The organism is Akkermansia sp. NBRC 115031, assembly GCF_030268505.1.
In the GTDB taxonomy this organism is placed as follows: domain Bacteria; phylum Verrucomicrobiota; class Verrucomicrobiia; order Verrucomicrobiales; family Akkermansiaceae; genus Akkermansia; species Akkermansia massiliensis.
The window spans coordinates 173,014-230,684 of record NZ_BSQU01000001.1 but is presented as its reverse complement, the minus strand read 5'-3'; the positions used below and the strand labels follow the sequence as shown (position 1 = coordinate 230,684).

Annotated in this window: 40 protein-coding genes, 1 tRNA gene and 2 riboswitches (2 of these 43 only partly in view); of the genes, 17 read left to right on the top strand and 24 right to left on the bottom strand. The window is 59.0% G+C overall.

What is annotated here, in order from left to right; translation table 11 throughout:
• The 3 genes from QSJ36_RS00880 to QSJ36_RS00870 form a co-directional block, all read right to left on the bottom strand.
• Nucleotides 1–1,762: the 5' portion of a beta-galactosidase gene (locus QSJ36_RS00880; RefSeq protein WP_253231469.1), read on the bottom strand. Its footprint begins 581 nt before the window's first position; the window shows 1,762 of its 2,343 coding nt (coding positions 1–1,762); the start codon lies at nt 1,760–1,762; its stop codon lies beyond the left edge, outside the window.
• 96 nt (nt 1,763–1,858) lie between these two features.
• Nucleotides 1,859–3,976 (bottom strand): extracellular solute-binding protein, encoded by a 2,118-nt coding sequence (locus QSJ36_RS00875; RefSeq protein WP_285466148.1) that lies wholly within the window; start codon nt 3,974–3,976, stop codon nt 1,859–1,861.
• 146 nt (nt 3,977–4,122) lie between these two features.
• On the bottom strand, nt 4,123–6,129 hold the full coding sequence (locus QSJ36_RS00870; RefSeq protein WP_285466147.1) for a TonB-dependent receptor: 2,007 nt from the start codon (nt 6,127–6,129) through the stop codon (nt 4,123–4,125).
• 34 nt (nt 6,130–6,163) lie between these two features.
• Nucleotides 6,164–6,311, bottom strand: a riboswitch (cobalamin riboswitch).
• A 336-nt stretch (nt 6,312–6,647) separates the two neighbouring features.
• On the opposite strand from QSJ36_RS00870, the gene QSJ36_RS00865 reads away from it, so the two are divergent.
• The 6 genes from QSJ36_RS00865 to QSJ36_RS00840 are packed head-to-tail and all read left to right on the top strand — an operon-like array spanning nt 6,648 to nt 13,391.
• Complete coding sequence (locus QSJ36_RS00865; protein ID WP_285466145.1) at nt 6,648–9,224, top strand: cobyric acid synthase; 2,577 nt, start codon at nt 6,648–6,650, stop codon at nt 9,222–9,224.
• A 3-nt stretch (nt 9,225–9,227) separates the two neighbouring features.
• Nucleotides 9,228–10,211, top strand: a complete 984-nt coding sequence (gene cbiB / locus QSJ36_RS00860) for an adenosylcobinamide-phosphate synthase CbiB (protein ID WP_285466143.1) — start codon at nt 9,228–9,230, stop codon at nt 10,209–10,211.
• 5 nt (nt 10,212–10,216) lie between these two features.
• Nucleotides 10,217–11,257 (top strand): nicotinate-nucleotide--dimethylbenzimidazole phosphoribosyltransferase, encoded by a 1,041-nt coding sequence (gene cobT / locus QSJ36_RS00855; protein WP_102721811.1) that lies wholly within the window; start codon nt 10,217–10,219, stop codon nt 11,255–11,257.
• A 19-nt stretch (nt 11,258–11,276) separates the two neighbouring features.
• A complete protein-coding gene (gene cobS, locus QSJ36_RS00850) occupies nt 11,277–12,017 on the top strand; it encodes an adenosylcobinamide-GDP ribazoletransferase (protein WP_102721812.1) in 741 nt (246 codons plus the stop codon).
• Nucleotides 12,014–12,829, top strand: a complete 816-nt coding sequence (cbiR, locus tag QSJ36_RS00845) for a cobamide remodeling phosphodiesterase CbiR (RefSeq protein WP_285466140.1) — start codon at nt 12,014–12,016, stop codon at nt 12,827–12,829. The genes cobS and cbiR overlap by 4 nt, the downstream gene beginning before the upstream one ends.
• Nucleotides 12,804–13,391, top strand: coding sequence for a bifunctional adenosylcobinamide kinase/adenosylcobinamide-phosphate guanylyltransferase (locus QSJ36_RS00840; protein WP_285466138.1), 588 nt, complete (start codon nt 12,804–12,806; stop codon nt 13,389–13,391). Before cbiR ends, QSJ36_RS00840 begins: the two co-directional genes overlap by 26 nt.
• A gap of 386 nt (nt 13,392–13,777) precedes the next feature.
• Here the strand turns inward: QSJ36_RS00840 and QSJ36_RS00835 are convergent, their stop codons facing one another.
• Entirely contained in the window at nt 13,778–14,407 is a 630-nt protein-coding gene (locus tag QSJ36_RS00835; protein ID WP_285466136.1) for an acyltransferase family protein, read from the bottom strand.
• Nucleotides 14,408–14,561: 154 nt separating this feature from the next.
• Nucleotides 14,562–14,700: riboswitch (cobalamin riboswitch) on the top strand.
• Between the two features lie 34 nt (nt 14,701–14,734).
• On the opposite strand from QSJ36_RS00835, the gene QSJ36_RS00830 reads away from it, so the two are divergent.
• Both QSJ36_RS00830 and QSJ36_RS00825 read left to right on the top strand, forming a co-directional pair.
• Complete coding sequence (locus QSJ36_RS00830; RefSeq protein ID WP_285466134.1) at nt 14,735–18,694, top strand: autotransporter outer membrane beta-barrel domain-containing protein; 3,960 nt, start codon at nt 14,735–14,737, stop codon at nt 18,692–18,694.
• 135 nt (nt 18,695–18,829) lie between these two features.
• Nucleotides 18,830–18,912, top strand: a tRNA-Leu gene (locus tag QSJ36_RS00825).
• A gap of 200 nt (nt 18,913–19,112) precedes the next feature.
• On the opposite strand, the gene QSJ36_RS00820 is transcribed toward QSJ36_RS00825, so the two are convergent.
• From QSJ36_RS00820 to QSJ36_RS00790, 7 genes are all read right to left on the bottom strand, one after another.
• Nucleotides 19,113–19,661 carry a hypothetical protein gene (locus tag QSJ36_RS00820; protein WP_146018120.1) on the bottom strand — a complete coding sequence of 183 codons (549 nt, stop codon included), beginning with the start codon at nt 19,659–19,661 and terminating at the stop codon, nt 19,113–19,115.
• A gap of 37 nt (nt 19,662–19,698) precedes the next feature.
• Complete coding sequence (locus QSJ36_RS00815) at nt 19,699–19,950, bottom strand: hypothetical protein (RefSeq protein ID WP_146020034.1); 252 nt, start codon at nt 19,948–19,950, stop codon at nt 19,699–19,701.
• A 25-nt stretch (nt 19,951–19,975) separates the two neighbouring features.
• Nucleotides 19,976–20,413: an RHS repeat-associated core domain-containing protein gene (locus QSJ36_RS00810; protein ID WP_146020035.1), complete on the bottom strand. Its 438-nt coding sequence runs from the start codon at nt 20,411–20,413 to the stop codon at nt 19,976–19,978.
• 51 nt (nt 20,414–20,464) lie between these two features.
• On the bottom strand, nt 20,465–21,376 hold the full coding sequence (locus QSJ36_RS00805) for a polysaccharide pyruvyl transferase family protein (RefSeq protein ID WP_022396736.1): 912 nt from the start codon (nt 21,374–21,376) through the stop codon (nt 20,465–20,467).
• Nucleotides 21,369–21,551, bottom strand: coding sequence for a hypothetical protein (locus QSJ36_RS00800; RefSeq protein WP_146018123.1), 183 nt, complete (start codon nt 21,549–21,551; stop codon nt 21,369–21,371). Before QSJ36_RS00800 ends, QSJ36_RS00805 begins: the two co-directional genes overlap by 8 nt.
• Before the next feature lie 218 nt (nt 21,552–21,769).
• The gene (locus QSJ36_RS00795) at nt 21,770–22,180 is read right to left on the bottom strand and encodes a hypothetical protein (protein WP_102727035.1); all 411 of its coding nucleotides are present in this window, start codon (nt 22,178–22,180) and stop codon (nt 21,770–21,772) included.
• Between the two features lies 1 nt (nt 22,181).
• Nucleotides 22,182–23,279, bottom strand: coding sequence for a hypothetical protein (locus QSJ36_RS00790; RefSeq protein WP_285466129.1), 1,098 nt, complete (start codon nt 23,277–23,279; stop codon nt 22,182–22,184).
• 412 nt (nt 23,280–23,691) lie between these two features.
• Here QSJ36_RS00790 and QSJ36_RS00785 point away from each other — a divergent pair, with 412 nt between their 5' ends.
• A complete protein-coding gene (locus tag QSJ36_RS00785) occupies nt 23,692–24,798 on the top strand; it encodes a GntR family transcriptional regulator (protein ID WP_102731113.1) in 1,107 nt (368 codons plus the stop codon).
• 374 nt (nt 24,799–25,172) lie between these two features.
• Complete coding sequence (locus QSJ36_RS00780; RefSeq protein WP_102731115.1) at nt 25,173–26,417, top strand: 6-phosphofructokinase; 1,245 nt, start codon at nt 25,173–25,175, stop codon at nt 26,415–26,417.
• Between the two features lie 98 nt (nt 26,418–26,515).
• On the opposite strand, the gene QSJ36_RS00775 is transcribed toward QSJ36_RS00780, so the two are convergent.
• Nucleotides 26,516–26,848 carry a hypothetical protein gene (locus tag QSJ36_RS00775; RefSeq protein ID WP_146018125.1) on the bottom strand — a complete coding sequence of 111 codons (333 nt, stop codon included), beginning with the start codon at nt 26,846–26,848 and terminating at the stop codon, nt 26,516–26,518.
• An 895-nt stretch (nt 26,849–27,743) separates the two neighbouring features.
• On the opposite strand from QSJ36_RS00775, the gene QSJ36_RS00770 reads away from it, so the two are divergent.
• Nucleotides 27,744–28,682 carry a hypothetical protein gene (locus QSJ36_RS00770; RefSeq protein WP_102731116.1) on the top strand — a complete coding sequence of 313 codons (939 nt, stop codon included), beginning with the start codon at nt 27,744–27,746 and terminating at the stop codon, nt 28,680–28,682.
• A 77-nt stretch (nt 28,683–28,759) separates the two neighbouring features.
• Nucleotides 28,760–29,047, top strand: coding sequence for a putative quinol monooxygenase (locus tag QSJ36_RS00765; RefSeq protein ID WP_022396729.1), 288 nt, complete (start codon nt 28,760–28,762; stop codon nt 29,045–29,047).
• A 107-nt stretch (nt 29,048–29,154) separates the two neighbouring features.
• Here QSJ36_RS00765 and QSJ36_RS00760 read toward each other — a convergent pair whose 3' ends face one another.
• From QSJ36_RS00760 to QSJ36_RS00745, 4 genes are all read right to left on the bottom strand, one after another.
• The gene (locus QSJ36_RS00760) at nt 29,155–31,050 is read right to left on the bottom strand and encodes an amidohydrolase (protein WP_102721824.1); all 1,896 of its coding nucleotides are present in this window, start codon (nt 31,048–31,050) and stop codon (nt 29,155–29,157) included.
• Nucleotides 31,037–31,648: an antibiotic biosynthesis monooxygenase gene (locus QSJ36_RS00755; protein ID WP_022396727.1), complete on the bottom strand. Its 612-nt coding sequence runs from the start codon at nt 31,646–31,648 to the stop codon at nt 31,037–31,039. Before QSJ36_RS00755 ends, QSJ36_RS00760 begins: the two co-directional genes overlap by 14 nt.
• An 81-nt stretch (nt 31,649–31,729) precedes the next feature.
• On the bottom strand, nt 31,730–32,416 hold the full coding sequence (locus tag QSJ36_RS00750) for a hydrolase (protein WP_022396726.1): 687 nt from the start codon (nt 32,414–32,416) through the stop codon (nt 31,730–31,732).
• Nucleotides 32,417–32,781: 365 nt separating this feature from the next.
• A complete protein-coding gene (locus QSJ36_RS00745) occupies nt 32,782–34,422 on the bottom strand; it encodes a beta-N-acetylhexosaminidase (protein ID WP_285466122.1) in 1,641 nt (546 codons plus the stop codon).
• Between the two features lie 172 nt (nt 34,423–34,594).
• Here QSJ36_RS00745 and QSJ36_RS00740 point away from each other — a divergent pair, with 172 nt between their 5' ends.
• Entirely contained in the window at nt 34,595–35,980 is a 1,386-nt protein-coding gene (locus tag QSJ36_RS00740; RefSeq protein ID WP_345783920.1) for a replication-associated recombination protein A, read from the top strand.
• Here QSJ36_RS00740 and QSJ36_RS00735 read toward each other — a convergent pair.
• The 3 genes from QSJ36_RS00735 to QSJ36_RS00725 form a co-directional block, all read right to left on the bottom strand.
• Nucleotides 35,975–38,554 (bottom strand): glycoside hydrolase family 2 TIM barrel-domain containing protein, encoded by a 2,580-nt coding sequence (locus QSJ36_RS00735; RefSeq protein ID WP_285466119.1) that lies wholly within the window; start codon nt 38,552–38,554, stop codon nt 35,975–35,977. The two genes, QSJ36_RS00740 and QSJ36_RS00735, sit on opposite strands and share 6 nt — an antisense overlap.
• Nucleotides 38,555–38,703: 149 nt before the next feature.
• A complete protein-coding gene (locus QSJ36_RS00730) occupies nt 38,704–42,573 on the bottom strand; it encodes a glycoside hydrolase family 2 TIM barrel-domain containing protein (protein WP_285466117.1) in 3,870 nt (1,289 codons plus the stop codon).
• Nucleotides 42,574–42,595: 22 nt separating this feature from the next.
• The gene (locus QSJ36_RS00725; RefSeq protein ID WP_102728300.1) at nt 42,596–44,734 is read right to left on the bottom strand and encodes a glycoside hydrolase family 2 TIM barrel-domain containing protein; all 2,139 of its coding nucleotides are present in this window, start codon (nt 44,732–44,734) and stop codon (nt 42,596–42,598) included.
• A gap of 351 nt (nt 44,735–45,085) precedes the next feature.
• On the opposite strand from QSJ36_RS00725, the gene QSJ36_RS00720 reads away from it, so the two are divergent.
• Nucleotides 45,086–46,153: a site-specific integrase gene (locus tag QSJ36_RS00720; RefSeq protein WP_180970937.1), complete on the top strand. Its 1,068-nt coding sequence runs from the start codon at nt 45,086–45,088 to the stop codon at nt 46,151–46,153.
• 71 nt (nt 46,154–46,224) lie between these two features.
• On the opposite strand, the gene speA is transcribed toward QSJ36_RS00720, so the two are convergent.
• Complete coding sequence (speA, locus tag QSJ36_RS00715; protein ID WP_022396718.1) at nt 46,225–48,162, bottom strand: biosynthetic arginine decarboxylase; 1,938 nt, start codon at nt 48,160–48,162, stop codon at nt 46,225–46,227.
• A gap of 23 nt (nt 48,163–48,185) precedes the next feature.
• On the bottom strand, nt 48,186–49,388 hold the full coding sequence (gene nspC / locus QSJ36_RS00710) for a carboxynorspermidine decarboxylase (protein ID WP_285466114.1): 1,203 nt from the start codon (nt 49,386–49,388) through the stop codon (nt 48,186–48,188).
• Nucleotides 49,389–49,612: 224 nt separating this feature from the next.
• Here nspC and QSJ36_RS00705 point away from each other — a divergent pair, with 224 nt between their 5' ends.
• A complete protein-coding gene (locus QSJ36_RS00705) occupies nt 49,613–50,356 on the top strand; it encodes a hypothetical protein (protein WP_146017735.1) in 744 nt (247 codons plus the stop codon).
• Nucleotides 50,357–51,065: 709 nt separating this feature from the next.
• On the opposite strand, the gene QSJ36_RS00700 is transcribed toward QSJ36_RS00705, so the two are convergent.
• Nucleotides 51,066–52,751, bottom strand: a complete 1,686-nt coding sequence (locus tag QSJ36_RS00700; protein ID WP_250715264.1) for a sulfatase — start codon at nt 52,749–52,751, stop codon at nt 51,066–51,068.
• A gap of 184 nt (nt 52,752–52,935) precedes the next feature.
• Between QSJ36_RS00700 and leuS the strand changes: the two genes are divergently transcribed.
• Both leuS and rpe read left to right on the top strand, forming a co-directional pair.
• Nucleotides 52,936–55,509, top strand: a complete 2,574-nt coding sequence (gene leuS / locus QSJ36_RS00695; protein ID WP_285466105.1) for a leucine--tRNA ligase — start codon at nt 52,936–52,938, stop codon at nt 55,507–55,509.
• 23 nt (nt 55,510–55,532) lie between these two features.
• Nucleotides 55,533–56,186 carry a ribulose-phosphate 3-epimerase gene (rpe, locus tag QSJ36_RS00690; protein ID WP_022396713.1) on the top strand — a complete coding sequence of 218 codons (654 nt, stop codon included), beginning with the start codon at nt 55,533–55,535 and terminating at the stop codon, nt 56,184–56,186.
• Between the two features lie 98 nt (nt 56,187–56,284).
• Here rpe and QSJ36_RS00685 read toward each other — a convergent pair whose 3' ends face one another.
• Nucleotides 56,285–56,971: a PEP-CTERM sorting domain-containing protein gene (locus tag QSJ36_RS00685; RefSeq protein WP_146019258.1), complete on the bottom strand. Its 687-nt coding sequence runs from the start codon at nt 56,969–56,971 to the stop codon at nt 56,285–56,287.
• Nucleotides 56,972–57,589: 618 nt separating this feature from the next.
• Nucleotides 57,590–57,671 carry the 3' portion of a phosphatidylserine decarboxylase gene (locus QSJ36_RS00680; protein WP_285466101.1) on the bottom strand. Its footprint extends 815 nt past the window's final position, so 82 of the gene's 897 nt are visible here — the last part of the coding sequence; its start codon lies beyond the right edge, outside the window — the gene reads right to left on this strand; its stop codon occupies nt 57,590–57,592.

Sequence of the window (57,671 nt, the reverse complement as noted above, 5' to 3'; positions counted from 1 at the left end):
CATTTTTCCCCGGTTTCAGGTATTCGCCGGGGCAGTAAAGCGCCTGCTGGGAGCCGATGAACCAGAAGCGGCCCAGATTGTGGCCGTTCACCCACACGACGCCCTTTTTCCAGCCGTCCCGCATGTCCAGGTAGGTATCCTTGGGGTTGGAGACGTTGAAATATCCACGGTGGAACACGGGCTGGTCGCCGCCCGGCTTCTTGCCGGAGAAGGACAGAAGCTCCACGCCCTTGCAAGGGAGGTTGTAGATGAGGAAGTTTTCCAGCTTCTTCCCGTCCAGCGTGATGGGGCCGCGTATTCCCTTGCGTTCTCCCTGGATTTGTCCGCCGAAGTTGATGCGGCCCATGTTTTCCACAAAGATATCCACCGTATGGAGGCCCGCGGGAATGACCACGTCACAGGCGTCCTGCTTGTAGCGGCGGTCCGCCGCACCCTGCCTTTTGCCGTCCACGTAAACGATGGCGCGGTCCTGCATGTTGTTCATTTTCAGCTCTCCCTTCACCGGGCCGTTCACCTTCGTCCGGTACAGGATGAAGCCCAGGCTCTGCCCCAGGGCTTCCATGTGAACGGGTTCCTTGCGGATGACAGGCTGCGGGAGCCGGTTGAACATGCCGGCTTTCTCCGTAAACGTGATGGGCGGCAGCTCCATCATTTCCGGCTGCGCGGGCGGTTCCGGGAGCTTGTACGTATCACCGTAATAGTCCTGAATGGTCTGGCGGAAGGTACGGTAACGGTCCGTCAGGGTTCCGTTTTCAGAGATGGGCGCGCCGTAGTCGTAATTGGTCACGTCCGGCGTGTAGGCCCCTTCCCAGTTCGCCCCGTTCATGAAGCCGAAGGAGGTGCCCCCGTGCGCCATGAAAAGGTTGGGGGAGACGTTGTTTTCCAGCATCCACTTCAAGTCGCGGTTGAAGCCTTCCGTACTGCCGCCGTTTTTGGGCTTGCCCCAGTGGTCAAACCAGCCTACCCAGAATTCGCCGTTGATGCGGGGAGTCTTGCCCTTGTGCTTTTCCAGGTTGGCAAAGGCGCCCTTGGCTCCGCCGCCGAAGTTCATGGCGGGAACGATGCCGGGCAGCGTGCCGTTGTTAATCATCCAGTCGTTCGGGCCGTCCGAGGTAAAGGGCACTACGCCCGGAAGCTCCTTCTGGATTACTTCCAGGTGTTTTTTCACGTAGTCCTTGTCGGAGCCGTAGGAGCCGTATTCATTTTCCACCTGGGCCATGATGATGGGGCCGCCCTTGGTGATCTGCAGCGGTTCCAGCATGGAGCAGACTTTCTTGAGATAAGCCATGGCCGGTTCCAGGAAGCGGGGGTCCTGGGAGCGGACCTTCAGGTCTTCATCCTTCAGCAGCCAGCCGGGGAACCCGCCGAATTCCCATTCCGCGCAAACGTAGGGCCCCGGACGCACGATGACCCACAGGCCGGCTTTCTGCGCTTCCTTGATGAATTCCACAAAGTCCAGATTTCCGGAGAAGTCCCACTTGCCCGGTTCCGGTTCATGGACGTTCCAGAACAGATAGGTGCAGACGGTGTTCATGCCCATGGCCTTCATGCGCTGGAACCTGTCCTGCCAGTGCTCGCGCGGCACGCGCGGGTAGTGCATTTCCCCGGAGATGATTTTGACGGGCTTTCCATCCATCAGGAAGTTTTCCTGGTTGGTGGTAAAGACATGCTTGGCTCCGTCATTGGATTCCGGCAGGGGCATGGGAGCGGCCATGCAAAGATGCCCTGCCAGAAGAAGAACGGAAAAAAGTGATAATTTCATGGTTATGGAGTCAATAAACGGTTGCAGAGAATCAGGGGAATTATGATGAAAAACCGCCTCCTTTCAATTTAAAAAGGAGCCGGCGGGCTGGTTTTATTACGGAGCGGCGTCATCCGGTCTTTCAATACGTATCACCTGATGCCTTTCTTCAAACGAAACGCCCCGGCGCCGGGCTTCCTGCGTTTCCTTCTTCATTTTTTCATCCACCCAGTACAGGTGGGATTCCAGGGGGTTGTAAATCCGGGGGGAACAGAACCGCGTGGGGGATTCCGGCCAGCGTATCCAGCGCCAGCAGGCGACGTACGTGTAGGGTTCCCGCCAGCCGGGAATCCAGACGCAGAGTTCATGAATGCGCTTTTGGGCGCGGTGAAGCGCTTTTTTCAGGGCGGAGCCATCCGTGGCATTTCGCTCCGCGTCCAGGGCCGCATCCAGTTTCGTGTCCGCCACGGCAAAGATATTGTTCGTGTTGCCTACGGGGTTGCCGCGGGCATCGTACGCCAGCTCGGAAGCAAAGGTTTCATACAGCCGGGGGAACGGCGTCTGGAGCGGCCACGCCCACAGGGCAGCCTGGTACCGTTTTTCAAATACCTTCCGGGAACAGACATTATAGGTCAGGGGGTCCAGGCGCAGGTCCACCCCGCATTTCAGGGCCTCCTGCCGGAGGATGGAACAAACATTGGTCATCAGGGTGGAGGAGTCCGCGAAGGTCAGTTCCACCACCAGCCGTTCCCCCCGTTCATTCTTCAGCACGCCGTCTTCCCCCATTTCCCGGTAACCGGCGCGGGCAAAATGTTCCATGGCTTTTTTCTTGCTGTATTCCGGCGCTTTCAGCGGGAGAGTCAGATCGCCGTACCCCTCCATGTAGGAGCCCAGCCTTCTCATATTCCCGCGGAACAGGGTATCAATCACCATGCCCATGTTCACGGAATGCGCCAGTCCTTTGCGGACGCCGGGATTTTTCAGAAGCTTGTCCGCACAATTCAGATACAGGCCGTACGGGGGGCAGGCATAACCGGCTTCCAGGCTGTATTTGTCTATGTAGCCCCGGTGCACTTCCGGCAGTTCCAGCCTGTTTTCCCACACCTCCGGCTTGCGGACGTTCATCATGTCCAGCTCCCCGCGGCGGAACATTTCAACCGCCTTGTTTTCCAGGTTTACAAATACATGCTCCACCTGGTCCGCATTGCAGGAATAGCGGTAGTATTTCCGGTCCTTCGCCCACCAGTTTTTCACACGGGCCAGGGTGATGCGCTCGCCTATCCTTATTTTACCGGGAACCACCACATAGCCTCCCGTATTCGGAGGCGCCTTCCACTGGTAGCGTTCCAGAAACAGGGAATTGAAATCATGGTAAAAACCGGGATGGGCCGGATGGAAATCCACGCAGGCCATGTAGGGCAGCAGCGGCCTGGGGGACGGCAGCGTCAGGGCAATGACGGAATCCCCGTACACCGTAATCTGGTCATACGTGGAACGGAACAGGGTGGTCCAGAAGGGGTCCCGGGCAAAGCCGGACGTGCGGAGGCAGATATTCAGCAGGAAGTCCTGCGCCCTTACGGGGCGGCCGTCCGAGTACGTCGCTTCCGGGTCCAGATGGTAAAAAACGGTTTTCCCGTCCGCGGAGACAGCCCAGCGGTCCGCCAGCCCCGGAATGGGCCGGAAGGTTTCCGGATGCAGCCCCACCAGGGGAAGCCACACGTTGTCAATGGCGGAGTAGTTGAAAAAGGTCTCGCTTCCCGGTCCGAACGCCCGCAGGGTTCCGGGAAACGGCGTATTGATCCACAGCCGGACCAGCCCCCCTTTCACGGCGCGGGGGTCACCCACTTCCGGTTCCTCCATTCCGGTCCGCCATTCCAATTCCGCAGGAACCTCCTCCAGGGGAAGCAGGCGGATATGGTCTTTCAGCTCCAGCCTTCTGCCGATGCGTTCCACGGAACGCTCCTGCTCGGCCAGACGCCGCCCATCCCCATCGCCACGGGAGACGGACAGCAGGCTTTTCTTCCGCTCGCCGCCTGCCAGTTCCCGGAGCAGTTCCCGCTCCACAGACCTGTTCCACCGTTCCACGAAGCCGTCAAACACGGCAGGCATGCCCCTGCCGTCCGTCCGTCCGGAGGCCTCATGCCAAACGTCCGCTTCCCGCTGGGCGAAGTAAAGGACTCCTCCCAGAAAGACGGCGAGGACCAACGCCCCCAGAATGTACAGCCAGCGAAACACAGCTCAGATTACCGCCGCATGTTAACCGATTCCGGAACCACCGGAAAACAAAAAGCCCATCTTCCGCCCGGAGCTGTTCCCTTCGCCTGAAACAGCCCGCAAGACGGAAGATGGGGGTGCAATCAACAATTAGTCCTGAAAAGCAATTAGAATTCGACCGTCACGCCGCCGAAGACTCCCAGCCCCCGGGCCTGGCGCGGTCCGAAGTTATAGTCATTCGTGATGATGAAATTCTGGTCGAACAGGTTTTCCACACGCACATGGAGCGCCACATTGTCCGTCACCTGGTACCTGGCGAACAAACGCGCCGTAAAGAAGTTGTCCAGACGGGCATAGTTGTAGTCCGTACGCCCCATGGCGGAGGTTACGCCGAAGCCGACCGTCAGTTTTTCAACCGGAGAGGTATAAACCTCCGCGTTGATGGTATGGCGGGCGGTATTGGCCATCTGGATGGTTTCATATTTGCCGATGGAGTCGCGCTTGGGCATCGTGAAGGTGTAGTTGGCATAATAGCCGCTGTTCCACGCATCCTTGAACTGCCCCTTGAACGCTACTTCCACGCCATAGGAAGTGGCGTGGGAGAAGTTGTCGTAAGTCGTGTAGGAGTTGGGCCACGTGCCTACGCTCTTGGTGCCGATTTCATCGTTAATGCGGGTCCAGAACCCCGTTACGGAAGCGTAATGGTTGTCCGCCAGGCGCTGTTCCACGCCCAGGTCTCCGCCCAGGGATTTGGACACGTCCAGGTCCGGATTGCCCACGTAGCCGTAATTGGCGGCGTACTGTTCAAAGTAGGTGGGGGCGCGGAAGCCGGAACCCACGGAACCGAAAATACGGGTGGGGGAATCCTTGCCCGTCACCTTCCAGGAATTGGAATAACGCCACGTGAAGTGGTTGTTCCAAACGGAATCATGCTCCAGGCGCAGGGCCACGCTGGCGTCAAAGTTGTCCGTGGGCGCCCACATCTGCTCCGCAAAGAAGGCAAGCGTGCTCTGCCATTCATCCTTGGCCACGTAATTGTTTTCGCTCATGTAGTCGGAGCGGTCCCAGGCCATGCCGGCGACCGTCTTCCATTCCTTGTTCCACGTAAGTGCATTGCGCCATTCCGTCTGGAAGCGGCGGTTGCGCATCACGTTGGGCTGGAAATCGAAGCCCGGCGTATGCGTGGAATAGTCCATGTTGTAATGCCCGATCATGAAGCTGGTGGACCACAGCTTGGTAATTTCCGCATCCACGCGCCCCGTCACCAGGTTGCTGCGGTTCTTGTCTTCCGTGTTGTACAGGTGGGGGTCCGTCACGGCGGGCCACTGGTCGTAATCCACATATGGCGTGGGGTATTCAAAGTAGGAATCCAGGCGGCGGTAGGTAAAGCCCACCTTCACCTTGTCATTGACGTCATAGCCCAGGCGCACGGCTTCCTGCCACTGGCGGAAGTCGTTCATGCCTTTCCGGTTGTCATAAATGGCCGGATAAATGGTGGGATCGTTTTCCGTGGATTCAAACCCCACGCCCACAAAGTAGGAAAGCTTCTTGATCTTGCCTGAGGAAGTCGCGTAGCTGTTGAAGGAATGGAAAGAACCGGCTTCCGCAAAAATCCTGGTCACGGGATCGCCTTCCCCTTCCGGGGTGTCCATGGCGACAACGCCGCCAATGGCGCCGGAACCGAAGACGGCGCCCTGGGCGCCCTTCACCACTTCCACATTGCCCACCGTAAAGAGATTGGTGATCCCCAGCAGCTTGTTGCCGGACATGTTGACATCACTGATGCGCATGCCGTCAACCATGGTCAGGGTGTAGGTTTCCTTGTTCATCCCGCGGATGACGGTGTTGCTCACGGAACCGCGCTGCCAGGTGCCGCCGCCGTCCAGCGTGAAGACGCCGGGAGTCTGGGAAAGGGCTCCTGTCAGGGTTTCAATGCCCGCCTTCTGGAATTCTTCCGGATTGATGATGGAAACGGATACCCCGGACCGGTTGTACGGCACGCCCGTAAAGTGGGACGCCATGGTCAATTCCGGCATGACCTGCATGGTTTCCGAACTGGCGGAGGGCTTGGAGTCTTCTTTTTTAGCGGACTCGGCAAGAGAGGACTGGCCTGCGAATGCGGCAAGGCCAACGGCAATAGCGCCCATCTGAAGGGCTTTCTTCGTATAAAGCATGGTTGTGGTGCCTTACGTTCGGTAACTCGCCGAACAGTTGGACAACCCCACAGGCTGGTCTTCTGGCTTGCGAGACAGGCTCGCTTACAGTGGCGGTACCGCTCCGGATTCACACCGGTATTCCCCAATCTATTTCCTGCCCGGCTACGGGCGTCCCTGAGGTCTGTAACCCTTCCCATAAGGGTTCATGAGACGGATGAAATACCAAAGAGACCGGTATGACAAGCCAAAAAAATTTTTCTTTGAACATTCCGCCGCTTTGCGGACGCTTCCTCTTTTCAGCCGCCGCACGCCATCCCGTTTTTCCAACCGGAGTTCTCCATTTTTGTCTTGTCACCCCCGGCGCGTACAGGACATGATGCGCCCATGACGCGCCTTTCACCCTCCTTCCCGCAGCGGGGAAGGATTTCCGTTTTCAGAGGAGTTCCCAACTTCCGGAAAAACCGTTTCTTCAAGGCGTTTCCTTCCTTTTCCCGGCACGCGCGGACGTCCGGACTTCCGGTCTCTACTACTACGGTATGAACAGTTTTTCACACGGAGGAGATTTAAAATCCCTGGCGGCGGACGCCGGACGGCCCGAACGGGAGATTCTGGATTTCAGCGTCAACCTGAGGCCGGAGGGAATGCCGGAGTTCATTGCCTCCGCGCTGTGGAAGGCCATGGATGCAGCCGTTCCCTACCCCTCCCCGGACATGGCGGAGCTGCGGGAACTGGCAGCGGTTCATTACGGGCTGCCTTCCGGTTGCTTCACCTTCGGCAACGGAGCCAACGAACTGATTCACGCCCTCCCGCGCGCGCTGGAACTGAAACAGGCCGTTATTCCGGAACCCGCTTTTTCCGAATACAGGCTGGCCTGCCTGCGCCATGGCACAGACGTTCTTTCCATCCGGACGGAGGAACGGAATTCCTTTATTCCGTCACCCCTCCTGACGGCGGAACAGGCCGCAGGCGGAAGCGCCGTTTTCCTGGCGAATCCCTGTAATCCGTCCGGCGGCCTGCTGGACGTTCCGGCCCTGCGCCAGGCCGTGCGGGACCGCCCCGGAGTCATCTGGATTATTGACGAATCTTTCATTGACTATGCGGACGGAACGGAATCGCTTCTCCGTGACGCGGCCCTTCTGCCCAACCTGGTTGTCCTGCGTTCCCTGACCAAATTTTACGGCATCGCCGGTGTCCGGTGCGGCTTTTCCGTCTGCGCCGCTCCGCTGGCGGAACGGCTGAGGCAGTCCCTGCCCGCGTGGAACGTGAACGCCTTTGCGGCGGCGGCGGCGCGGGCCGTCCTGGAACAGCCCCCTTCATGGGCGGACGGGGAACGCGCCCTGAACCGGGAACGCCGGGAAGACCTGTTCCGCAGGCTTTCCGCCCTGCCGGGCGCCGCAGTGCTCCCGTCCGGAGCCAACTTCCTGCTCTTCCGCCTGGCGGGGGCGCCTTCCGGCCTGGCCGCCCGGCTCCTGAAAAACCACGGCATCGCGCTGCGCGACTGCTCCAATTATCCGGGGCTGGAAAACGGCGGCTGGTTCCGTGCAGGCGTCCGCACGCCGGAAGAACACGCCCTGCTGGCAGAGGCCCTGCGGGCCGAGCTGAAGGGAGACGGCCCCGCCATTCTCCGCAAACTGCCCAAACCGGCCCTGATGATTCAGGGCACCTGCTCCGACGCTGGAAAAAGCGTGCTCACGGCGGCCCTGTGCCGCATTTTTCTTCAGGACGGCCACCGGGTGGCCCCGTTCAAGGCGCAGAACATGGCCCTCAACTCCGGCGTGACCGCGCTGGGGGAGGAAATGGGCCGCGCCCAGATGGTGCAGGCCCAGGCCTGCCGCATTGACCCGGATGCCAGGATGAACCCCATCCTGCTCAAGCCCCATTCCAACACCGGCTCCCAGGTGATCGTGCTGGGGCGCGCCGTGGGCCACATGGAGGCGCGGGAATATTTTACGGCCAAAAGGCGCTTCTGGCCGGACGTGCGCCGGGCGTACGATTCCCTGGCGGACGAGTATGACGTCCTCTGCCTGGAAGGGGCCGGAAGCCCCGGAGAAATCAACCTGAAATCCGCAGACGTGGTGAACATGAACATGGCCCGCTACGCGCGCGCCAAAGTTCTGCTCACCGGGGACATTGACCGGGGCGGCGTGTACGCCTCCTTCCTGGGGACATGGATGACGTTCGCCCCCTGGGAAAAAGAGCTGCTGGCGGGCTTTGTGGTCAACAAGTTCCGCGGAGACCCGGAGCTGCTGGCCCCGGCGCACAGCTACATGCTGGACCGTACGGGCAGGCCCGTGCTGGGCGTCATCCCGATGATACGGAACATCAGCATTCCGGAAGAGGACCGGGCCGCGCTGCCCTTTGAACAGGACGGGCAAGCCAGACACGCGGACAGTCTGGACGTGGCCGTAGTGATGCCCGCCCACGTCTCCAACTTCACGGACTTCGCCCCGCTGGCGGCGGAGCCGGACGTTCGCCTCCGCCAGGTGCGGACACGGGAGGAATGGGGGAATCCGGACCTGGTCATCCTGCCCGGCACCAAGAGCGTGGCGGCGGACCTGGCCGGACTGCGCGCCGCAGGGCTGGAAGAACCCATCCGCCGGCACGCTGAACAGGGAAAGTGGATGCTGGGCGTTTGCGGCGGCCTGCAAATGCTGGGAACGGACATTCTGGACCCGCTGCACATGGAATCCGCGGAGGAACGGACGCCGGGGCTTGGCCTGCTGGAGCTTTCCACCACCTTCGCCTCCGCCAAAACCCTGCTCAACGTGCGCCGGGCAAGCACGCCGCTGGCCCCTCCCGCGGCGGGCTATGAAATCCACCACGGCGTCACCCGCCATGAGGGAGGGAGCGTCCCCATCATGTTCCGGGAAGACGGCTCCCCCTGCGGCTACGGCAAAGGCCGAATCTGGGCCACGTACCTGCACGGCATTCTGGACGGCGACGAGTTCCGCCGCGCGTTCATCAACATGGTCAGAGTGGATTCCGGTTTGTCCCCCAATCCATCCCTGCACGCCTCCTATGACCTGGACGGCGCGCTGGACCGCCTGGCGGACGTAGTCCGGGAGCATCTGGACCTCAAGGCCATCTACCGTATTCTTCAACTGAAACGCTGACCCATGCTTCCGTGCCCGTTCATCCTGCCTGCGGCCCTTCTGCTGGATATTCTGGCGGGGGATCCGCCCAACAGGTTCCATCCCGTCTGCCTGATCGGCTGGTGCGCGCGCCGCGCGGAAACCCTGGCGCGGCGGCTGTGGGGAGGGACTTTTACGGCGGGAACGGCGGCGGCTTTAGGAACCTGCGCCGCCGCATGGCTTGCCTGCGCGGTATTCTGCCTTCCCTTTTCCGTCTTCCCCTCCCCGTGGATTCCCTGGATTCCGGCCGTTCTGGTCATTTACATCTGCATGGCCCCGCGCGGCCTGGCAGAGCATGCGCTGCGGGTGGCGAACGCCCTGCGTAGCGGGAAGGACGGCGAGGCGCGGCACGCCGTTTCCATGATCGTAGGGAGAAACACGGAGCGGCTGGACCGTCACGGCATGGCCAGGGCGGCCATTGAAAGCGTGGCGGAAAATCTGACGGACGGCGTCTTTTCCACCTTGTTCTGGGCTGCGGCAGGCTGCTTGGCAGGGGGCGCCTCCGGGGCGGCCTTCGCCGCGCTGACGCACCGCGTTTTCAACATCCTGGATGCCATGTGGGGAAAGAAGAACGACCAGTACAGACATTTCGGCACCTTTGCCGCACGCACGGACGATGCGCTCAACTTTATCCCCGCGCGCCTCATCCTGCCGTGCATCTCCCTGGCGGCCCTCTTCGTGAAGGGAACCTCCGCCCGGAGGGCATTCACCACGGGCTGGACCTTCCGCCGCGCCCATGCCAGCCCAAACTCCGCCTGGAGCGAGGCGGCCTTCGCGGGCGCGCTGGGCCTCCGCATCGGCGGTCCGGTCTCCTACAAGGGGGTTCCTGCGGACTACCCGTGGATAGGAACCGGGCGCACGGAAGCCGCCGTCAGTGACCTGGCCCTGGCCATACGCCTCATGTGGATGACCGCCGCCACGGGCACGCTGATCTTCTCCCTCATCCTTTTCTTCATTCCCCGCTTCTGACCATCATGAACAAACTGCATATTCCCCCGCTGGACGAACAGGCCGCCAAAACCGCCCTGGAACATCAGAAAATACTGGCCAAGCCCCCCCTCGCGCTGGGGAAGCTGGAACCCGTAGCCATCCAGATTGCCGCCATGACCGGCAATCCCGCGCCGCGCCTGAAGGACAAGGCCGTGGTCCTCTTCGCCGCGGACCACCACATTGCCGACCACGGCCTCAGCCTGACGTCCACGGACGTCACTTACATTCAGACCCGCAACTTCCTTCAAGGCGGCGGCACCATCAACGCCTTCACGCGCAACGCGGGAGCCCGCCTCTCCGTGGTGGACGTGGGCGTGAATTACGACTTCGGCGACCTGCCGGGGCTGGTGAAAAGAAAGGTCATGCACGGAGCCAGCGATTTCAGCAGGGGCCCGGCCATGACAAGGGAACAGGCGCTGGAATGCCTGCAAGTGGGCATCGACATGGCCCGGGAGGAAAAAGCCAGGGGGCTGGACATCGTGGCCGCCGGAGAAATGGGCATCGGCAACACGACGCCCTCCTCCGCCATCGTGGCCGTGCTCACGGGCACCCCGGTGGAAACCGTGACGGGGCGCGGCTCCGGCGTCAAGGGGGAAGTCATCCGTAAAAAAATAGAGCTCATCGAACAGGGAATCGCCCTGAACAAGCCCGACCCCTCCGACGCCATCGACGTGCTGGCGAAGGTAGGAGGACCGGAAATAGGAGCCATGGCCGGGCTGATGCTGGGCGCGGCCTCCCTGCGCGTCCCCATCGTCATTGACGGCTTCATTGCCGGGGCGGCGGCAGCCATCGCCCAGGGCATCCGGCCGGAAGCGGCTCAGTACTTCATCGGCTCCCACAACTCCGCGGAACCGGGGCACAAGCTCATTATGGACCACATCGGCGTCACCATGTACATGGACCTGGGCCTCTGCCTGGGGGAAGGCACGGGGGCGGCGCTGTTCTTTCCGCTGCTGGATGCCGCCACGCGCGTGCTGTCTGAAATGAAAACCCTGCCGGAACTGGACATCACCGTTCCGCGCTAACTCCTCCTTTCCCTGCGCCATGGCCGTCATTACCACCATCCGCTCCGCCTTCGGCTTCCTGACCCGGCTGCCCGTAGGCCCGTGGCCGCTGCAAAACGACCTGAACGGCATCTCCGCATGGCTCCCGCTGGTCGGCCTTGTCGTGGGGGGGCTGGCAGGCGGCCTGACCTGGGCGGCTACCCTGCTCTTCCCCCCGCTGGTCTGCGGCGTCATCGGCTGCGCCTGCTGGGTAGCCATCACGGGCGGCCTGCATCTGGACGGAGTGGCGGACTGCGGGGACGGACTGCCCGTGGAAGTGCCGAGGGAACGCAGGCTGGAAATCATGAAAGACTCCCGCCTGGGTACCTTCGGCGGCACGGCCCTGTTCTTCAACCTGGCCTTCAAGGGCGCCGCGCTGGCGGCGCTGGCGGCCTTCGGTTCATGGGAGCTGCTGCTCACGGCGTGCGCGCTGGCCGGGCTGCTGGCGCGCAGCCAGATCTTCATCGCCATGCGCTTTCCGGGCGCGCGCCCCGGCGGCATGGGGGAAGCCTTCAAGCAGGGGACGCGCCCCGTCCACGCCCTGATAGCCGCCGCCGTCACCTTGGCTGCCTGCGCGCTGGCAGGGTGGCACGGGCTGTACGCCCTGCTCACGGCCCTGGCCGGTTCCACGGCCCTGCTCCTGTATGCCCGCCGCCGCCTGGGAGGCGTCACCGGGGACGTGTTCGGTTGCACCGTGGAATGCACGGAATGGCTCGTCCTGCTCACCTTCTGCACCTTATGAAAACTCCGCACAAATGCCGCGTCCCGGGCCTCAACATCGGCTGCACCTCCTTCATCATCCCGGACTACTACGTCCCCGCCATCAGGGAATGCGTCCATTACGCGGATGACATCGCCCTGCTCCTGCTGGAAGCCGGAGACCACGGGGAGGGACTCATTACCCCGGCGGAAATCCGGGAGCTGGCCGGAATCGCCGCGGACGCCGGGGTCAAGTGGAACGTCCACCTGCCCACGGACGGCGGCTTCGCCACGGAGGAATCAGGGCGCCGCTACACGGAAAACATCATCCGCGCCATTGACCTGACCCGGGAACTGGAGCCCCACACGTGGGTCATGCACGTGGTTACGGACCACATTCCCGGCCCGGACATGCGCCCCCATCTTACGGAGCGTGAAACGGAACGCATCCTCCGCAGCCTGGAGCAAATCACGCCCCATCTGCCCGCTCCGGAATGCCTGGCCCTGGAAAACCTGGAACGCCACCCGACCGACTACCTGGACAAGCTGGTCTCCGCCACGCCCCATTCCCGCTGCTTTGACATAGGCCATGTCTGGAAGGAAGGCCTGCGGCCGGAAGAACTGCTGCCGCTCTGGCTGCCGGACATACGCATGTGCCACCTGCACGGGCTGGAAAAACGGGATCACAAATCCCTGCACCACATGCCCGCCGCCACGCTGGACGCCATCCTCCACCCCATGTGGGACATCCGTTTCTCCCCCCTCATCACTCTGGAAGTCTTCAGCCTGGACGACTTTCTGAACTCCCACCAGGCCATGCTGGAATCCCATGAACGCTACACCTCCAAACACTGACGCCAATCCCGCACGCATGACGCTCGTCCTGGGCGGCATCAGAAGCGGCAAAAGCCAATACGCCGAACAGATAGCCGCCGGATTCGGGGAAAAAATCCTGTACGTCGCCACGGCGGAGGTGTGGCCCGGAGCCGGTTCCATGGAATACCGCGTGCGCAAGCACCGGGAACGGCGCCCGGCAAGCTGGCTTACGCTGGAATGCCCCCGCCATGTGGCCGCCGCCGTCCGGGAATCCGGCCTGCTGGACCAGGTGGACGGCGTCATTCTGGAATGCGTGACCCTGCTCGCCTCCAACACCCTGTACGCCCAGAAGGACCCTACGGACTACGAGCCGTTCCAGGAAGCGCTGATTGAGGAAATAGAGGCCTTGAAGGAACTTATCCCCCAATCCCCCGTGCCCTGGGTTCTGGTCTCCTCTGAAACCGGCATGGGCATCAGCCAGGCGGACGCGGAAACGCGCCACTACTGCGACGGACTGGGAATAGCCAACCAGCTTCTAGCCAAAAGCGCGGACGAAGTTTACTTCATGGTTGCGGGGCTTCCCGTAACCGTAAAAAAATAGCAGACGGTCAATTCTTCAGCGCAATATACTTCAACACTGCCGGACACATCCGCGCCAGTAAAAAGTACAGTCCGCTCAGAGCCAGAAAAACAAGGGGTACGGCCATTCCCCATATCCAGAAGCTTCCCCTTGGAAAACCGAGCCTGAGCATGCACTCATAAACCAGGGCATGCGCGGCATATACAAAAAAGACGGAGGGAGCCAAACGGGCGCAGAAAGAGGAGATTCCCGGAAAATACCGCATCATCAAGAAGGCGCAGGATGTCAGCCACAGCACGCCCATGCACAAGGATAACGCAGACTCCTGAACGGTGCTGTACATTTCCCATTAAAAATAACGGGAAACACCATCAGCACGTACAGCCACGCTTTACCGACTGCATTCTTCAACTCTTCAAGGGAATAACGGCACAAAAACATGCCAAGGGCAAATGCTCCACCCCCCTGGGATGGATAACGCAGAAAACCTTGTCCATGTATTCGAAGGACAAGTAAAGGGAATTGCTCGTACTGAAAAGCACCAGGGAGGCCATGGACAGAATGAGCAGACAGGCCCGCGGCATCCGGAATAACGCTCCTGAAACCAGCACAAACACCATTAAATCCCGCAAAAACCATAAAACAGTTCCCAAAGGAGGGCGCCCTATTCCCAGACCGGTCATCCATTTTACAATGTCCGCGGGAAACCCGAACAAGGCCATGGAAACGAAAATCCAAAATAAATAGGCACACAGAATCAGAAACGCTTTTCTCCAGTTAAGCCAGGGCACCGGGGCCGGGCTGCCCCCATACTTCCGGGCCAGGAAGTAACCCGCCGCCATGAAAAAGAAAAATACGCCCGCACGTGTTGCATACACAGTGAAGCCATGAGAAGCGGGAGTATGCTGGATCATGATAAGCAACATGGCCAGCACACGGATAATATCTACCCACGGGTCACGGCACTTCTCCGTCAGTTTCCTTCCCCGGACGATGCCCGGCGCATGTGAAGGAGAGTTCGTTAACGCTTCATACATATGCCAAATACAATAACGAACATCCGGGGCGCCATGATAGCACGGCCGTCCTTCATGGCAATACGAAACAGGGAGCCAAACGCAAGAAAAAGTTCCAATTGACAGGGTCCGGAGGATATGTTAGGCATGCCATGCCTCCCTCACCAACCGGAGGCGCTTCCGGGAAGCCCGTGGTACGGGCAGGAAATAGATGGGGAATCCGGTGTGAATCCGGAGCGGTACCGCCACTGTATATTGCACGGCTTAAAAACCTGCAATGAGCCAGATCGCCAGCCCCGAAGTATTTTATGAACCGCCGGCGAGTATTCCGGCATTCAGACCATACACATGCATTCATCCAACACGCTCCGCTTGAACGGAGCAGACTATGATGGTCCGGCCTCCTTGAAGTCCGGAATGTTCAACACTCCTGAAAAAACACCGTGCCACGCCAGGCACCGGATGCAGGCTGTGGCTATGACCCTGGCCTGCCTCGGCATGCTGGGAACGGTCCATGCCCAGGATACTGCCAGGGAAGACCTGGCCGGCGCTTATGACGCCACTGTAGCCAGAACCGCCTCAGATGCGGCCCTGGGAACGGTCTCCGCCACATTCAACGTGACAGGCTCCAGCAACGTGCGCGGAATCTGGGGAAAATCAGGCACCCTCAGCATTGGCGCGATTGCCGGGGATGCCGTATTCAACGTCTCCTCCACGGCAAACAACGCCTTCGGCATTGACACCTCCTCCGGAGTCAATGTGGACATCGGCACCCTGGCAGGAACATTCAACATCTCCGCAGCCAGAACGAATGCCACCGGCATCCGGAGCTACGGGAAAATACTCTCCATCGGAACGATCACGGAAGACGCCCTCATCTCCATCACGGCCAATTTCTCCTCCAATGGCATTTACGCCTATCAGGGGCGCCTGGACATTGGAACGATGGCCGGCAAAATCTCCGTGGACCTGGGAACAGGAAACTATGCGAGGGGACTGTATGCCTACGGAAATACCATGGACTACCAGGGCCCGCGCTACAAGGACGTCAACATCGGCACCTTTTCCTCCACCGGCAGCATTTCCGCGGCGACGGCCGGCGGCTACGGAGCCAGAGGCATCCAGTCCAACTACGGGCAGGTGAACATTACCCGGCTGGACGGTCAAATCACCGCAGCCTCCGGCTCCAATGATGAAAGCGAGGACTTTTCCGCCATCGGCATTGAAGCCAGGGAAAACATCACGCTGGGCGACATGGGAGCAACGGGAAGCGTTACCGCCACGACCAACGGCATGGACGCCTACGGCCTCTTCGCCGGAGAAGAAGGGGGTTACCAGACCCATTCCAATATTACCATCGGCAATGTGGGCGGCTCCATCCGGGCGGAAGCCATGGCCGGAACGGCCGCCGGGGCACGTTCCACGGGCTCCCTGTCCGTGGGAAACATCAGCGGTTTCATCTCCGCCTCCTCCACGGGAGCTGCGGAAGCCTACGGGCTGCTGGCGGAATTCTCCCTGACCACCGGCACTATCAACGGAACCGTCAGAGCGGCAACTGCCGGCAGCACGGCGGCGGCCCTGATGGGAGGAGCCGGCATCACGACGACCATCGGTTCCACCGGCGTCATTGAAGCAACGGCGACGGGGGACGAAGCAACGGGGTATGCCCTGTACAGCGGGTCCAATACGGGTTCCGGCTTCTCCACGGAAAACACGGCGGACAACGTCACCGTCCACGCCGGAGCTTCCATCAGCGGCATCTGGGAACTGGGCGGCTCCGGAGCGGAAGGCTCCGTGGATACCATTACGCTGCTGTCCGGAACGGACGCCGCTCCGGGACTGTTTGACTATACGGTGAGGACAACCGTCAACACCAGCAAGTCCGATACGGCCACCCACCATTCCTCCGTCACGCTCAACGTGGGCAGTGCGGACAACGAAGCGAACTGGACCATCTCCACGGAAAAAGCCGCCGGCCTGTTCAACCGGGTCAACGTGGGCCACGGCTCTGCCGTCACCTTGACCGGGAACTCCCAGATACTCCGTGACGGGGCCGTCGTCAACAACCAGGGCTCCATCTCCGGCAGCGGCACGCTCACCATTGCGGAAGGCATGACGCTGCTCAACGGGACCCTGGTGCAGAATGCGGCGGGAACGGCCCTGGAAGTGGGCTTTGACGGCCTGAACGTAAATCTGGACCTGGCGCAAAACGCCACGGTAGGCGCCACGGTGCTCAACGCCACGGATTCCGCCTGGGTCGTCACGCTGGACCAGATCAAGAACGGCATCACCGCCATGTACGGAGCCAGGGTGGACAACTTCCAACTGGAAAACTACCGCATGAGCTACCGCCTCCAGGGCCAGGTATTCCTGGGTGAAGGCGCCCCCATCGTCGTCAACCCCGGAGAAAGCATCCATGTGGGTGAAGGCTCCAAGGTCATCATCGGGGAAAACCTGCCTGAGCACGGCATCGTGCTGGAAGGCGGGGAGGCTGACTTGAGCCAGTCGGACGCCGTCATTTCCTCCGGAACCGTCAGCGGCGCTTCCGGCCAACTGACGCTGGCGGGCAAGGATGAAAAGGAACAGACCCTGAACTGGGAACACTCCGGCACGGCAGGCTACAGCGCCTCCGCCGCCGACGGAGGCGCCTTCGCGAACCTCAACGTCACGGCACAGGATGTGAAGGTTGTCGCCAAGGGTTCCTATGCGGCGGAAAACGTCGTCATCAGCAACAACGCCACCCTCGTTCTGGACGGCAGGGACGCCAGTCTGGGCGTGGAAGGCGGGAGCATCCGCCTGGGTGAGGCATTCGCCCATCCGGCTAATCCGGGGCATCTGGTGCTGAACGGCTCCACCGTTCTATCCGGCGTGGAAACCAACAGCGGTTCCACCGTCTCCGGTTCCGGCGCCTTCAAGGGAGAGGTTACCTATTACGGCAGTGAAATCGTGATCGGCTCCGGCTCCTCCGCAGGCTACCACAACTATGAAGGCGGCCTGAACGCGTGGGGGGGAGTGCAGGAACTCACGTTCATCGTGAACGGAACGGCGGCGGCGGACGCCACCCATACCGGAGCGGACACCTATTCCCAAATGAACGTCTCTTCCTCCTACCATGTGGATGGAGCGCACGTCAATGTGGTCATCGGGGACAACCTGCTCTTCAGCAAGGAACAAAGCTTCTCCCTGTCCCTGGTCAACCTGGACTCGGACACCGTCATTGATCCGGACGGTTCCCTGTGGGACCTCACCGGCATCGACCCCACGCTGAAGGGCCGCACGGACCTGGTCACGGATACCAGCTTCACGGTTTCCGGCGACGGGCTGCACCTGATCTTCAACGGCAAGGTCAACATCAACGCCGTGAAAGCCCTGCGCGGAGAAGAAGCCTCCCGCATCGCCAACACGCTGTGGTCCTCCGTCCGGGTGGTGGACAGCTTCGCCCATACGGCGGCTTCCCAACTGGATTTCCGCGGACCGGGCAGGCGCAACATCTGGTTCTCCGGGCTGGGGGACTTCATGAACGTTTCCTCCGCCACGGGAGCCTCCGGCTTTGACTACAAGGGCGGCGGTTATGCCGTAGGCCTGGACTACGCCTGGACGAAAAACTGGATATCCGGCGCGGCCTTCGGCCAGACCTTCGGTTGCTTCCACTCCGCGGACAAGCAGTTCAAGGCGAACCAGGACGGCCTGATGCTGGCCCTCTACCAGCGTTACCACCGCGACCTGCTCCGAGGAAACAGCGTGGACATTGACGGCTACTTCACCTACGGCCGCATGGACAACGATGCGGACGGCACGCTGGGCGGCAGACCCGCCACCGCCTCCTGGAACGATGACGTGTACGGCTTCGGCCTGAAGGGAACCTGGAACATCCGCCTGAGCAGCACGGATGTGCTGAAACCCTTCGCAGGCATTGAATTCCTGCACGGCTCCCAGGGGTCCTTCGGGGAGCATTCCGGTTCCGGCACCGCCTGGTACCAGGACGGCTCCGTGCAGAACTGGAGCATCCCCGCCGGCGTCACCTGGCAGAAGCAGATCGCCGTCGGCAGGGGCCAGTACCTGCTGCCGCAGATGACGGTTGCCTACGCCGGAGACGTCTCCCGCCGCAACGCTTCCGTGAAAACGGACGCCTTCGGCACGCCCTTCCGGGTAGACGGCGTCCATCCGGGACGCCACGCCCTGATCGTCCATGCGGGGCTGAACTGGGTCATTTCCAGCGCCTGGAGCGCCGGAGCCTTCTACCATCTGGAACAGAGGGAACACATGACCAACCAGAGCGTTAACGCTACCGTGCGCTACTCGTTCTAAACGTTCTTCCCATTCGGAAACATTCCGGAGGGAATCCACCGCGGATTCCCTCCGTTTTTTCGGCAGGCTTCCCACATTCCACAGGAAATTCTTGACTCCACAGCCCTCTTGCCGCTTAATTCTTCCACTTCACGTGCCGTCGTGGCGGAATGGTAGACGCGCTCGACTCAAAATCGAGTTCCAAAAGAGTGTGGGTTCGAGTCCCACCGGCGGTACCAATAAATAAACCCTGAAAGCTTAATGCTTTCAGGGTTTTCTTTTATCAGTTAACAGCTCTCGGTTAAGAAGCAGAAAACTGAATGCAATAATTTCCAGAAGAAACACTCGTGTGTTTATATAGATATAATTTCTGAAACTTTTTCCGGAACACTATATCTATAAATAAAATCATCAGTAATTACATACTTTATATTAAAAATTATTCTACTGTAATTTTCCAATATTCGCCCTCGCGATGTAATTTTACATGCAACAAATGAACTAGTCTTTCTGCTTCCCTGCAAAAATCTCCTACAATATCGTCATGGGATTCTCCTTGTTGAAGATGCCACCAATGGTATTCCATTTCCGGAATCAATCCAAATTCATCCACCCCTGTATAGTTTCCAAGTAAATCTGATAAATGCTGAAGCATGTCTTTTTCAGATTCTACTCCTCCTTTCAAACCACAGACAACATCTTGAAGACATCCAAGACAATAAAGCCTAACGGCATCCTTGCCTTTTGGAGGAATTATTCTGGCGGCTGAGGCAAATGCTCGGAGATCGTCCTTCAACTCAAAATAATTAATTGAAGGCTCTCCAAAATGCGAACTCAACAAAAGCAGGGCTTCGTCCATTTCTTCGCCCAGGGAATTATGTAAAGAATCAATTGCCCATTTCACATAATCATTTAAATCTTCCAAAAAGACTCCTTCAAAGGCCAGTACCTGCTTGCTTGTTGGCCGTGCAAGGAGAGCTTCAATCATGTTTTTTTCAATCTTTGCCATTAATTAATTCTTTTTATTATAAAGCCATAACTCCTCCTACAATAACACCAATTGGGACAGTACCGATTTCCTCCGGTAATGCAATTTGAGGCCCCAATTGTCCACCAATGAGAGCAGCTAGCGCTCCTGCAAATGCACCTTCCCAAAATGCATCCCATCCACTGCCAACCGGTTCTTGCACAGGCCCAGGATCCGAAATTAGAACTTGAAATGGTCCAGGATCAGTAAGCAACGCCACTTCGTCTATCCATTCACGTACTACTTCCAATTCAGGATGTATCGTAATGAATTAATTATTTTATATAAATGATCTTAGTGCAGTTCACCGCATTTAACCTAGCTTTCAAAAATTCCGTACGATGGTTATCCCATGATTCTTTTGTACCATACTTTCTCCAATAATCTGTAAAATCTCTTTCACGACGTGTTTTGGATGCCGTGAACCATTGGAAAAATCTTCTTATATTCTCTTGACAACACTCTCCAAAGGAACACGATTTGACAGTAGGATGTTTTCCATCAAATGGACCTCTTTCTATTAAACCAAGTAAATCAACAAGCTTGACCGAATTATTGAGAATCATTCTATAAACATTATTCCCTATCTTTTCAGCAATAGGATATCTATTGATCCACCTGCCGTCAGCTGAATTGTAATGACGATAATTATAATAGGCGAGAGTAAGTTCCTCATCACAATATTCGCTACTCCACTGCATAGGTTGAATCACATCTCCTGTCCATGCCTTTTCCCTGGAGAGGAGCTTATGGACGGAAACAGACTATTTGCGGACAAGGGAAAATATCTCGGGAAAAAGTACGGAAAGTTCAGAGTGAGGAAGGAGATTCGCTCTTGGATGATCGGACAGGGATTGACGATAAACTCCGGAAAGTTTTCCGTAGTTGTTGTCCAGGAAGTATACCCGGCATCCGGCAAGCAGACCTGCAATGCAGATGTGCAGGCGGTCTGAAATGACGATGTCCAATTCCTTCAGAATAGAGAGAAGGCCCCCTATTAGAAAAGCCTGCTCGGCAGAACCGTCGCCCCAGCCATTCCAAAGATCGGAAATATCACGTCCCAGGATCAATTCCGCAGGCAGGGCGCTCTCCTTGCCCCGGCGCGGCAGAAAAGCCCCCTGCTGCCAGTAATTTTCGCGGAATGCGCAGAAAGAAGATTCCTGCACGGATTCCCGGATTTTTTCCAGGAGGGAAACCGCCCATGGTTCCGGACAAGCGGGAGTTCCCTTTTCTTCCAGGATAAAAGACGGCAAGGAATTAGGGCAGAAGTAAAGAGCCATGTCGTCCGCCGGGAGAAATTGCGCCCGCTCATTGAGCGAAAGGCAATAATCCAGGGAACGCTGTTCCCGGCAAAAGACCAGGTGCCTTTCATCAAAGGAACGAATAAGAGAATCTACCTGATAAAAGCTGTGCGGGAGGATAATGCACCGTTCCACTGAGCGGGCCGTCAGTTCCTCTTTCTGCTCATCCAGAGAACCGTAAAAGGACACGAACCTTCCGCCACCGCCATACACCACATGCCGATGAGGTTTTTCCTGCGCCGGCAGATGATGGCGACGGAAAAACTGCCGCGTGGCGATGTCAATAAGCAAATCTCCTATGTTGCCATGGTTGGCGCAATATTGAAATCCACCCAGTTTAATGAGAGCAGGAAGAATGGAAATGGATTCAGGCATGCGGTATGATTTCACAAAATTCGTTAAGAGTGCCCAGGCAATCCCTGGAAGAAACGTGTGGCACTTCCAGTCCCATCTTGCGCCAGACGCAGATCTGGTGGAGAAGCTCCTTTCCGGAGCCTTCGCAGATGTCATGGAACACGTTGACGAATAATCGTTTAATTGGAATATTCATAATTGTATAGGGAATTGCAATGAATAAGAAAAAGAGATGGTCCATGCTCCTGACGAATATGGCGAATCCGGACGTGCTGAATCTCTCGTTGTGCGGTTAAAAAATGAGCTGCATGCAGCGACGCCTGCTCCATTCGGAGCATCCATGCCTATTGGCGTAAAACGGAAAGCTCCCGCCTTTGGGCATCCCCCCTTGAACGAGAACGGATGGGCTGCCTGCTATTGACGGCTATCCGTAAAATGTTTGAAAAATGCCACCGCCCCCGCTTCCGGAATTGTAAATTCTGGATAATTTGCGTTGGTGAACAGTTTACGGGCTCCCCGGCCATTGACAGCTTCCACGGTCAGGGTAACCGCTTCCACTGTTTTGACCATGTCTTCGCTACCCTCCGTGGATGTGCCGGTCATGCACATATCCAGCCTCGCCCATGCCTGAACGGCCTTCCATTCGTCAGACAGGACGGTAAGGGCGGACACTACTTCGGAAAAAGCCTGCAACTGTTCCGGCGTCAGCTCCCGGTGCCTGTAGCGCTGATTCTGAACAAACCCCGCCATATCCGGGAAAACGGCAGTCAACGTAAATTCATCCCACTTGCCGGGTCGCGGGAAATAAAATTGTAATTCTTTCATGTTAAATTGTTTCTATTTTAAGATAGTCAGCCGGATTAATCCCTTGGATGACGCTTACCCTGAACATGGCCATCTCTGCGGAGCAAGTATCTATAATAGCGTAGTGGACGTCATTGCTGACGAGCCCCAGAGAAACTTCCCCCAGGTAATAAGCTTGTGGATTAAGATGACGGCGGTTGAAATTGTAGTGGTTCCCGTGCCCGGAGCTTATCCCCGTATGCCGGGCCAGATAAATACTGCAGGTACCGGATGAAGAGGGAACCGCAATCAAATCAAGCCGGGATACCCAGTCCAGGCTCAAGGCAGCCCAGGAAAGCTCCGTTACAACCTGTCCGTCTCCGGACCTGGCCACCACTTTTCTGCTGGCTGCATCCACATAAAAAAGCGGTCCGGGAATATTCTCCACCGTTGTGGTGGTGACGGTTCCGGAATACCCGGTCCAGCCGAATTTAGTTTGAGTCGCGGCCAAATTCATACCGGAAAGCAGAGACATCACCAGCGCATAGCTGCCGGTTCCGGCAGGGCTGATGGCTCCTCCGTAATTGGTATTGGTGACGGCAGACTTGACCAGGACGCATTTGTGCGCCGTCAGCGTGCCCGCCCAGGACAGCCCGCACCAGCCCGCCAAGGAACGCTCCATCTTGACGTTGCTTCCCTCCAGGGTGGTAACGGTTCCGTTCGCGTGGTCCAGATGGTACACATTCCTCAGAACGGACATGACGGCGTGGCTGCCCGCGTTGAGGCCGGTTGTGGAGGCTCCGGCCGCAAGCGCGGATACGGCATTGATACCGCCGTTGGCATTGACGGTTCCGGAAAAGGTGGACGCCTCCGCCGTCAGATTTTTCAAAACAGCATCTTCTCCCAGCCGAATGCCGCCCTGGGCAGCCAATCCCAGAGCGGCTACTTTAAAAGTCTGTGTTACCAGTGCATGTTCGTCGGACACCTCCACCGCATCCGTAGGGGCCACAAAGATATACTGTCCGGAGTTTTCCGTTTCCAGAACAGTCAGGCAAGAAGCATCGGAGAGAAGAGCCTGGACAGAGCATGCTGCCGTACATGTCAGCGCATAAGCCGCGCCCGGTATGGTATTCACTTTCATTGAGCAGATTTAGCACCGGAAAAGAGACAGGAATCATCCATGCTGATACGTGCATGCCTCCTGCCACTTCCCCGGAGGAAGGCACGCCGCATGCGGAGCCAACCGACATGAAAAAATGACACCGCTTGACAGAAAAGGTAAACCAAGATGTTTATTATGAATATTTTATAAAATAATCACAAACCACCCACCTGCGAACGCGGGAAACATGTAATCCATTGATAATAATATATCCTTTACCCATGATTTCTCCACTTTCCGACATTAAAAAAGACCAGGGACTCATATTTTTATCTAGATTACAGAATTCCAACAACTTACCGCAACAAGGACATTCACGCTGAATTTGGCTGCGGAACCAATCCCTACAATTGACTCGAATTCACGCAAGGCAGTACGTATATAAAAGAGTATGACTTCGTTGCCCGCATCTTCATTGGTTGAAACCGTAGCCAATAAAATCAAACAGATGATCCTCAACGGCAGCCTGGTCAACATCCTGCCCGGCGAACGGGAGCTCGGGCACAGATTGTCCGTAGGGAGGGAGACCGTCAGAAAGGCTCTGGCTCTTCTGGAGAGGGAGGCATGGATCGCTCCCGCGCGCATCAAGGTTCCGCGGCGCATCCTGAAAACTACGGAGGAAGGAGCGGGAAAAACCATCCCCTCCCATCCTGTTCAGGAAAAAAGGGGCATTATCGGCTTTCTGACGCCCCAGCCCCTCAAGAGGCTGGCGCAAAGCGTGCTGGCGGAGGTGTACACCATCTCCAAGATTCTGGAGGAAGACGGCATCAGCGTCCGCATTTTTGAAGCTCCCTGGATTTTAGGCAACAACCCGGACAAGCGTCTCGCCAAGCTGGTGACCAAATCCGAATGCGTCTGCTGGATACTCCACCGCTCCTCGGAACAGACCCAGCTCTGGTTCAAGACGCACGGCATTCCCTGCATCGTGCGCGGCACTTCCTACCAGAGCAGCAACCTGCCCTATCTGGACCGCCACTGGGCGGCCACCACGCACCATGCGGCGCAGCACCTCTGGAACAAGGGGCACCGGACCGTCGGCCTGTGCCTCCCCCCGGACCCGTTGAAGGGCCACCAGTTAATGCAGAAGGGCTTTTTCAGCTTTGCGGAAAAGGGCTGGAACCCCGTGCTGATTCCCACCCCGTTTGAGACGCCCCTTTTCTTTGAATACCTCGCCAAAGCGTTCAAGGAACATCCGGACATGTCCGCCCTGGTAGCTACGCGGGGCAACCAGATCGTTCCCCTCCTTTCCTGGGTGGAAGCCCGCTCTTTAAGCATTCCGGACCAGCTCAGCCTGATCAGCCTGACGTATGAACCCTTCATGGAGCGCCTGCTGCCCACCATCACTTATTACGAGGAGAACCAGACAAAAACGGTTCACAAGCTCATCCGGATGCTCCGTGCCCTGACTGCGGGCAAAAACATCAAGAGCATCTCCGTCATCCCGGAAATCTACCCCGGGCAGTCCGTCTCCGTGCGCCACACGCCGCCGTCCGCATAAATACGCTTTCCCGGAAGAAACAAGGGACGCCATGGGCATAAAAAGGCGCGTAAACGCCATCTGTGCCCTGGTAATAAGCCCCAGGCTGTACAGCACGGATTTCCGCATGCCTCTTCCGCACACAAAACCCACCGGACCACCGGCGGCGCCCGCCTTGGGAGAATACCTGGCCGCCATCCCGGAAAAGCATGAAAACCGAATAGAGGATGCCCGGCGTTTCCCTCTCTTCCGCCCGGGCTGCGGGAGTCCCTCCGGCAGACCAATAATGTTTGACATCCCTCCGGGCTCCAGATAGGTTCGACTCTGATTTCATCCCCCGGCCCCCACGCTGCGGAACGGGGCTCCACAGAACTCTCCCATCCACCATTTCCCCCATGAAGCTATTGAAAGGAGCATGCATCATCGGCCAGTCCGGCGGCCCCACCGCCGTCATCAATGCCAGCGCGCTGGGTGCCATCCAGACGGCCCTGCAATGCGAACCGGTCACCCGCGTGCTGGGAGCCGCCAACGGGATTGAAGGAGTGCTGAAGGAACGCCTGTTCGATATGGCGCAGGAAGACCCGGAGGAACTGGAATTGCTGAAATACACCCCGGCCTCCGCCCTGGGCTCCTGCCGCTACCGGATGGCGGATCCCGCCGTGGATGATACGGACTACCGCCGCCTGCTGGAGGTGTTCCGGAAGTACGATGTACGTTACTTTTTCTACAACGGCGGCAATGATTCCATGGATACCTGCAACAAGATATCCAAATTCATGCAGCAATCCGGCTATGAATGCCGCGTGATCGGAATCCCCAAGACCATTGACAACGACCTTTACGGCACGGACCACTGCCCCGGCTTCGGTTCCGCCGCCAAATTCATCGCCACCTCCTGCATGGAGGTGCACCAGGATCTCCGCGTGTACGACAAAGGGCGTGTCACCATCGTGGAAATCATGGGCCGGCACGCCGGATGGCTGGCCGGTTCCGCCGCCCTGGCCACTTATGCGGGCGCCGGACCGGACCTGGTTTACCTGCCGGAAGTCCCCTTCCGCATGGAAGAATTCTGGCAGGATGTGGACCGGATTTACAAGCGTAACGGGAGCTGCATGGTCGCCGTCTCGGAAGGGGTGCAATATGCGGACGGCCGCTTTGTCGCGGAATCCGGGGACAGGGACGTCTTCGGCCATACGCAGCTGGGCGGACTGGGCGCCATGCTGGCGGAATCCGTCAAGCGGCAGACCGGGGCCAAGGTCAGGAGCATTGAACTTTCCCTCCTCCAGCGCTGCGCCTCCCACGTGGCCTCCAAAACGGACATTGATGAAGCCTACATGGCGGGGAAAGCCGCCGTGGAAGCGGCCGTTTCCGGCCAGACGGACAAGATGGTCGCCTTCGAACGGAGCACGGAAAACGGCATCTACTCCTGCAAGACCAAATTGACCAGCCTGGGAGACGTGGCCAACGTGGAAAAACTCGTCCCCCGTGAATGGATCAATACCCGCGGCAATGGAGTTGAACAGCCGTTCATCGACTACGTTCTGCCCCTCATCCAGGGAGAAACGGCCATGCAGAAGGAATGCTCCCTGCCCCGCTTTGCGAAGCTCAAAAAAGTGCTGGCGGACCCGGTACAGGGATAGCTTTTTTCTGGCAGCACCTTTTTCTCCATTTTCCATAACAGAGAGGAATTCAGCCTACCCGGAACTTCTCCCGGCCAGGTAAAACACTCGGCCAGCCACTAGCCCAACCCCTTTTCCGGCTCAAGGCAAATACGCGGGAAGGAGATTGCATAATTGACCGCAACTGCGGCATTCACGCTGTTTCCATAAGGTATGTACAACTTCTTGAAAAAGAAAAAGCCCGGCAGGAAACAGGCTGAATGGCACGGCAGGGGCGGAAGAACATGAAAAAAGGGAAGGCGGATGCAACCCATGACTGCTTTTTCTCCAGTCCAAGAGGCCTTCCGTTCCGGCTTAAAAAGAACACCGTAATAACAGGAACGATAGTTCCCTTCATCATCCGGAAGAGAAAAATAAATTCGGGAAAGGAATCGGCCTGTTTCCTCATCCATGAACTTTATTTTCTCCATTCAATTTCTTCTCCGCGCCCGGATAATTATGGAAAAAACCGGCTTCCCGTTTAATCTCTCGACAAACTTTCCACTATCATCTTTAACGAATTTATTTGCACTTTCTTAGAAATGTTTGAAATAAAGTTTTAAATTCCATTTTATTCATTTTCCGGTCTTATATTAGCGCGACAGAGGAACATTTTTCCCGATATTTCTGCAAGTGCCCTCATAAAGTCAGCTTCCTTTTCTTTTGAATATAATCCGGCCCTCAATCACCTTTCCCCCAGGGAATAAAACGGAACAACAAGATAAACTTTTGATTCAGGAATCACCTGCGCCAAAACTCCACATCAAGATAAAAAAACACTCATTGCCAACAAGTTTAAAACTTTTCTTCCCGTTATCATTTATCTTTCAATAAAAGTGAGCCGGACCCGAAGAAAAGGCTCCCCTGGCAATCCGTCCCCCCAAGGAGGAGCCGGAACGGAGACGGTACAGAACTCCGGGACGGGGATATGAATCACTTTTCGGCTTCACGGGGATGGGAAACTCCTTTGTGCCGTTTCCCGTTGTTTTGTAACCCGCAATTCCGCAACACCCTTTTCTTCCGCTAGCCCTGCGCCCTGTTTCCTCTCTGGAAGATGATGGAACCGGCTTTTCCTCCATATTCAATTGTAGAATAATTCTTTTCCGGCATATTAAATTCAAATAGCGGGAAACAAGGAAATGAAAAATCTTGCAAGCAAGGGTGAAAAAAGGCTAAAATGATAAAGAGCTCCAAAATTCGACGCCTATCATTTCATCATGTAAAAACGGCTTGTTTCCGGATATTTTTTCGGAAACTGGCATGAAATCGGTCCCCGACCAGCTACTATCCAAGTTTTCTCCGCATGCCATGCTCGATTACCTGTTTCAACATTTTTATTCTACGCTGGCAATTGTTGCTTTTTTTATTGCCATCCTCATTCTGCGCGCCTGCGGCAAGCGCGGCAGGCGCTGGATTCCCGTCTCCACGGCGCCCTTCGGCTGCATGGCCTTCCTGGTCGTCTTTCTCCTGCTGACGGCCTTCATCATCTGGTTATTCAGCTTTTTCACCACGGGTCCCATGGTGGAGGACCTGGCCTTCACGCTTGCATGGCTGGCAGCCATGGCCTGCGCCCTGGCCGTCATTTCACGCCTGACCGAATACTGCCTGCAGCAGGACAAATCCGCCAGCAAGCTTTATCCGGGGGAATCCCGGAAGTTGCTTCCCGTCCAGCTCCGGAACAAGGGCATCCTGCTGTTCGTGCTGATCGGCGTCATCAGTTGCGTTATTGACATCATCACCGTACCCTTCCCGGTTCCGGAACTCCCGCCGGGGTCCGCGCTGTCTGCTGCCACCCTTGTTCCCCTGCCGCAGGAAGTGCCCGTGGAGGTCCATATCTCCTCCCGTGTCACCAACAGGTTTTTCGGAGAATGCGACTTTGACCTGACCGTCCGGGAGAAAGGCGGGAACAAGCATGTTTTCCCCGCCATCCTGATCAATCCCGGCGGGGAAAGCGCCATCACCATTTACAGGCTGCGGCCGGAGGAAAAACAACGCCAGGGCAGCTTGATATTCACCAATGGCATGCAAAGCTGCCTGTTCAACATGGATACCATGCGGATGAAGTCCCTGAGCGGTCCCGCCTCCAATTATCCCCCACCCACCCGGGAGGATCTGGATGGACAGGATATGGACCTGCGCCTGGAAACGGTGGGACTCTACCAGGGGCTTTCCTGCATACGCGGCGCGGAGCATACGGATACAACGCGCGCCTATGTTCTGAAAATCCTGAAGGATACGCAGCCATGACCGGAACGCCTCAAAAGGGTCGTTGACACGGGCTCTCCCGCTCCCTTACTCTGGATACGGCCAAAACAGCCATAGCCATGATTAAGATTACAGCCAAAAGCATCGTCAAAGCAGGAGCCAGGGAAGAATTCATCGCCACCGCCCGGGAACTGGTGGAAAACAGCCGTGCGGAAGCCGGCAACGTTTCCTACCACCTGTATGAGGACATTGATGACCCTAATATCCTGACATTCATTGAAGAGTGGAAGGACCAGGCAGCCGTGGACGTTCATGCGGATTCCGAGCACTTCCAGCGCATCATCCCACTCCTGAGCGACATGACGGAGGAAGCCATTGAAATTTCCCTGTACCGGGAAGTGCTGTAACTCCGGCAGGAAAAACCGCAGCCTTATTCCCTACCCCTTCCGGGAAAGGAAAAAGCGCCCCGTCCCACCAGGGAGACGGGGCGCAGGAAGCTTCGCATCATTTACCGTCAGAATGCGAAGCAACCACACCCGGAGCCCCAGAAATCGGAATACCTGGGCCGCGACGCATTCGCCGCGCCCTCCATCAGCATGAACGCGGAATGCATGCAGCCGTGTTCATGGCAGTGTGAGGAATGCCGGTGCTCCTGCTGGAAAGGCACGCCGGCCCTGGCCGCCTTCTTCGGGTCCAGGGGAGCGCCGTATCCGCCGAACACGGCAATGGGGGACCACTCGGGCAGCACCGGAATGGGCGCCGGGTCCAAATCCTTGAACGGTCCCGCGGCATAAACGATTTTGCCGTCCATGACGGTCAGCACGGATTCTATTCCCTTGATCTCCTCTTCCGGAACGGAGAAATAATCTTCGCTCAGCACGACCATGTCCGCCAGTTGACCGGGAACAATCGCTCCTTTTTTGCCCGTCTCGGAGGAAAACCAGGTGCTCCCCTGCGTATAAAGCCGGAGGGCTTCCTCACGGGAAAGGCAGTCTTCCTCCCGGTACATCGGTTCTCCGCCCACGGTCTTCCCGGTGGTCAGCCAGTACAGGGAAACCCATGGATTGTAGCTCGCCACGCGCGTGGCATCCGTTCCGGCCCCTACGGGAATGCCCATTTCCAGCATTCTGCGCACGGGCGGCGTATGTTCCGCCGCCTCCTTGCCGTAGCGGTCCATGAAATATTCCCCCTGGTAGGCCATGCGGCACTGCACGGCAATGCCTCCGCCCAGCGCCTTGACGCGTTCCAGATTCTTCTCGTCAATGGTCTCGCAGTGGTCGAAGAACCAGTGCAGGCCGTCAAAGGGAATCTCCCGGTTCACTTCTTCATACACGTCCAGAAAGCGGGAGATGCTCTCATTGTACGTGGCGTGCAGCCGGAAAGGCCATTTGTTGGCGGCCAGCAGGCTGACCACCCCCTTGAGTTCGGATTCCATGTCTCCGGGGAGGTCCGGACGCGGCTCCAGAAAGTCCTCAAAGTCCGCGGCGGAAAAGACGAGCATTTCACCCGCTCCGTTGCAGCGGTAATAATCGTCCCCCTCTCCCGGCCTGGTCATCCTGATCCATTTGGCAAAGTCCTCCTTCTCTTCCTTGGGCCTTTGGGTAAACAGATTGTAGGCAATCCGCACGGTCATTTCCCCGCGCTTGTGCAGCTCTTCAATCACCTGGTAGTCCTCCGGGTAATTCTGATAGCCGCCTCCTGCGTCAATGATGCTGGTCAGGCCCAGGCGGTTAAGTTCTTTCATGAAATGCCGGGTGGAATTGATCTGGTGTTCCAGGGGCAGTTTGGGCCCCTTGGCCAGCGTGGCGTAAAGAATGGTGGCATTTGGCCGCGCAATCAGCAGGCCGGTGGGATTGCCCTCGCTGTCGTGCTGGATTTCCCCGCCCGGAGGGTTGGGCGTATCCTTCGTATACCCGCAGGCGCGCAGGGCGGCCTTGTTGAGCATGGCGCGGCAGTACAGGTGAAGCACAAAAACGGGCGTATCCGGCGCCGCCTCATTAATCTCCTCCAGCGTAGGCATCCGGCGTTCGGCAAACTGGAACTCGCTCCAGCCGCCCACCACGCGCACCCACTGTCCCGGCGGCGTTCTGCGGGCCTGCTCCTTGAGCATGCGCATGGCGTCCGCCAGGGAGGGCACGCCGTCCCAGCGCAGTTCCATATTGTAATTCAGGCCGCCGCGGATCACGTGCAAGTGGGAATCGTTCAGGCCGGGAATGACGGTCCTTTTCCCGGCGTCGATCACCTGGGTATCCGGCCCCTTGTACTGGGCAACGTCCTCGTCGGACCCCACGGCCAGTATCTTTCCATCCTTGACGGCGACGGCGCGGGCCATCGTTCCGCGTTCATCCAGCGTTGCTATGTTGCCGTTTGAGATCATCAAATCGGCGTAAACCTTATCATTGTTTTTCATTGTTTTCATCATGGTTCGGGGTTGTTCCCGGAATGGTTCCGGCCTGCGCCCTGAAAAGCCAGGGAGACAGAATGCTGCTGATCAGCGGCATGAATACCCAGGTCAGCAGCGCCACCACACAGGCGTTGAACAGGAAAAAGGAAAGCCATCCGGGCAGCACGCTGCGGATGGGCCCACCCACGGTAATGTTCAGAAGAAAGATGACCAGGCACACGCCCAGATAGGTGGCCGCCGCCGTCTTGTAGCGCGGCGGCGTCATCATCGGGGTGCCCGGCTGGTTCAACCAGGCGTCCAGGCCGTTCATCTCCTGGATATGGGCCTCCCCTTCCGTATGGGCTCCCAGCAGCTTCATCCAGCGTTCGTACTCCGGGGAGGAAACCAGGGCTTTTCTGGCGGCGGCGCTCGCGAAACGGTCCACCACCACATACTCCCCGTTTCCGTCGGAGGGCCGCAGGACGCTGATGCCCACATGCCCGGGGCAGCTCAGCACAAAATTGACGAAATCCCGCATGGCGTGCTCAAACTGGCCTTCATGCCCCGGCAGAATATGCCGGCGCACCACAACGGTCACTTCCTCTGAAGGATTGATGGCGTTCATGCCTGACGAATGTTCAGGGTTTTTCTTCCGGCGCGCACCCCCGTGTTAACGGAGGGAGCGCCGGAAAAACTCTGCGGGCAATCAGGCGTCATGCTTCACCACCTGCGGGGACAGGGCGGACTGGGGAGCATGGTGAACCATCGTGTAGGCGTACTCCACGCCCACGCCGTAAGCGCCGCCCTGCTGCTTGAGCAGATTCATCAAGGCGTCGTAATGTTCCTTGTTCTTCCAGTCGCGCTGGAACTCCAGAAGGGCTCCGATGGTCGTCAGCCGCGTGCCGCCCGCCTGGACGATGCGGGAAAGGGCCGCCTTCTGGGCGTCCTTGGAGGTGGCGCCGCAGCAGTCCTCCACCACGTAAATGTTATAACCGTCGCCGATCATCTCAATAGCCGGCCACGTGACGCACACTTCCGTCCAGAGCCCGGTAAGGAGGATATTCTTGCGGCCCGTCGCCTTGATGGCCTTCCGGAACTCGTCGGAATCCCAGGAATTCATGGACGTGCGTTCAATGACGTGCTGGCCCGGAAAAATATCCAGGAGCTGGGGCCAGACATAGCCGGAAAAGCCCTCTGTTTCCACGGCCGTAATCACGGTGGGCACCTGGAACAGCTTGGCGGCCTTCGCCAGCAGGGTGACGTTATTGATCAGGTCGGCACGGTTGATGTTGGCTACGCCAAAGGTCATTTGGGGCTGGTGGTCAATGAAAACTACGGCAGCGTCTTCCGGCGTGTACAGCTGATGATAATGCGAGGATATCAGGGACATCATCTTATTCTCCTTATAATCTATGTTTAATTAGTGAAATCGGGACCGCAGGCGGTCAGAAAACCGCTGGTCCATGATTGGTTGGAGACCAGTTTCCCTGTTTTTGTTGACACCATGCCAGAGTGTGACAAACCGTTTTAAGGCGGCAGGCTCTCCTGAAAAGACAGCCAGTTCTCCGCCGGACCGGAGGCTTCCCTGGAAAAGGCAGTCATCTCCGCACCAAAAACGAGCGCATTCCCGGAAATCACGCCTCTCCTTCGCGGAAAGGAGGAACGGCACAGGTTTCCCCTCATCTCGTTCCCTCCGGAACGGGAAACCAGCCTGTCTTTCCTGAAAACGTCCTCCGGCTGCGGAGGCGGCGCGTTCCGTTACTTCTCTTCCCCGTGCTCGATCTTCAAGGCATCCAGAATCTTCTCATATCCAGGCAGCCGCCTCTGGAAATCCTGAAAATTCTTGTCCTCCTTCCGGGTCCAGCCCGTTTCCGCATAAGCGGCAATGCGGGGGAACACATGGCGGTGCAGTTTGTCCGCATCTGCAATCCATTCCGTCCAGACCTGGCAGCCCAGGCCGATGACGTTCTGCTGATGTTCCGGCTTCAATCCCGCGAAAACGGGTTCAAAGGAATAGGATTTGGACAGGGGGAGCTTGTCGTAACCCTTGTTCATATAAGTCATATGGGAGGTGGAATTGACCACCTGGTGACCGTCTTCAACCGCCTTGGTGGCAATCTTGTCGGACCCGTACCAGAAATGGATGATGGCCTTCCCGTCCAGCTTGCCCAGAGCGGCCCCCTGGCCGCCGTCATTGTGCACGTCGGAACCCAGAATCTCATTCCATCCGATCATCCGTATTCCCTTCTTAGCCAGCATGCCGGAAATCCGGTTCGTAAACATGATCTGAAGGTCCGGGAAATTCCTGATGCCCTTCTTCTTCATGAACTCCTCAATGTGGGGCACGCCCGCCCAGTACTTCTTATACCGCACCTCGTCGCCGCCGATGTGGATGATGCCGCCGGGAAACAGGGCCGCCAGCTCTGTCATGATATCCCCCAGAAACTGGTAGGTCCGCTCGTTGGTGGGGTCAAACGCGGTTCCGTCATTGAAGCTCACGGGAATCTCCGTCACGGGCTTGGCGGACAACTTCAATTCCGGATAGGAGAACGTGGCGGCGGCGGAATGCCCGGGAATGTCTATTTCCGGCACAATCGTTATATTCCGGTCGGCCGCATAGCGGACGATGCGCCTGATCTGCTCCTGCGTATAAAAACCTTCATGGGGCCTGCCCTCATACTTGCCGCTCCCCCACGTCTCTATCTCCGTGTCTCTCCGCTTGCTGCCGATGGAGGTCAGCTTGGGATACTTTTTAATCTGGACGCGCCATCCGGCATCGTCGGACAAATGCCAGTGCAGGATATTCATTTTCAGAAGCCCCATCTGGTCAATCAGCCTCTTCACCTCCTCCTCTCCAAAAAAATGCCTCGCTTCATCCAGCATGAAGGCGCGCCACGCAAAGCGGGGATAATCCAGCATGGAAAAAGGCTTCTCCGCCACGGTCCAGCTTACCGCCCCCTTGTCCGCGCCATCGTCAAAAAACGCGGCAGGCAGCATCTGCGCCAGGCTCTGTCCGGCGTAATACACCCCTTTTGGTGCAGCAGCCTTGATCACGATATTTCCGGGCGCCGCTTCCAGGCGGTACGCCTCCGGTCCGTACTGTTTCAGGGAAGCATCCTTCTCTATTCGGATGGCCCCCGTTCCCCCCATCCCCGCCAGGGGCAGTCCTGTTCCGCCTGATAAAAACTGCTGCAGCAGACGGGCCTGACGCTGGAACCCGGCGTCCTTCTCCCGGCACACGATGCGCGTGCCTCCATCCAGCTTCACGGGCTTCGCCTCGCTTTTGTCCGCAATCTTGACGGAAACGGGCCGGGGAATGATCTGGTCCTGCGCATTCACGGACAGGCAGCATGCTCCGGAGAGCAGGAAAAGGAATACAGGGGAAACATAGCGGAACATCACGTTCAGTATACACCGCTTCTGCCGGGAGTCTTTCCTTTTCTTCCCGCCTTTTCCTTAATCCCGTTAAAAGAGTCCGGAAAACACCCGCTCCATGACACGCCAGCCCGTCCGCTCCGCCTGAAATGCCATGATGCGCCCCTTGCCTTCCTTTTTCCCGCGGCGTATGATGATGAGCATGAAAAAAGACGACACGCCGGGCCTGTTTGCCGCCTTCGCGGACCGGCCCCTGGCGGACCGCCTGAGACCGGCCGCCCTGGAGGAAATCGTGGGCCAGGACCACCTGCTGGGGGAGGGAGGGCCCATCCGGCTCATGGCGGATTCCGGCAAGCTGACCAGCTTCGTCCTGTGGGGGCCGCCCGGCTGCGGAAAAACCACGCTGGCGCGCATCCTGGCTACGCGCACGTCCATGCACTTCGTCGCGCTCTCCGCCGTCTTCTCGGGCATGGCGGATCTGAGGAAAGCCTTTGACGAGGCCGCCAAACGGCGGGAATACGGCCAGGGAACCCTCCTCTTCGTGGATGAAATCCACCGGTTCAACCGCGCCCAGCAGGACGGCTTCCTGCCATACGTGGAAAACGGAACCGTCACGCTCGTGGGCGCCACCACGGAAAACCCCTCCTTTGAACTGAACAGCGCCCTTCTCTCCCGCTGCAAGGTCTTCGTCATGCATTCCCTGGACGCTCCGGCGCTGGAAAGCATCATTGAGCGGGCGGAATCCCTTCTCCAGCGCAAGCTGCCGCTCGCCCCGGAAGCGCGCGCCACCCTCATTGAACTGGCGGACGGAGACGGCCGCTACCTCATCAACCTGATGGAAAGCGTCTTTGACCTCTGCAAGCCTGACGAGACGCTGGACACGCCGGCCCTGCTGAAAATCGTCCAGCAGCGTGCCCCGGTTTACGACAAGGACCGGGAGGGCCACTACAACCTCATCAGCGCCCTGCACAAGTCCCTGCGCGGCTCTGATACGGACGCGGCCCTGTACTGGGCGGCACGCATGCTCCAGGGCGGCGAAGACCCGCTGTACCTGCTGCGCCGCCTCACCCGCTTCGCCATGGAGGACATCAGCCTGGCGGACCCCGCCGCGCTGCAAATGGCCATTGCCGCGTGGGACACCTATGAACGCCTGGGCTCTCCGGAAGGAGAGCTGGCGATCGCGGAACTGGTCATCTACCTGGGCTGCGCCCCCAAATCCAACAGCGCCTACACCGCCTGGGGAGCGGCCCGGAAGGCGGCCAGAGAATACGGCTCCCTGATGCCTCCGGCGCACATCCTGAACGCTCCCACCAAATTGATGAAGGAGCTGGGCTACGGAAAAAATTACGCGTACGACCACGACGCTCCGGACGCCTTCTCCGGGCAGAACTACTTTCCGGACAAGATGCCCCGCCGCCAGTTCTACAAGCCGCCGGAACGGGGCTTTGAGCGGGAAATCAACAAGCGGCTGGCATACTGGGACAAACTGCGCCGCCAGCGGGCAGAGGAGGATTCCGGAAGCTCCGGCACGCGGAGGAGCCGGAAAAAGCCCCCCGCTCCGGAGGAACAGGCCCCCTCATGAGGCATCCGCCGGCCACACGGCCACTTCCGCAATCCCCTGCCCCGGCGACAGCCGGATGCGGACATACCTGGCCTTCGCCTCCCCGGAACACGCGGCGGTCAATCCGGCCCCGTCCTTCAAAAGAACGGTTTTCACATCCTTCCAGGTTTTGCCGTCTTTGCTGACCTGCACCACGGGAGGCTGCCCCTTCCAGTTCCCGGAGGCTTTCGCCTCCACCCGGTCCAGGCGGAATTCAAACTCCATGTCCAGCCGCCACCATGGCTCCCTGTCTTCTGCGGACGGCAGCCATGCGGAAGCGCCGTCGCCATCGGACGCCTTCATCGCATCCTGAAGATTGGAGGAAGCGGAACAAGGCCTCAAAACCGCCAGGTTCGCCTTCTCTCCGGCTCCGGACTGCCCGTACCGAGCCACCTGGGCATCCCTCTCCTGCGCGGAAAAACGCCTGTAGGGCCTCTCCTTCGTTTCCGCGCTCCTGCCCGCCACGTACGCCGGGGCGTTCCGGGAAACAATCTGGATGCTGTCCCCCTTCAATCCCGGGGAAGACGCCTTGATGACCGTTTTCCCGGCGTAATAAGACCGGAACTCAATAGCCGCGCAGCCGTCAATGAGGTCAATGTCCGTCCCGGGCGTGAACGTGATGCTCTTGCCGGTGGGGAACTCTCCGGGGCCTGATTCCACCGTGAGCGTTACCAGAACGGCATTGGCTATCTGCCTGCCGGAGGCATCCGCCACCTTCACGGTCACGTGCACATCGTCCGTGCCGTCAGCCGGGCTGATGGCCTTCTTGTCCGCGGACAGCTTCACCTGCGCAGGCGTTCCCTCCACGGGCCATTCCGGCGGGGGAATGTTTTTAAACTCATTCCTGTACCAGTACCAGGCCCTCTTGGGAATGCGGAAGTAATCCACAATGCCCATGCGTCCGCCGGAGGGCCAGATGCTGCCGTGGTCAAAACCGCACCAGACCGCCTCCCCCGCGCGCCAGGGATAGCGCGCCCCCGCCTGCTTGTCCCCGGCCATGTCTCCCCAGCCCGGCGCATAAGCCCCCGGCCTCCTGCAGCTCACGGAACCGTACTCCGTCACCATGCTGGGCCTGCCGGGCGTCTTCACATGGGAGCCGTCCCCGTTGAAGGCGGCCATGTCCCCCAGCTTGTCGAAATCGCCGCGCTGGCCTCCCCCGGCGCACACGGGGCGCGTCGGGTCCAGCTCCTTCACCAGGGCAATCAGCTTGCCGCACAGGGCCCTGGCCTCCGGCGCATGCCGGGTGAAAAACGGTTCGTTGCTGATGCTCCAGATGACGATGGAAGGGTGGTTGCGGAATTGCAGCACCATCTCCCTCACCTGGCGCATGCAGCTCTCCTCAAACGCGGCGCGGTCCTTCTCTTCCGTGGGATAGGCGTCGCAATTCCAGTACCTGTCGTGCTCCTTGAAGCCGCCCATGCCCCAGAAAATGCCTTCATTCAGCATGCACATCCCCTCCCGGTCGCAGGCGTCCAGAAAAGCCGGGGAATGGGGGTAATGGGAACCGCGGATGAAATTGAACCCGGCGTTCTTCATCAGCAGCACGTCACGGCGCGCTCCGGCGTCCGTCACGGCATCCCCCCATCCCGCATGGTCCTGGTGCACGTTGGCTCCTTGCAGATAAACGGGCTTCCCGTTAATCAGCATGCCCCGGTCCGCCGTCAGCTCCAGGGTGCGGAAGCCCAGGGGATTCTCCGCCCGGTCCAGCACTTTTCCCCCTTCGCCCACCAGCTCCGTCGCCACGCGGTACATATTGGGAACGGCCGGACTCCACAGCTTGGGAGCGGCCAGCGGGGGCAGGTCCGTCTGAACACGGGCTTCCTTTCCCGCGCCCAGCTCCACGGGCTTCTCCCCGCGCAGAACCACACGGCCGCCCTTCTCCTCGCGCACCGTGTGGCGCACGGAAAACTTCTTCATTTCCGGGGAATCATTCTTCACCTCCGTCAGGATGCGGACCTTCCCGCGGGCAGGAGTCACTTCCGGCGTCTGCACCCAGATGCCGTGCGCGGGAAGATGCACGGGAGAACACACGTGCAGATGCACGTTCCGGTACAGGCCGCCGGAAAAGGTATGCTCCCCCGCCCGCGGGGCAATGCGGGGGTTCCAGCGGTTGTCCACGCGCACCTCCACCCAATTCTCCCCGCGTTTCAGGAAAGGCGTCAGATCCGTCCGGAACGCCGTATACCCCCCTTCATGCCCTCCTGCGGCCTTTCCGTTCACCGTCACCTCCGCCACCTGGAAGGCTGCGCCGCAATCCAGAAAAACCTTCTGCCCCAGCCATTCCTCCGGCACCACGAGCTTCTTGCGGTAGGAGCCGCGCCCCGTGTAAAAGGAATCGGACATGAAATAGGGCAGGCTGAACGTATGTGGCAAATGCGCCGTCTGCCAGCCGCTCTTTCCGGGCTCGTCTTCCAGCCGGAACTCCCAGCCGCGGTTCCAGACCATCCTCTTGCAGGGGGCCGAAGCTTCCCCAGCGGCGGAAACGGGCGTTTCCGCTCCGGCTGCGGAGAGGCACAGAACGGCGGCGCCCAGCATGTAAGCAATCATCTTGCGCATGAGCATACTACCATACCGCGGCATTCTTTCTTTCAATCAAAAAACATTCCCGCGCCTTGCAGTCCCGCAACGGCAAAGCCGTGCACCCCTTCCGGGCTGCACGGCTGGAAAAAGCCTTCCTTCAGGAAAGCGGCGCTTGCGCCGGTCCGCTACTGGGTAATGATATTCAGTTCAGCAACGGTGGCGCTCTGCTCCCCGCCCTTCACCGGGGACCGGGCGTCCAGCTTGAAATAGCGGGCCTCCACAGGCTTGCCGAAGTCGATGCGCTGAACGGCGGGGTCCTTCCGGATATAATGGTAGGTAAACTGGCCCTTCTTGACTTCCGTCCAGTTCTGCCCGTCATCGGAAACGGAGAACGTGTACTGGCTGATGAGGCCCTTGTCCTTGTCCATTCTGGGCGTGTAGATGAATCCGGTGAACTTCATTCTGGTTCCCATGTCCACGGCAATGGAGTGGGGGAAGCCCGGCAGGCCGTTCGTATAGGACGTGTGCCAGCAGGTATCCGGATTCCCGTCAATGGCGAAGTGGGCGAAGCCGGTATCCGGCTCTTCCGAGGAAGCGCTCAGGATCTTCCATTCGCCCTGCCCCTTGACGAGGGGGAATTTCCGCTCGCCGGGAGACGTGGGAGGCACCTTGCCGGATTTTCCGGCGGCAGCCCAGGCCCTCACTTCCCCTTCGGGAAGCTTGAAGGGTTTCCGGTACGTTTTTTCCGGTCCCTTGTTGACGGAATACTTCATCTCCGCTCCGGGCGTGGAGGAAACCAGGCTGACCATGCCGTCCCCGTCCCGTTCAATCACGGGGGAATGGGGCACGCCCAGTCCCGCGCGCGCCAGGTTCAGCAGGGCGGACGTGGGGGCCAGCACAAAGCCCAGGGGGGTGGCTTCGCTCAGCGTCTGGTACTTCGCCAGGGGGCGCGGTCCGCAGGAGGAACCGCCCAGCCCCATCTGGAAGGCGTCCAGATTCACGACCACCTTGTCCTTCTCCGGCAGCCTGTCCAGGCTTTTGGCGTTGTTGAGCTCCTTCGGCGTATAACGCAGGATGGACACTTCCAGCGGGGCCCTGGGAGAGGCGGAGCCTACCCACAGCGCCGGAGCCGCCTTGGGTCTGGACAGGGCCACCCAGTCCGTCTCCATGCGGTTGCCCATGTCCTGGGGGCGGGAATAGGCGAAAAACATGTCGTCCACGGAAGTGCGGAACACGTCCTTCCAGCAGCTCGTGCGGCGGTCCCGGTAATTGTCCCACGGCCCCAGCCCCAGGTATTCCACCTGGTCATAGGCGGCAGGCATCCCGAAGGTGACGCCCAGCCGCAGGAGCTCTTCCCCCTTGGCGGAGGGATACATTCTGACGGAGGCATTGATGACGCCGTTGCCGAACACCGTCCAGGCAACCTCCCCGGAGAAGGAAAGGCCGGAGCCTTTCGTCCGGAATTGCGCCGTAATGCGGGCCACGCCGGGAGAAATGACGGCGGCCTTCACATCGGAATACTCCGCCTTCATGGTCTGCATCTTCATCTTCCCCTCAACCTTGCTCCTGATCCAGGCGTCGTTGTCCACCGGGGAACGGTACGCCTGGAGCGCCACCGGATAGCCGGGCAGAATCAGGTCCTGGCTGCCGTACCGGAGGGCGGAAAGCATGCCGTCCTTGAAGGAGGCGGAAAAGCCCTTCCCCTGCACCACCACGGGATCGCCCTGGCGCACGGAGACGGCGGGCAGCGCCGCCGGAGCCTTCACGGAAGCCTCCTTCTCCACGGCCGCCGGGAACCACTCGTAAGCTTCGCACTCGTCCGCCACATGCTCCAGTTGTTTGGCGGAAAGCTCCTTCACGTCTTCCGGCAGCTTGAACCGGGCGTCCGCCAGAACCATCAGGGAGCCCGTCTGCATGGCGGCGGAAGGCAGTTTCACCGTCACGGACTTGCCGGGGGCCGTCTCCGGCAGAGCCATGCGCTCCACGGCATGCTTGCCGCCGGGCGCGAGGGACACCAGGTAAAGCGTATAGCCCTTCAACGGCTTGTGGAAATACTTGTTGCGAACGGTCAGGGAACCGTCCTTGCGGTCAAAGGCCATGTACTGGTACACCTTCTTTACTTCCTTCGTCTTGGCCGTGGTGTTCCGGTTGCCCAGAATGATGCCGTTGTCGCAGAAATTGGCCTGGTTGGGCCTGTCCCCGAACATGCCGCCGTAGGCCTGCGTCACGCCCTTGAAGGGAGCGGGCTTGTAAATGCCGTTCCCGGCAGGGTTGGCGCGGAGGGACTGGTCCACAAAATCCCAGATGGCCCCGCCCACCATGCGAGGGGAGGACTCAAAGGCTTCCATGTACTCCTTGAAATTGCCCAGGGCATTCCCCATGGAATGGGCGTATTCGCACACGAAGAAGGGGCGGGAAGTCTTCTGCTTCCCCCAGTTTTCCACCCGGTCCACGGGCGGATACATGGCGGAATCCATGTCCACGGCCTTATGGCCGTGCGGGAATTCGCAGTAATGGAGGGGGCGCGTATCGTCATAGGCCCTGATGGCTTCCGAGGCCGCTTCAAAATTCGGCCCGTTGCCGGACTCGTTGCCCAGGGACCAGAACACGATGGAGGGATGGTTCTTGGAACGGTGCACCATGCTCATGTTGCGTTCCACATGCGCCTTCTTCCATGAAGGCTTCCGGGAAATATCCATGCCGCTGTTGCGGATGCCGTGGGCCTCGCAGTTGGCTTCATCCATCACGTACAGGCCGTAGCGGTCGCACAGTTCGTAGAAATAGGGATGGTTGGGATAGTGGGAGCAGCGGACGGTGTTGATGTTGTGCGCCTTGATGATCTGCACGTCCTTTTCCATCACCTCCCGCGGGATGGCGCGCCCGTAGTCCGGATGCGCTTCATGACGGTTGACGCCCTTGAACTTGACGGCCTTTCCGTTGACCAGCACCGCGCCGTTATCGGCGATTTCCACGGAACGGAAGCCGATATTGACGGACCGGGGGTCCTTCCCGTTCAGGGAATAGGTCACCTTGTACAGGTTGGGCGTTTCCGCCGTCCACGGCTTCACGCCGGGAAACTTCCTGTCCAGAGCCACCTGAACCTCGCCTCCGGCGGGAATGGCGGGAACTTCCAGCGTGCCGGAATCCAGCCTGCCCCTGTTGTCCGTCTGCACGCGGCCGGAGCCGCTCGCGCCCTCCCAATTTAAATTGGTGGAAATCCCTTCAATGGAATAATCCAGCTTCATTCCGGCGGGAATATCCTTCTTACCGGAATTGCGGATGGTGAACGTTCCGTCCAGCACCCCGGTCGTGTAATCCTTCCTGTCCAGCCCCGCCTTCAGGAACAGGTCGCGCACGTGCACCTGCGGCTGGGCGAACAGGGTCACGTCCCGGAAAATGCCGGAAAGGCGCAGGAAATCCTGGTCCTCCAGATAGGAGCCGTCGCTCCAGCGGTACACCTCCACGGCAATCGTGTTCCTGCCCGGCTTCACATAGGGAGTCAGGTCGAACTCGCCGCCCGTATAGGAATCCTCGGAATAGCCGACTTTCCGGCCATTCACCCACACGTAAAAGGCGGACTCCACCCCGTCAAACCGGATCATTACCTGCTCCCCCTTCCAGGAGGCGGGGAGATTGAAATCCCGTCGGTAGGAGCCCACGGAATTGCGCTCCTTGTATGCCGGCCAGTTCCTGGGCGGCTCTCCCATCACCTTGGGGGGATTCGGCTTGAAGGGATACGGGACGTTCGTGTAAATGGCCGTTCCATAGCCCGCAAGCTGCCAGTTGGAAGGCACCTTGACCGTATCCCATCCGGAAACGGAATAGGAAGGCTTGAAGAAATCGGCAGGCCTCCCGTCCGGCGTCATGGAAAACTTGAATTTCCAATCGCCGTTCAGGCTCAGCGTCTTGTCTCCCGCCGGGAGAACGGAGGCGCGGGGAGCCTCCTTGTTGATTCCCGTCACCTCTTCATTCTCCCAGTCCGGGGCTTCCCCCAGCAGGGGCAGCGCCGGAGCCAGGCACATCATGGAAAACAAAAATGCTCGTACCGTCTTCATCTCGGGTCAGGTGCTGGATTGCTTACTTGTACTTGTTGATGGAAGGGTCCTGATAGCGCTCGGAATCCTTCTTTCCTTCCTCCCCCCCGGAAGGCTTCAAGGTCCATTTGCAGGAATCCGTGTACGTTTTCCCGCCCACGGAGGCCGTGGCCGTGATGGTGTTGACGCCGGGCTTGAGAGTCACTTCAGGCCAGACGGCGCGCTTCAATTCATCCGGCTTGACGCTTCCCACGGCCTTCCCGTTGACGGCCAGCTTCACCGCAGGGGCATTGCTGTAAACCTTCACGGGCACCGTCTTTTCCGTGCGCTCCGCAAACCTGCGGGACGTAATGTACACAGTCGGCTGGGGACTCCAGTTGGCCTTGTAGAAGAAATAGGCGTCCTTGGGCGTCTTGCGGTCATAGGTCACCAGCCCCTTGTCATTGATGCCGGGGCTTTCCCCCTCAAAGCGGGAGGCGGAACCGAAGTCAAACATGTTCCAGACAAAGGAGCCCCACACCTCCGGCCTCTCCCTGATGCACTTGTAATTGATCTCATGCGCCTGGGACTGCCATTCCTCCGGATGCCAGAACCCCGTGGGGGACGGCCTTTTGGCCGGATTCTCATGCATGCCCGTGCTGGCGCCATGGCCGTATTCGCTGACGGCGATTCCCATTTTGCCGCCGTAATCGCGGATGTAGCCGTTCAGGTTCCCCTTCATGGTTTCCGGGCCGCCCCCGTACCAGCCGGGATACGTATTGAACGCGATGTGGTCCGGAATATTGTTCAGCTTCTTGCGGCCCGCCTGGTTGCTGGCCGCCACTGTCATGCGGGAGGGGTCCGTCTCCTTCACGAACTTGTTCAGTTCCGTCAATTCAGCCTCCATGTCCACCCCTTTGGAGGAAGCCTCCGGCTGGTGGCCGATTTCATTGAAAATGCCCCACATGCAAATGGAGGGGTGGTTCCAGTGCTGGTAAATCATTTCCCGGGCCTGGAGGCGGTTGTTCTCCCGGAACTCCGGCGTATCACGCACCAGGTTGACGTTGGGCACCTCGGACCAGACGACCAGCCCCGTCTTGTCGCACAGGTCGTAAACATTACTGGAGGCTGGATAGTGGCCCGTTCTCAAGCCGTCCGCTCCCATGTCCGCAATCAGCCGGATGTCCCGCGCCTCATCTTCCGGAGAAAGCGCCCAGCCCTTCCCCTTCATGTCCTGGTGGCGGCTGACGCCCTTGACCTGCATGGGCTTCCCGTTCAGGACAAAGCCCTTCCCGGGATCGACGGAAACGGTCCGGAGGCCCAGAGGCTGCACTATTTCGTCCGTCTGGCCGTCCGCCGTCCTGATGGAAGTCTTCACCTGGTAGAGGTAGGGATTCCTGACTCCGTTCCAGAGCACGGGCTTGGCGATCGCCAGCGTTACGGGAACCTCCAGGTTCTTCTTTTCCCCGGCGGCTTTCACCGTCTTTCCGGCCACCTTCCTGCCCTTCATGTCCAGGATTTCCACGGCTACATCCACGTCCCGCGCCTTCCCGTCCGAGTTCAGCAGGGTCTTCACTTCCACCTCCGCTTTGGACTTATCCAGGGACTTCGTCGTAATGAAGACGCCGGGGGAGGCGTAAAAGAGGGGGTCAATGCACACGCCGTCCGTTTCAATCAGCTCAATGGGCCGGTACAGGCCGCCGAACATGGAAAAATCCCCGCGCTGGGGCGCTATATGTTCCCGCTGCGTATTGTCCACCAGAACGGAAACCGTGTTGGCGCCTTGTTTCAGGAGGGGAGTGATTTCATAACAGAAAGCGGTAAACGCCCCCTCATGCCTGCCGGCAGGCTTCCCGTTGACGGAAACCTCGGAAACGATGCTGGCGCCTCCGCCGCGGATGAAATACCTCTTGCCCGGCCTGGGGGCCACCGGAAGAGTGCGGGAATAAACGGCGGAGCCGCGCCGGTAGGCGTCGCTGTTGACGGACTTGGCGTCTCCGCGCTGCCCCTTCACGCCGTCCGCGGCATCCTCCGCATTCCAGGTATGGGGAACCGCCACCTTCCCGGAAGAGCCTCCGTTGAAGCTGTAATCCCAGGAGCCGTTCAGGGAATGGACCTCACGGGCATCAGCCGCCAGAAAGGAGCCCAGGGCGCAGCACAGCCCGGCACACGATACGTTGAAAGAGTGAATTCTGATGTTCATGGTACAGCGGAATAATTTATCTCATACGTTCAGGCATGTAAAATACTTTCATCCTGCGGGGGAGTTCTCCCCTTCTTCTAACAAGAATTTATTGGCGTCAAATGGATAGTGTTCAATTTGACATTCATGAACATAACCATGCTTTCTAACATTTTCGGTTCCTGCACTACCAGAAACTTTGATTTTCCGATCGGATCAAAGAAAACATAAGTAACAACATATCCTTTACGGTTACGCGTTTTCCGATGGAAAGCATAAGTTTTCTTTACTATAAGGATGGCCTTTTTCATTAAAACCGTGTTTGTACAAACACGAGGAATGAGTATGAGAAAAGCACCGAATACAAATAAGTTGAAATACGTTGGAGCCGCGCTTCTGGAAGGGGAATCAGTCACCCTGATCCAGGCTGCAAGGCTGGTATTGGAAATCAAGGAGGCCCTGGGAGATGAAATCTGCACCATCACCCGGTGCAGGGAAGTCGTCTCCCTGGGACTGAACGCCATCAAGAACAAACACCATACCGTCAGCTTCGGTACGGCGGCCGTGGAATGCCTGCGTTCCAAAAGCCATCGCCGTCCCCGGACGCTGACGGACATCAGGAGCATCATCCACAAGCTCAAGAAGAGCAACCCGGAACTGGAGCACACGCCCCTCCGGAACCTGAGCGTGGAGGAATGCCAGAGCATCCTGATGAACACCTTCACCACGTCCCGTCAGAGGCACAAGGCGAGGCTCATCCTGAGCGGCATCTTCTCCTTCTCCGTCAAGCGCGGATGGTGTGATGAAAACCCCATCCTCCGTGTGGATACGCCCTTCCTGCGGGAGCAGGAAATTCCCGCCCTGACGCTGAAAGAAGTGACCCAGCTTCTCAAGGCGTGCATGGATGAATTTGACGGAAGCTGCGTGGCTGGAGCGGCCCTGATGATCTTTGCGGGCATCCGTCCGCAGGAAGTGGAACGCCTGCTCTGGGAAAACATCGCCATCCGCGACGGCTGCGTGATCCTGAACTCCAAGCATACCAAGACCGGAGGCGCCAGACACGTCACCATCCTGCCCGTGCTTGCCAAATGGCTCAAATTCTGCCGTGACAAAAGCAAGCCCGGACCCGGCACGCCCATCTGCCCGAAGGGCTGGACGATCAAGTGGCGCAAAATCCGCAAAAAAGCCGGCTGGGGCGGAAGAAAGAAATCATGGGTGCCTGACTGCCTGCGGCATACCTATGCCAGCTATCACGCCAAGCACTTCAAGGATTACAACCTGCTGCAAATGGAAATGGGTCACCGCTCCTCCTCCCTGCTCCGCACGCGGTACCTGAACATGAAAGGCATTTCCCCGCAAACGGCCACGCGCTTCTGGGGGCTGACGCCGGCCAAGGTCATTGCGGAGACGGAACCGCCGGAAGAACCGCCGGCGGCCTGATGGGCAAAGAGAAAAACGCTTTGGAACGGAAGGCCCTTTTCCCTGCCGGGGCATGGAAAAAAGGCCGTTTCCTACAGCTCGTAATAGGTATATCCGTTCAGGCCGGAACGGAACACTTCCAGAGCCCTCCGGCGTTCTGACGGCGATATTTTCCCGTCGGCTACGGCCTGTTCCGCAAACGTGCGGAACTTGTTGATCAGCTCCTTGGGGTCATACTCCACGTAGGAAAGGACGTCAGCCACCGTATCGCCCTCCACTTCATGGGTGTAAACGGGGCGGCCGCCTTCCAGGTGCACGCCCACCACGTTCGTATCCCCCAGCAGGTTGTGCAGGTCTCCCAGGGTCTCCTGATAGGCCCCCACCAGGAACACGCCTATGTAATAATCGTCCTCTCCGGGCTTGATGGCATGGAGGGGGAGAGCGGTAGCCACGTCCTCACGGTCGATGAAATGGTCTATCTTCCCGTCGCAGTCACAGGTAATGTCCGCCAGCACGGCCTTGTTCGTGGGCCGTTCGTTCAAACGGTGCAGAGGCATCACGGGGAAAAGCTGGCGGATGGCCCAGGAATCCGGCAGGGACTGGAACAGGGAGAAATTGCCGTAATAAAAGTCCACCATGGAGCAGGAAAGCTCCCGGAGGTCTTCCGGAATGGTTTCCATCTCCGCCAGCATGCGGGAAATGCGGCTCAGGATGTGCCAGTAATAGGCCTCTCCCAGCCCGCGCTGGCGCAGGGTGGCGTTCCCGTAAAAAAACTGGGCGCGCAGCTGGTCCCGGTAATAGCAGGCGTCATTGTAGCACTCCTGCATGTTCTTCCTGGCCAGGGTCCGGTCCGTATCCGCAAAAGCCTTCAACAGCTCCGGCGCATCCTCCGGCAGCTCGGGCGGCGGTTCCTCGCCCGGCGCGCTCGTCACGTCCAGCACGTTGAACACCAGCACGGAATAATAGGCCACCACGGCACGCCCGGACTCCGTCACCAGCGTGGGATGGGGCACCTCGTACTTGGTGCACATATCCCCCACCACCTCCACCACGTCACGGGCGAACTCCGCAATGGAATAGTTGCAGGAGGAATGGAAATTCGTCTTGGACCCGTCGTAATCCACGGCCAGGCCGCCGCCCATGTCCAGCGTGCCCAGCGGCGCGCCCTCCTTCACCAGGTCCACGTAAATGCGGGCGGCCTCCGTCAGCCCCTCGCGCACCACGGAAATATTCGGAATCTGGGAACCCTGGTGGTAATGGAGCAGCTTCAAGCAATCCAGCGCATCCACCTGCTTCAGCTTATCCACCACGTCCACCACCTGGGCCGCGTTCAGGCCGAAGACGGACTTGTCCCCCGCGGACTCCTGCCACAGGCCGGACCCCTTGGCCGCCAGCTTGATGCGCACGCCCAGATTGGGGCGGATGTCCATCCTCCGGGCGCGTTCCAGAATCACGTCCAGCTCGGAAGGCATTTCCAGCACAATGAAAATATTCAGCCCCATCTTCTGGGCCGTCAGCGCCAGGTCAATGAATTCGTCATCCTTGTACCCGTTGCAGATCAGGTAGGCATTCGGATTGTGCATGTGGGCCATGGCGGCAATCAGCTCCGGCTTGGAACCGGCCTCCAGACCGTAATCATACTTGGTGCCGAACTCCGCGATCTCCTCCACCACCTGCCGCTGCTGGTTCACCTTGATGGGGTAGACACCCTGGTACTTGCCCTGGTAATCCGCTTCCTTGATCGCCTTCCGGAAGCTGTCGTTCAGCTCCGCAATGCGGCTGCGCAGCAGGTCCCGGAAACGGAACAGCACGGGAACGGTGGTGCCGCGCTCCTTCAGGCCTTCCAGCAGGTCGCACAGGCTGATATCCTTCTTCCCGCCGTCCTCGTCGTTCAGGCGTACGGTCACTTCCCCTTTCTTGTTGATCCGGAAATAACCGTTCCCCCAGTCGTCAATGCCGTACAAATCTGCGGAATCATGATGACTCCAACCCCGGACTTTCTGCTTGATGCCTTCTTTAGCTGCTGCCATGTCAATCTGTCTGGTCAAATGTTCTAGCCCAGGCGGGCTTCAAAATCTTCATAAGTAAAGCGGCGCACCGTCTCCACGGAGCCGTCCTTCCTCTGGACGGCGATGTCCGGGTGGCGCACGCCGTTGAAAAACGTGGTCTTCACCATCGTATAATGCGCCATATCGTCAAACACGAGTTCGTCGCCTGCCGCCAGGGGCTCCGCAAAGGAATAATCCCCTATCCGGTCTCCCGCCAAACAGGTGGGCGCGCCCAGGCGGTACGTATGGGAGCCCTCCCCGGCGTTCCCCGCCAGCGCGTAACTCTCCCCGGCCATCTGCACGGCGGGCTGCCGCGCGGAACGGAGGGAGGCGTCCCGGACAATCTGGAATACGTCCGGGCGGTAGGGCATTTCCAGCGTATCCGGCATGTGGGCGGACGCGGAAACATCCAGAACGGCGTGCTCCACCCCTTCCGAGGAAAAAATATCCAGTACCCTGCACCTCAGCACGCCGGTATGGATGGCTGCGGCCTCTCCCGGCTCCAGCCAGACCTCCACCCCGTAGCGCTCGCGAATGCGGCGGACGAGCTCCGCCAGCAGCTTCCGGTCATAGCCGGGCTTGGTAATCCAATGGCCCCCGCCCATGTTCAGCCACGTCATCTCCGGGCGGGACAGGATGTGGCCGAAGTGCCGTTCCACCGCGCCCAGCGTAGCCGCCAGGTCATCCGCCCCCTGTTCGCACAGGGTATGGAAATGAAGGCCGGAAATGCCGGCCAAATCCGCCCCCTGCATCATGTCCGGCGTGACGCCCAGGCGGGAGCCGGGCGCGCAGGGGTCATACAGGGGCGTGTGGCCGGTGGAAAACCGGGGATTGACGCGCAAGCCGCACTTCAGTTCCCCGGAAAGAAAGCGGGGATGCCGCATCACCTCCTCCCGGAAGCGGCTCCACTGCGTCAGGCTGTTAAAATCAAGGTGATCGGAAATCTCCGCCAACTCCGCTATTTCTTCCGGAGCATAGCCGGGAGAATAGGTCAGCACATGCTTCCCGAACCTGCGCCGGGCCAGCCGCGCCTCCCACAGGCCGGACGCGCAGCAGCCGTCCAGCCAGGGGGACAGGACATCAAAGCAGGGCCAGCAGGAAAAACCTTTCAGAGCCAGCACGATACGGCACCCGGCGGCATCCGCCACATCCCTCAGGATAAGGGCGTTGCGTTCCAGGGCAGACTCGCTGATGACGAAGGCGGACATAAAGCAACGACAACCTAAGCGATTCAGAACGATTTGCGAGAAAAATTTGAGTAATCTACCATCATACCCTCAAGGCGGCACGCATGAAAGGCTTCCGCCGCGCCTGCGCGGTTCCCCTCATCAAACGGAAACGTCAAAAAACGCCACAAATCGGCACTTCCTGCATTCTTTTCCTTGAAATGGGATGTGTTTTCCTCTTTTATAACGTAACCATTGCGATTGCCATGACTAACATTCATCCCTTCACCACTGCAGCAGCCTGCATCCTGACCGCCGGAGCAGCGCTCTTCACCAGCTCCTGCCAACCTACCTCTCCCGAGAGCTACGCCCGTCAATTCGCTACTGCCCAGCACGTTTCCGTACACGGGTACAACGGCCGTGAAACGCTGACCACCAGGGTTTACGCCGACTGGGGCGGCATGCCGGCCAATGCGCGCCGCGCCATGGAGGAATACATCAAGGGAGCCGAATGGAAAACGATGGACTACATCCGTCCGCAGTACTTCATCCAGGTGGACCGCTCCTACTGGGCGATCTGCATTGACAATGACGGCAACCTGGTGGGCATCATTCCCTTCCGCAATGGCAGGGACGCCCGCAAGATGTCCGTCAACAACCACTTCAAGATGCTGGTCAACACGACGGACCGCGCTCCCGCCCTGGGCTATGCCATCCTGAAAAACCTGGCTTATGCGGACGGCCTCCGCGTCAGCACACGCAAGGCTGACGGCCTGGAAACGCCCGTTCCGGCGCCTCCCGCCGTGAAGGTGGTCGTTCCTCCCAAAGAAACCGCTCCGGCTGCCGCCCCCGCCGCCAAGCCTGCCGCAGCTCCGGCTGCCGAACCCGGCACGACGGAGGAAACTCCTGCGGAAGACGCTACCGGAACGGAAGAAACTCCCGCTGCGGATAACGCGACTGAAGGCGGCGACGCCACGGCGACGGATGACGCCGCTTCCGACGACTTTTAAGATGCCTCCCCTTCCGGGGATGCCATCGCCTTAATTTCCACCACGCTCCGCCGGCACGTACGGCGGGGCGTTTTTTATCCCCGTTCCTCCGGAACAAAAGCAAGTTTGCCGTTATTTTCACCTTCTCCTCATCCTGAAAAAAGAGAACGGAAAAAATGCGTTTTTAAGCGGGACCGTATTTCCGGGAAGGGGAAACTTCCTCCGCTGAATATCGGAAAAGCTACCGCAGGAAAGGCAGGGAGGCTCCCTGCCCGGATGGGGGCAGAATGGCCGTGCCGGGGAATACGCCGTTTTCCCGTGTTTTCCCATGGACAGCCTGCGGAGGAATGGCTTGCCTGAAAAGCCCGGAGGATTTCACGGGAACCGCATGGAACGCCGCAAGCCTTTGCGGCAGATGAAAAGAAACTGAGAGCCAGCGAACGGATATTGAAAAAAGTCCGTTAATCAAAACAGCGTACGCCCTCCGGCCGCCTGTTCATGCGGAAGCCGCAGAAATTGGCGGCGCTTACCGCAGGTCTTTTCAGAACAGGAACGCGGCGCGGAGAAAAGCGCCTGTGAACAGCCCGTTTCATGGAGAAACTGCCCTTCCGGCAAAGGCGGTCACAAGCTGGATGCCCTGCCGGAAGCAGGGCATTCCCATTCACCCGCCTTCACCAGAGGCACATCTGCCGGCCCTGATGGAAAAGAAACCGGAAACTGCTGCGGAATCTCAATTCCCGCCCTTCTTCACCTGGTCGGGCCACGGAACGGAGCTTCCTTCCGGCGCGCCCAGTTCATTACCCTTCTTGTAGGTGGGCATCTGCGCCTTCCGCTCGCGGAGCAGCTTGCCCATCAGGCCGGCCATTTCCTTCAACTTCCGCGGCTCCCTGGCAGCCAGGTTTTCCTTTTCACCGATATCCTTCTTCAAGTTGTACAGCTCAAAGCTCTGGTTCCCATGACGGTAAATCAGCTTCCAGTCCCCGTGGCGCAGGGCGGTGGAAGCACCGTACTGAGGAGCCTGACGATTGTTTTCCCCCCAGTTGTTGGGCTGGTGGAACAGCAGGGGACGGTCCGCAGGGAACCGGCCTCCCTTGAGCAGCGGGACCAGGCTCAGGCCGTCCAGCTTCTGCGGAACCTTGGCGTTCCGGCATCCCGCTATATCCAGAAGGGTCGGGAAAAAGTCGTCAATCACCACCGGAACAGCGCACCTGGAACCGCCCTTCGTCACGCCGGGCCAGGAAACGATCATGGGCTCCCGGATGCCGCCCTCCATGCACGATCCCTTGCCGAAGGAAAGGGGATAATTGGCGTCCTCATTGCCCAGCCTGCCGGAAATGGCCAGGCCGCCGTTGTCCGACATGAACACCAACACCGTGTTCTTGTCCATGTCATGCTCCTTGAGGTACTTCATGATATCCCCCAGGCTCTTGTCCATCCCCTCGATCAACCCGGAATAATGCTTCTCCACCGGAGACCACTTGTGCCCGTCCTCCGGATTCTTGTAGGAATCCGCAAACCTCTTGTCGTAGGCGCGTTCATCCAGCGGGGAGTGCAGGGCGTACTGGGCCATGTACAGGTAAAAGGGCTTGCCGGCCTCCTTCGGATTGGTCCTGATGGCTTCCAGCCGCTTGAGGGCCTCAAGAGTCAGCGCCTCCGTCAAAAACACGTCGTCCTGGTAATAATTATTCTCATCCAGCCCGCGCACATGGTTGAACCCTTTTCCGTAATGCTTGGAACCCCGGTAATCTGCCGGGTGACCGATCTCCGTACCCGCAATATTGTAGTCAAACCCCATATTCAACGGGTTGGATCCCGGCGTTCCCTGGGTGCCGAAATGGGCCTTCCCGCAGTGCACGGTGACGTAGCCGCACTTCTTCAGCATCTCCGGCAGCGTGGCCGCCGTGACGAAGGGGCGCGTCATGTTGTAATGCATGTCTTCCCCGGAAATGGGGCGTTTCGTCGTCCCCCGGGCGGGAATCCCGACCGGCTGGAGGCCGTTGAGGGCCCAGTCCGGCGGCTGGAGATTTTTGTTGTTGCGGTCCGTCGTTCCGTTCTGCTCCCTCACCCAGCAGGTCACGCGGTGCCGCGCCGGATTCATGCCGGACATCAGGCTCACGCGGGAAGGCGTGCAGAGGGGGTGGGCGTACGCATCCGTAAACGTCATGCCCTGCGCGGCCAGCTTCTCCATGTTGGGCGTGCGGTAGCGCTTGTTCAGGAACGTCTTCTTCGGGTTGCCCCGGTCGTCGGACCAGAACGGGTGGGACGTATCCTGCCAGCCCATGTCATCCACCAGGAAAACGATGATATTGGGCTTCTTTCCGGAAACGGGGTGGGAAGTATTGCTCTGGGCGGACGCCCCGGCAAGCAGGGAAAACGCGCCGCAGGCGGCGGACAGGAGACAGGCGGAGAACTTCATGGTCGCAACATATTTAATATAATCGTCAAAATCCTTTCAACCTAAAAATACGCACAAGCAACCTCTGGTCTTTCCTCTTTTTTCCGGAAAAAGGCATCATCCTCCGGGAAGCGGCGGAAACGCTTTTGCGCCACCGGGTTTAGGCTTGATTGGCCAGCGGGCGGAGTATACATTCCTCCCCATCATGTCCGAGCGCAAGAAACCATATCCCTTTGACGTTTTTGAACCCAAATGGCAGCAGATCTGGGACGAAAGGAAAACCTTTAAAGTAAGCAATCCCGGAGAAGAGGGCTTTGACGCGTCCAAACCCAAATACTACGTGCTGGACATGTTCCCCTACCCCAGCGGCGCGGGCCTGCACGTGGGCCATCCGGAAGGGTATACCGCCACGGACATCGTGGCGCGCTTCAAGCGCATGAACGGCTTCAACGTCCTTCACCCCATGGGGTGGGACTCCTTCGGCCTTCCCGCGGAGCAATACGCCATCAAGACCGGGCAGCACCCCTCCGTCACCACCTTCCGGAACATTGACAACTTCCGCCGCCAGCTCAAGATGCTGGGCTTCTCCTATGACTGGGACCGGGAAATAGCCACGACGGACCATGAATACGTACGCTGGACCCAGTGGATCTTTCTCCAGCTCTACAACTCCTACTACAACAGGGAACTGAAAAAGGCGCGCCCCGTCTCCGAACTGGAGGAACAGGGGCTGAGCCGCGAGGAAATCGACCAGCGCCGCCTGGCCTACGTGGCGGAAGCGGCCGTCAACTGGTCCCCGGACCTGGGCACCGTCCTGGCCAACGAGGAAGTGGAGGAATGGAAATCCAAGGGCCACCGGGTGGAACGCCGCCCCCTGCGCCAGTGGATGCTGCGCATCACGGACTACGCGGAGCGCCTCATTGACGAACTGGAGCCGCTGGACTGGCCGGAATCCATCAAACTGCTCCAGCGCAACTGGATAGGCAAATCTGAAGGGGCGGAAGTGGACTTCACCCTGAACGGGGAAACCATCACCGTTTACACCACCAGGCCGGACACCCTCTTTGGAGCCACCTACATGGTCCTCTCCCCGGAACACCCGCTGGTGGACACCATCACCACGCCGGAACAGAAAGACGCCGTGGAACAGTACCGCGCCCAGTGCGCCTCCAAGAGCGACCTGGAACGCACGGACCTCTCCAAGGAAAAAACGGGCGTCTTCACCGGAGCCTATGCCGTCAACCCCGCCAACGGGGAACAGGTCCCCGTCTGGATTGCGGACTATGTGCTGATGGGTTACGGCACGGGAGCCATCATGGCCGTTCCGGCCCATGACGAACGCGACTTCGCCTTCGCCCAGGTATTCGGCCTCCCCATTCTCCAGGTGGTCCAGCCGCCCAGTGAAGACATTGACTGGCGCGGCTTCTGCGGTTATGAAGGCGCCAGCGTGAACTCCGGCTTCCTGACGGGGCTGCCCACTCCGGAAGCCAAGGAAAAAATGATCCTCTGGCTGGAGGAAAACGGCAAGGGCCGCCGCAAGGTAAACTACAAGCTCCGTGACTGGCTCTTCTCCCGCCAGCGCTACTGGGGGGAACCCTTCCCCATCGTCTGGGAAGACGGCCGCCACCGCGCCCTGCCGGAAAGCGAACTCCCCGTGCTCCAGCCCGATCTGGACGACTTCGCCCCCACGGGCGACCCCCGCGGCCCGCTGGTCAGGGCCACGGAATGGATTGCGTACACTCCCACGGCCCACCGTGAAACGAACACCATGCCCCAGTGGGCCGGCTCCTGCTGGTACTACCTGCGCTACCTGGATCCGGAAAACACGGAACGCTTCGTCAGCCGTGAGGCGGAACAATACTGGATGGGCTCCACCGGCAACCCCGGAGGCGTGGACCTGTACGTGGGCGGCACGGAACACGCCGTGCTCCACCTGCTCTATGCCCGCTTCTGGCACAAGGTTCTCTTTGACCTGGGCTACCTCACCACCAGCGAGCCCTTCCAGAAGCTCGTCAACCAGGGCCTCATCCTGGGGGAAGACGGCCAGAAAATGTCCAAGTCCCGCGGCAACGTCGTCAACCCGGACGACATCGTCCGCGAATACGGAGCGGACTCCCTGCGCCTGTATGAAATGTTCATGGGGCCTCTCAAGGACGTGAAGCCCTGGGCCACCAAGGGGGTGGAAGGCATCTCCCGCTTCCTGGCCCGCGTCTGGCGCGTGGCCTTCCGGGAAAACCAGGAAGGCGAATGGGAAATCAACCCCAAGCTGGCGGCGGACGCTCCGGAAGCCGACGTGCTCCCCGTGCGCAAGGAACTGCACAAAACCATCAGGAAAGTGACGGAAGACATCAATGACATGTCCTTCAACACCGCCATCGCCAAAATGATGGAATGCACCAACGCCATGACCTCCGCGGACGTGGTGGACGTACAGGACTATGACGCCTTCCTGACGCTGCTGAACCCCTTTGCCCCCCATCTCACGGAAGAAATTCACAGCCGCCTGCAAGCGAAATTCCCCGCCCTGGCGGAAACGCAGCTCTGCCAGAAAAACTGGCCTGTCTGGGAGGAAGCCCTGCTGGTGGAAAACACCGTTCCCATGGTCATCCAGGTGAACGGCAGGCTGCGGGACAAGCTGGAAGTGCCCAAGGACATCTCCCGGGAAGAACTGGAAAAGCTGGCCCTGGCCTCCGCCAAGGTAAAAATCTTCCTGGACGGCGTCACCGTGCGCAAGGTAATTGTCGTGCCCGGCCGCCTGGTCAACATCGTAGCCAACTGACACCCCGGAAAGACTCTGCCATCATGACCATGATCGCCCCGTCCCTGCTGGCCGCCGACTTCTCCCGCATCGGGGAGGAAGCGCGCCGTGCCTTTGACTCCGGAGCCGACTGGCTGCACCTGGACATCATGGACGGCCACTTTGTGGACAACATCTCCTTCGGCCCGGAAATCTGCGCCGCCGTCAGAAAAGCGGTGGGGCCGGACCGTTTCCTGGATGCCCACCTCATGATTGAACGGCCGGACCACTACTTTGACCGCTTTGTCAAAGCGGGCGTCAACCTCATCTGCTTCCATGTAGAGCTGGGGGACCCCCACTACATCCGCGACACCCTCAGGCGCATCCGGAAAGCCGGAGTGAAAAACGGTCTGGCCGTCAACCCGGCCACTCCCTTTGACGCCGTAGTTCCCTACCTGGAGGAAATAGACCTGCTGCTGGTCATGTCCGTGGTGCCGGGCTTCGGCGGACAATCCTTCATGCCCTCCGTGCTGGACAAGGTGGAAAAAGCCGCCGAATGGCGCACGGAGCACCAGGCCCCTTTCCTGATTCAAATGGACGGAGGAATCGGCAAAGACAATGCCGCGCAGTGCGCCCTGGCCGGGGCGGACGTGCTGGTGGCGGGCTCCTCCACCTTCAAGGCTCCGGACATGGCCCGCGCCATTGCGGAAATGAAGTAACCTGCGAACGGTCCTTACCCAGCCCGTTATTCCGGAAAATCAAAAAATCCGGCATTCCCGGGAGGAGTGCCGGACTCTTTCATTCATGGCTCCGTTAATCAGAACCTGCGGCGGCGCATCAGCAGGGCGGCCAGCCCCAGCAGGCCGAGGGAGGCGGAAGCCGGTTCCGGCACGGCAGCCAGCGTCACTTCCGCCCTCAACGCCGGTCCCCATACGGAACCCTCCGTACTGGTAAAGCCCGCATTCTTATACACATCCCCGATGTCCACGCCGTCGGCTTCCTTGCCAAGCCTCAATCTGGCGGAGGAAAAGCTCACGTCACCCCAACTGGTGGCATCTGAAATCTGCGTCGTCGTAAAAGCCACGTAATAAGTTACGCCGCTATCAAGCTGCAAATTATTGAACACGGCCTTCTCCCAGGAGGCCGCTCCGTCTCCGGCGCCATCTCCGGCCATGTCAATGGTGGTCGTGGACTGCCCCACGAACGTCGTTCCGTCCTTGGTGGCGGCGGAGGAAAAAATCGTCACGTACAGCCCGTCGGTGGCATCCGTCCTGTTCGTCGCCTTGGCAATATCCAGTGATTGCAGGAACACCGTGGAATTCGGTGAAATCCCTTCCCCGGAGGAAAGAAGCATGTGGTCCAGGTCAAAGGAAAAACCGTAATAGGCTCCGTATCCCCCGGAAGTCAGGGTGGAAGGATCGTCTTTGGTCGTCGTGCTCAACACAGTAGCCGCCTGTGCCGTTGCCAGGCTGGCCAGAACACCAAGAATACATAGGCACTTCATAAATTTATTCTTATTAATGGGTGAAATACGGAATGGAACCCGTTGCCCAAGGAAATAGCGGATTATGAATCCGTTAAAGATTCTACAATCCGGAAAAGCTGTCCATCTCCAGGCCCCGGCTTGGCTGGAAAAAACACCAAATGGACATTCCATCAACATTTCCCACATTCACTTTTTACGGCCGCATATCGTCTGGTAGTCCAGGACCTCCCGGCTCTGATGGATGCCCTCACCGGAATGCAGTGACGGCTATTAAAAAAAACTTCCGCTATGCTCCAGAAAGAGTTTCAACAACGAAAAGCAGGAACTCTGCCGCTTTCAGGCGCCAGTGCCGCAAAGCCACACTCCATCAACACTTCCACCGTCCCCTTTCACAGCCGCATATCTCCCGGGAGCCAGGGCCTCCCGTCCTGATGGAGGCCGCCGCTGAAGCGTAAAGATGGTTATTAACCATTACTGGAACGAAAAGAAAGCCCATTACATCAGGAACACCCTCTGACAATTCCCATGATATGGACAAGCTCAAATTCTCCAAAACCTTTTTCTTTCAATTTTGTAAGCTTGACTCCGGATTCATAATCCGGAGACATCATGGCCGCACCCCTTCCCGGACCGCAGCTACTCCGCAGAGACGCCCATCATATCTCCCTGACGGGCAAACAACTCCATGCCTTCCGCCGTCTTTTCCAGAAGGTCGGGA

What these genes read in the sequence shown, in the direction of transcription:
- QSJ36_RS00870 (WP_285466147.1), bottom strand. Translation starts at nt 6,129, where the DNA reads ATGCTTTATACGAAGAAAGCCCTTCAGATGGGCGCTATTGCCGTTGGC.
- QSJ36_RS00865 (WP_285466145.1), top strand. Translation starts at nt 6,648, where the DNA reads ATGAACAGTTTTTCACACGGAGGAGATTTAAAATCCCTGGCGGCGGAC.
- cbiB (WP_285466143.1), top strand. Translation starts at nt 9,228, where the DNA reads ATGCTTCCGTGCCCGTTCATCCTGCCTGCGGCCCTTCTGCTGGATATT.
- cobT (WP_102721811.1), top strand. Translation starts at nt 10,217, where the DNA reads ATGAACAAACTGCATATTCCCCCGCTGGACGAACAGGCCGCCAAAACC.
- cobS (WP_102721812.1), top strand. Translation starts at nt 11,277, where the DNA reads ATGGCCGTCATTACCACCATCCGCTCCGCCTTCGGCTTCCTGACCCGG.
- cbiR (WP_285466140.1), top strand. Translation starts at nt 12,014, where the DNA reads ATGAAAACTCCGCACAAATGCCGCGTCCCGGGCCTCAACATCGGCTGC.
- QSJ36_RS00840 (WP_285466138.1), top strand. Translation starts at nt 12,804, where the DNA reads ATGAACGCTACACCTCCAAACACTGACGCCAATCCCGCACGCATGACG.
- QSJ36_RS00835 (WP_285466136.1), bottom strand. Translation starts at nt 14,407, where the DNA reads ATGTATGAAGCGTTAACGAACTCTCCTTCACATGCGCCGGGCATCGTC.
- QSJ36_RS00830 (WP_285466134.1), top strand. Translation starts at nt 14,735, where the DNA reads ATGCATTCATCCAACACGCTCCGCTTGAACGGAGCAGACTATGATGGT.
- QSJ36_RS00820 (WP_146018120.1), bottom strand. Translation starts at nt 19,661, where the DNA reads ATGATTGAAGCTCTCCTTGCACGGCCAACAAGCAAGCAGGTACTGGCC.
- QSJ36_RS00805 (WP_022396736.1), bottom strand. Translation starts at nt 21,376, where the DNA reads ATGCCTGAATCCATTTCCATTCTTCCTGCTCTCATTAAACTGGGTGGA.
- QSJ36_RS00800 (WP_146018123.1), bottom strand. Translation starts at nt 21,551, where the DNA reads ATGAATATTCCAATTAAACGATTATTCGTCAACGTGTTCCATGACATC.
- QSJ36_RS00795 (WP_102727035.1), bottom strand. Translation starts at nt 22,180, where the DNA reads ATGAAAGAATTACAATTTTATTTCCCGCGACCCGGCAAGTGGGATGAA.
- QSJ36_RS00790 (WP_285466129.1), bottom strand. Translation starts at nt 23,279, where the DNA reads ATGAAAGTGAATACCATACCGGGCGCGGCTTATGCGCTGACATGTACG.
- QSJ36_RS00785 (WP_102731113.1), top strand. Translation starts at nt 23,692, where the DNA reads ATGACTTCGTTGCCCGCATCTTCATTGGTTGAAACCGTAGCCAATAAA.
- QSJ36_RS00780 (WP_102731115.1), top strand. Translation starts at nt 25,173, where the DNA reads ATGAAGCTATTGAAAGGAGCATGCATCATCGGCCAGTCCGGCGGCCCC.
- QSJ36_RS00775 (WP_146018125.1), bottom strand. Translation starts at nt 26,848, where the DNA reads ATGGATGAGGAAACAGGCCGATTCCTTTCCCGAATTTATTTTTCTCTT.
- QSJ36_RS00770 (WP_102731116.1), top strand. Translation starts at nt 27,744, where the DNA reads ATGCTCGATTACCTGTTTCAACATTTTTATTCTACGCTGGCAATTGTT.
- QSJ36_RS00765 (WP_022396729.1), top strand. Translation starts at nt 28,760, where the DNA reads ATGATTAAGATTACAGCCAAAAGCATCGTCAAAGCAGGAGCCAGGGAA.
- QSJ36_RS00760 (WP_102721824.1), bottom strand. Translation starts at nt 31,050, where the DNA reads ATGAAAAACAATGATAAGGTTTACGCCGATTTGATGATCTCAAACGGC.
- QSJ36_RS00755 (WP_022396727.1), bottom strand. Translation starts at nt 31,648, where the DNA reads ATGAACGCCATCAATCCTTCAGAGGAAGTGACCGTTGTGGTGCGCCGG.
- QSJ36_RS00750 (WP_022396726.1), bottom strand. Translation starts at nt 32,416, where the DNA reads ATGATGTCCCTGATATCCTCGCATTATCATCAGCTGTACACGCCGGAA.
- QSJ36_RS00745 (WP_285466122.1), bottom strand. Translation starts at nt 34,422, where the DNA reads ATGTTCCGCTATGTTTCCCCTGTATTCCTTTTCCTGCTCTCCGGAGCA.
- QSJ36_RS00740 (WP_345783920.1), top strand. Translation starts at nt 34,595, where the DNA reads ATGAGCATGAAAAAAGACGACACGCCGGGCCTGTTTGCCGCCTTCGCG.
- QSJ36_RS00735 (WP_285466119.1), bottom strand. Translation starts at nt 38,554, where the DNA reads ATGCGCAAGATGATTGCTTACATGCTGGGCGCCGCCGTTCTGTGCCTC.
- QSJ36_RS00730 (WP_285466117.1), bottom strand. Translation starts at nt 42,573, where the DNA reads ATGAAGACGGTACGAGCATTTTTGTTTTCCATGATGTGCCTGGCTCCG.
- QSJ36_RS00725 (WP_102728300.1), bottom strand. Translation starts at nt 44,734, where the DNA reads ATGAACATCAGAATTCACTCTTTCAACGTATCGTGTGCCGGGCTGTGC.
- speA (WP_022396718.1), bottom strand. Translation starts at nt 48,162, where the DNA reads ATGGCAGCAGCTAAAGAAGGCATCAAGCAGAAAGTCCGGGGTTGGAGT.
- nspC (WP_285466114.1), bottom strand. Translation starts at nt 49,388, where the DNA reads ATGTCCGCCTTCGTCATCAGCGAGTCTGCCCTGGAACGCAACGCCCTT.
- QSJ36_RS00705 (WP_146017735.1), top strand. Translation starts at nt 49,613, where the DNA reads ATGACTAACATTCATCCCTTCACCACTGCAGCAGCCTGCATCCTGACC.
- QSJ36_RS00700 (WP_250715264.1), bottom strand. Translation starts at nt 52,751, where the DNA reads ATGAAGTTCTCCGCCTGTCTCCTGTCCGCCGCCTGCGGCGCGTTTTCC.
- leuS (WP_285466105.1), top strand. Translation starts at nt 52,936, where the DNA reads ATGTCCGAGCGCAAGAAACCATATCCCTTTGACGTTTTTGAACCCAAA.
- rpe (WP_022396713.1), top strand. Translation starts at nt 55,533, where the DNA reads ATGACCATGATCGCCCCGTCCCTGCTGGCCGCCGACTTCTCCCGCATC.
- QSJ36_RS00685 (WP_146019258.1), bottom strand. Translation starts at nt 56,971, where the DNA reads ATGAAGTGCCTATGTATTCTTGGTGTTCTGGCCAGCCTGGCAACGGCA.